General features: G+C 66.0%; 54 protein-coding genes (1 of these 54 running past the window's edge). 39 read left to right on the top strand and 15 right to left on the bottom strand.

Annotated elements, in window-relative coordinates:
• Window positions 1-300: the final stretch of a bifunctional phosphoribosylaminoimidazolecarboxamide formyltransferase/IMP cyclohydrolase gene (gene purH / locus HNR60_RS00535; protein ID WP_184253124.1), read on the top strand. 1293 nt of this gene lie to the left of the window's left edge; only the last 300 of its 1593 coding nucleotides appear in the window; the start codon falls outside the window, past its left edge; its stop codon occupies window positions 298-300.
• Between the two features lie 206 nt (window positions 301-506).
• On the opposite strand, the gene HNR60_RS00530 is transcribed toward purH, so the two are convergent.
• Entirely contained in the window at window positions 507-1895 is a 1389-nt protein-coding gene (locus HNR60_RS00530) for an MFS transporter (RefSeq protein WP_184253122.1), read from the bottom strand.
• An 84-nt stretch (window positions 1896-1979) separates the two neighbouring features.
• On the opposite strand from HNR60_RS00530, the gene ggt reads away from it, so the two are divergent.
• Both ggt and HNR60_RS00520 read left to right on the top strand, forming a co-directional pair.
• Window positions 1980-3743, top strand: coding sequence for a gamma-glutamyltransferase (ggt, locus tag HNR60_RS00525; RefSeq protein ID WP_246432759.1), 1764 nt, complete (start codon window positions 1980-1982; stop codon window positions 3741-3743).
• A 368-nt stretch (window positions 3744-4111) separates the two neighbouring features.
• The gene (locus HNR60_RS00520; RefSeq protein WP_184253120.1) at window positions 4112-5008 is read left to right on the top strand and encodes an SDR family oxidoreductase; all 897 of its coding nucleotides are present in this window, start codon (window positions 4112-4114) and stop codon (window positions 5006-5008) included.
• A 179-nt stretch (window positions 5009-5187) separates the two neighbouring features.
• Here HNR60_RS00520 and HNR60_RS00515 read toward each other — a convergent pair whose 3' ends face one another.
• The gene (locus HNR60_RS00515; protein ID WP_184253118.1) at window positions 5188-5856 is read right to left on the bottom strand and encodes a glutathione S-transferase; all 669 of its coding nucleotides are present in this window, start codon (window positions 5854-5856) and stop codon (window positions 5188-5190) included.
• A gap of 205 nt (window positions 5857-6061) precedes the next feature.
• Here HNR60_RS00515 and HNR60_RS00510 point away from each other — a divergent pair, with 205 nt between their 5' ends.
• The 11 genes from HNR60_RS00510 (at window position 6062) to ccoS (ending at window position 16999) form a co-directional block, all read left to right on the top strand.
• On the top strand, window positions 6062-6661 hold the full coding sequence (locus HNR60_RS00510; RefSeq protein WP_184253116.1) for a 2-hydroxychromene-2-carboxylate isomerase: 600 nt from the start codon (window positions 6062-6064) through the stop codon (window positions 6659-6661).
• Window positions 6662-6863: 202 nt separating this feature from the next.
• The gene (locus HNR60_RS00505; RefSeq protein ID WP_184253114.1) at window positions 6864-7601 is read left to right on the top strand and encodes an SDR family oxidoreductase; all 738 of its coding nucleotides are present in this window, start codon (window positions 6864-6866) and stop codon (window positions 7599-7601) included.
• 73 nt (window positions 7602-7674) lie between these two features.
• On the top strand, window positions 7675-8595 hold the full coding sequence (panE, locus tag HNR60_RS00500) for a 2-dehydropantoate 2-reductase (protein WP_184253112.1): 921 nt from the start codon (window positions 7675-7677) through the stop codon (window positions 8593-8595).
• Between the two features lie 259 nt (window positions 8596-8854).
• The gene (ccoN, locus tag HNR60_RS00495; RefSeq protein ID WP_184253110.1) at window positions 8855-10504 is read left to right on the top strand and encodes a cytochrome-c oxidase, cbb3-type subunit I; all 1650 of its coding nucleotides are present in this window, start codon (window positions 8855-8857) and stop codon (window positions 10502-10504) included.
• 11 nt (window positions 10505-10515) lie between these two features.
• On the top strand, window positions 10516-11253 hold the full coding sequence (ccoO, locus tag HNR60_RS00490) for a cytochrome-c oxidase, cbb3-type subunit II (protein WP_184253108.1): 738 nt from the start codon (window positions 10516-10518) through the stop codon (window positions 11251-11253).
• Between the two features lie 9 nt (window positions 11254-11262).
• The gene (locus HNR60_RS00485; RefSeq protein WP_184253106.1) at window positions 11263-11427 is read left to right on the top strand and encodes a cbb3-type cytochrome c oxidase subunit 3; all 165 of its coding nucleotides are present in this window, start codon (window positions 11263-11265) and stop codon (window positions 11425-11427) included.
• 6 nt (window positions 11428-11433) lie between these two features.
• Window positions 11434-12315, top strand: coding sequence for a cytochrome-c oxidase, cbb3-type subunit III (gene ccoP / locus HNR60_RS00480; protein ID WP_184253104.1), 882 nt, complete (start codon window positions 11434-11436; stop codon window positions 12313-12315).
• Window positions 12316-12432: 117 nt separating this feature from the next.
• Window positions 12433-13890 carry a cytochrome c oxidase accessory protein CcoG gene (gene ccoG / locus HNR60_RS00475; RefSeq protein ID WP_184253101.1) on the top strand — a complete coding sequence of 486 codons (1458 nt, stop codon included), beginning with the start codon at window positions 12433-12435 and terminating at the stop codon, window positions 13888-13890.
• Between the two features lie 20 nt (window positions 13891-13910).
• Complete coding sequence (locus tag HNR60_RS00470; protein ID WP_184253099.1) at window positions 13911-14411, top strand: FixH family protein; 501 nt, start codon at window positions 13911-13913, stop codon at window positions 14409-14411.
• A 209-nt stretch (window positions 14412-14620) separates the two neighbouring features.
• Complete coding sequence (locus HNR60_RS00465; protein WP_184253096.1) at window positions 14621-16816, top strand: heavy metal translocating P-type ATPase; 2196 nt, start codon at window positions 14621-14623, stop codon at window positions 16814-16816.
• Window positions 16817-16819: 3 nt separating this feature from the next.
• Window positions 16820-16999, top strand: a complete 180-nt coding sequence (gene ccoS / locus HNR60_RS00460; protein ID WP_184253094.1) for a cbb3-type cytochrome oxidase assembly protein CcoS — start codon at window positions 16820-16822, stop codon at window positions 16997-16999.
• A gap of 218 nt (window positions 17000-17217) precedes the next feature.
• Here the strand turns inward: ccoS and HNR60_RS00455 are convergent, their stop codons facing one another.
• Window positions 17218-17499: a hypothetical protein gene (locus HNR60_RS00455; RefSeq protein WP_184253092.1), complete on the bottom strand. Its 282-nt coding sequence runs from the start codon at window positions 17497-17499 to the stop codon at window positions 17218-17220.
• On the opposite strand from HNR60_RS00455, the gene HNR60_RS00450 reads away from it, so the two are divergent.
• From HNR60_RS00450 to HNR60_RS00440, 3 genes are all read left to right on the top strand, one after another.
• Window positions 17483-17707 carry a hypothetical protein gene (locus HNR60_RS00450; RefSeq protein ID WP_184253090.1) on the top strand — a complete coding sequence of 75 codons (225 nt, stop codon included), beginning with the start codon at window positions 17483-17485 and terminating at the stop codon, window positions 17705-17707. The genes HNR60_RS00455 and HNR60_RS00450 overlap by 17 nt on opposite strands.
• Before the next feature lie 201 nt (window positions 17708-17908).
• The gene (locus tag HNR60_RS00445) at window positions 17909-18418 is read left to right on the top strand and encodes an Lrp/AsnC family transcriptional regulator (protein WP_184253088.1); all 510 of its coding nucleotides are present in this window, start codon (window positions 17909-17911) and stop codon (window positions 18416-18418) included.
• A 298-nt stretch (window positions 18419-18716) separates the two neighbouring features.
• Window positions 18717-19337 carry a Uma2 family endonuclease gene (locus tag HNR60_RS00440; protein WP_184253086.1) on the top strand — a complete coding sequence of 207 codons (621 nt, stop codon included), beginning with the start codon at window positions 18717-18719 and terminating at the stop codon, window positions 19335-19337.
• Between the two features lie 41 nt (window positions 19338-19378).
• Here the strand turns inward: HNR60_RS00440 and gyrB are convergent, their stop codons facing one another.
• The 6 genes from gyrB to rpsT form a co-directional block, all read right to left on the bottom strand.
• Window positions 19379-21820 carry a DNA topoisomerase (ATP-hydrolyzing) subunit B gene (gene gyrB / locus HNR60_RS00435; protein ID WP_184253084.1) on the bottom strand — a complete coding sequence of 814 codons (2442 nt, stop codon included), beginning with the start codon at window positions 21818-21820 and terminating at the stop codon, window positions 19379-19381.
• A 252-nt stretch (window positions 21821-22072) separates the two neighbouring features.
• Complete coding sequence (locus tag HNR60_RS00430) at window positions 22073-23266, bottom strand: calcium-binding protein (protein WP_184253082.1); 1194 nt, start codon at window positions 23264-23266, stop codon at window positions 22073-22075.
• A 199-nt stretch (window positions 23267-23465) separates the two neighbouring features.
• Window positions 23466-24605 carry a DNA replication/repair protein RecF gene (recF, locus tag HNR60_RS00425; protein WP_184253080.1) on the bottom strand — a complete coding sequence of 380 codons (1140 nt, stop codon included), beginning with the start codon at window positions 24603-24605 and terminating at the stop codon, window positions 23466-23468.
• Window positions 24606-24779: 174 nt separating this feature from the next.
• On the bottom strand, window positions 24780-25898 hold the full coding sequence (gene dnaN, locus HNR60_RS00420; protein ID WP_184253077.1) for a DNA polymerase III subunit beta: 1119 nt from the start codon (window positions 25896-25898) through the stop codon (window positions 24780-24782).
• Window positions 25899-26227: 329 nt separating this feature from the next.
• Window positions 26228-27649, bottom strand: coding sequence for a chromosomal replication initiator protein DnaA (gene dnaA, locus HNR60_RS00415; RefSeq protein WP_184253075.1), 1422 nt, complete (start codon window positions 27647-27649; stop codon window positions 26228-26230).
• 1200 nt (window positions 27650-28849) lie between these two features.
• Complete coding sequence (gene rpsT, locus HNR60_RS00410; RefSeq protein WP_184253073.1) at window positions 28850-29116, bottom strand: 30S ribosomal protein S20; 267 nt, start codon at window positions 29114-29116, stop codon at window positions 28850-28852.
• A 320-nt stretch (window positions 29117-29436) separates the two neighbouring features.
• On the opposite strand from rpsT, the gene HNR60_RS00405 reads away from it, so the two are divergent.
• The 3 genes from HNR60_RS00405 to HNR60_RS00395 all read left to right on the top strand — a co-directional run bounded on the left by HNR60_RS00405 (window position 29437) and on the right by HNR60_RS00395 (window position 31470).
• Window positions 29437-29754, top strand: a complete 318-nt coding sequence (locus tag HNR60_RS00405; RefSeq protein WP_184253071.1) for a hypothetical protein — start codon at window positions 29437-29439, stop codon at window positions 29752-29754.
• A gap of 180 nt (window positions 29755-29934) precedes the next feature.
• The gene (msrA, locus tag HNR60_RS00400; RefSeq protein WP_184253069.1) at window positions 29935-30591 is read left to right on the top strand and encodes a peptide-methionine (S)-S-oxide reductase MsrA; all 657 of its coding nucleotides are present in this window, start codon (window positions 29935-29937) and stop codon (window positions 30589-30591) included.
• Between the two features lie 141 nt (window positions 30592-30732).
• Window positions 30733-31470, top strand: a complete 738-nt coding sequence (locus tag HNR60_RS00395; RefSeq protein WP_184253067.1) for a polysaccharide biosynthesis/export family protein — start codon at window positions 30733-30735, stop codon at window positions 31468-31470.
• A gap of 66 nt (window positions 31471-31536) precedes the next feature.
• Here the strand turns inward: HNR60_RS00395 and HNR60_RS00390 are convergent, their stop codons facing one another.
• Entirely contained in the window at window positions 31537-31842 is a 306-nt protein-coding gene (locus HNR60_RS00390; protein WP_184253641.1) for a hypothetical protein, read from the bottom strand.
• A gap of 304 nt (window positions 31843-32146) precedes the next feature.
• Here HNR60_RS00390 and HNR60_RS00385 point away from each other — a divergent pair, with 304 nt between their 5' ends.
• Entirely contained in the window at window positions 32147-33244 is a 1098-nt protein-coding gene (locus HNR60_RS00385; protein WP_184253065.1) for an HD-GYP domain-containing protein, read from the top strand.
• Between the two features lie 11 nt (window positions 33245-33255).
• Here the strand turns inward: HNR60_RS00385 and HNR60_RS00380 are convergent, their stop codons facing one another.
• On the bottom strand, window positions 33256-33627 hold the full coding sequence (locus HNR60_RS00380; protein WP_184253639.1) for a MerR family transcriptional regulator: 372 nt from the start codon (window positions 33625-33627) through the stop codon (window positions 33256-33258).
• A 73-nt stretch (window positions 33628-33700) separates the two neighbouring features.
• Between HNR60_RS00380 and HNR60_RS00375 the strand changes: the two genes are divergently transcribed.
• The 4 genes from HNR60_RS00375 to HNR60_RS00360 all read left to right on the top strand — a co-directional run bounded on the left by HNR60_RS00375 (window position 33701) and on the right by HNR60_RS00360 (window position 36778).
• Window positions 33701-34078 (top strand): EthD domain-containing protein, encoded by a 378-nt coding sequence (locus tag HNR60_RS00375; protein WP_184253063.1) that lies wholly within the window; start codon window positions 33701-33703, stop codon window positions 34076-34078.
• 137 nt (window positions 34079-34215) lie between these two features.
• Window positions 34216-35091 carry an S-methyl-5'-thioadenosine phosphorylase gene (locus tag HNR60_RS00370; protein WP_184253062.1) on the top strand — a complete coding sequence of 292 codons (876 nt, stop codon included), beginning with the start codon at window positions 34216-34218 and terminating at the stop codon, window positions 35089-35091.
• Window positions 35088-36209 (top strand): S-methyl-5-thioribose-1-phosphate isomerase, encoded by a 1122-nt coding sequence (gene mtnA, locus HNR60_RS00365; protein WP_184253060.1) that lies wholly within the window; start codon window positions 35088-35090, stop codon window positions 36207-36209. Before HNR60_RS00370 ends, mtnA begins: the two co-directional genes overlap by 4 nt.
• Before the next feature lie 107 nt (window positions 36210-36316).
• Window positions 36317-36778, top strand: coding sequence for a hypothetical protein (locus HNR60_RS00360; RefSeq protein WP_184253058.1), 462 nt, complete (start codon window positions 36317-36319; stop codon window positions 36776-36778).
• 263 nt (window positions 36779-37041) lie between these two features.
• On the opposite strand, the gene HNR60_RS00355 is transcribed toward HNR60_RS00360, so the two are convergent.
• Window positions 37042-37608 carry a cytochrome b/b6 domain-containing protein gene (locus tag HNR60_RS00355; RefSeq protein WP_184253056.1) on the bottom strand — a complete coding sequence of 189 codons (567 nt, stop codon included), beginning with the start codon at window positions 37606-37608 and terminating at the stop codon, window positions 37042-37044.
• Between the two features lie 8 nt (window positions 37609-37616).
• A complete protein-coding gene (locus HNR60_RS00350) occupies window positions 37617-37889 on the bottom strand; it encodes a PepSY domain-containing protein (protein ID WP_184253054.1) in 273 nt (90 codons plus the stop codon).
• Between the two features lie 152 nt (window positions 37890-38041).
• On the opposite strand from HNR60_RS00350, the gene HNR60_RS00345 reads away from it, so the two are divergent.
• The 4 genes from HNR60_RS00345 (at window position 38042) to htpG (ending at window position 42369) form a co-directional block, all read left to right on the top strand.
• Entirely contained in the window at window positions 38042-38413 is a 372-nt protein-coding gene (locus tag HNR60_RS00345; RefSeq protein ID WP_430694844.1) for a PepSY domain-containing protein, read from the top strand.
• Entirely contained in the window at window positions 38413-39078 is a 666-nt protein-coding gene (locus HNR60_RS00340; protein ID WP_184253052.1) for a response regulator transcription factor, read from the top strand. The genes HNR60_RS00345 and HNR60_RS00340 overlap by 1 nt, the downstream gene beginning before the upstream one ends.
• The gene (locus tag HNR60_RS00335; RefSeq protein WP_184253050.1) at window positions 39075-40421 is read left to right on the top strand and encodes a sensor histidine kinase; all 1347 of its coding nucleotides are present in this window, start codon (window positions 39075-39077) and stop codon (window positions 40419-40421) included. Before HNR60_RS00340 ends, HNR60_RS00335 begins: the two co-directional genes overlap by 4 nt.
• Before the next feature lie 85 nt (window positions 40422-40506).
• The gene (gene htpG, locus HNR60_RS00330) at window positions 40507-42369 is read left to right on the top strand and encodes a molecular chaperone HtpG (RefSeq protein WP_184253048.1); all 1863 of its coding nucleotides are present in this window, start codon (window positions 40507-40509) and stop codon (window positions 42367-42369) included.
• A gap of 206 nt (window positions 42370-42575) precedes the next feature.
• Here htpG and HNR60_RS00325 read toward each other — a convergent pair whose 3' ends face one another.
• Complete coding sequence (locus tag HNR60_RS00325; RefSeq protein WP_184253635.1) at window positions 42576-43634, bottom strand: polysaccharide deacetylase family protein; 1059 nt, start codon at window positions 43632-43634, stop codon at window positions 42576-42578.
• Between the two features lie 219 nt (window positions 43635-43853).
• On the opposite strand from HNR60_RS00325, the gene HNR60_RS00320 reads away from it, so the two are divergent.
• The 10 genes from HNR60_RS00320 (at window position 43854) to phoB (ending at window position 53704) form a co-directional block, all read left to right on the top strand.
• Window positions 43854-45248 (top strand): OmpA family protein, encoded by a 1395-nt coding sequence (locus tag HNR60_RS00320; protein ID WP_184253046.1) that lies wholly within the window; start codon window positions 43854-43856, stop codon window positions 45246-45248.
• Between the two features lie 6 nt (window positions 45249-45254).
• On the top strand, window positions 45255-45551 hold the full coding sequence (locus tag HNR60_RS00315) for a hypothetical protein (protein ID WP_184253044.1): 297 nt from the start codon (window positions 45255-45257) through the stop codon (window positions 45549-45551).
• Window positions 45552-45775: 224 nt separating this feature from the next.
• Window positions 45776-46810, top strand: coding sequence for a lysylphosphatidylglycerol synthase domain-containing protein (locus HNR60_RS00310; protein ID WP_184253042.1), 1035 nt, complete (start codon window positions 45776-45778; stop codon window positions 46808-46810).
• Between the two features lie 2 nt (window positions 46811-46812).
• A complete protein-coding gene (locus HNR60_RS00305) occupies window positions 46813-48144 on the top strand; it encodes an ATP-binding protein (protein WP_184253040.1) in 1332 nt (443 codons plus the stop codon).
• 154 nt (window positions 48145-48298) lie between these two features.
• A complete protein-coding gene (pstS, locus tag HNR60_RS00300; protein ID WP_184253038.1) occupies window positions 48299-49309 on the top strand; it encodes a phosphate ABC transporter substrate-binding protein PstS in 1011 nt (336 codons plus the stop codon).
• A 211-nt stretch (window positions 49310-49520) separates the two neighbouring features.
• On the top strand, window positions 49521-50522 hold the full coding sequence (gene pstC, locus HNR60_RS00295; protein WP_184253036.1) for a phosphate ABC transporter permease subunit PstC: 1002 nt from the start codon (window positions 49521-49523) through the stop codon (window positions 50520-50522).
• A 60-nt stretch (window positions 50523-50582) separates the two neighbouring features.
• Complete coding sequence (pstA, locus tag HNR60_RS00290; RefSeq protein ID WP_184253633.1) at window positions 50583-51428, top strand: phosphate ABC transporter permease PstA; 846 nt, start codon at window positions 50583-50585, stop codon at window positions 51426-51428.
• Window positions 51425-52252 (top strand): phosphate ABC transporter ATP-binding protein PstB, encoded by an 828-nt coding sequence (gene pstB, locus HNR60_RS00285; protein ID WP_184253034.1) that lies wholly within the window; start codon window positions 51425-51427, stop codon window positions 52250-52252. Before pstA ends, pstB begins: the two co-directional genes overlap by 4 nt.
• A gap of 16 nt (window positions 52253-52268) precedes the next feature.
• Window positions 52269-52988, top strand: a complete 720-nt coding sequence (phoU, locus tag HNR60_RS00280) for a phosphate signaling complex protein PhoU (RefSeq protein WP_184253031.1) — start codon at window positions 52269-52271, stop codon at window positions 52986-52988.
• 11 nt (window positions 52989-52999) lie between these two features.
• Window positions 53000-53704: a phosphate regulon transcriptional regulator PhoB gene (gene phoB, locus HNR60_RS00275; RefSeq protein ID WP_184253029.1), complete on the top strand. Its 705-nt coding sequence runs from the start codon at window positions 53000-53002 to the stop codon at window positions 53702-53704.
• A 397-nt stretch (window positions 53705-54101) separates the two neighbouring features.
• Here phoB and HNR60_RS00270 read toward each other — a convergent pair whose 3' ends face one another.
• On the bottom strand, window positions 54102-54611 hold the full coding sequence (locus HNR60_RS00270) for a GcrA family cell cycle regulator (RefSeq protein WP_184253027.1): 510 nt from the start codon (window positions 54609-54611) through the stop codon (window positions 54102-54104).
• Window positions 54612-54896 lie beyond the last annotated feature (285 nt).

The following is a 54896-nucleotide window of genomic DNA, read 5'->3' as shown; positions in this document are numbered from 1 at the left end:
CTGGCGACCGTCGGCATCGGCGCCGGGCAGATGAGCCGGGTCGACTCCGCACGCATCGCGGCGCGCAAGGCGCAAGACGCAGCCGTCGAGCTGAAGCTCGCCGCGCCGATGACCAAGGGCTCGGTGGTGGCCTCCGATGCGTTCTTCCCGTTCGCCGACGGCATGCTGGCCTGCATCGAAGCCGGCGCCACCGCGGTGATCCAGCCGGGCGGCTCGGTGCGCGACGATGAGGTGATCAAGGCGGCCGATGAGGCCGGCATCGCGATGGTGTTCACCGGCGTGCGGCATTTTAGGCATTGATAACGTACCTCTCCCCGCCTGCGGGGAGAGGTCGGATGATGCGATAGCGCACCGCGCTTACGACACTAACACCCGTCATCACCCGCGAAAGCGGGTGACCCAGTATTGCAGAGCGTCAGAGGTCAACAATAAGCGCTCTGCAATACTGGGTCGCCCGGTCAAGCCGGGCGATGACGGCGGAGTGTGGAGCGGCCCGGTGCGCCGAACTAACTCCGCACCTTCGCCAGCAACGCCAGCCCGGCGACGAAGAACAGCACCAGCACCGCCATTCCCGCCTTCTGGCTCATGGTGATTGCGGTCACCGCGCCGATCAGCATCGGGCCGATGAACGAGGTGACTTTTCCGGTCAGCGCGAACAGCCCGAAGAACTGCGCGATGCGGTGTTTCGGCGCCATGTGGATCAACAGCGAGCGCGACGCCGCCTGCAGCGGCCCGCCGGCGATGCCGATCAGACAGCCGAGCAACAGATAAGCCTTTTCCGCGGGCGCCGCGAACAGCGCGCCGCCGGGCTGCGGCGGCGTCACCGCAATGAACAGGATGGAATCCCGCTCGATCAACAGGATGCCGAGCACCGCGATCAGCAACAACATCATGCTGCCGGCGATCACCCGCTTCGGCCCCAGCGCGTCGTCGAGCTTGCCGCCGAGATAAGCGCCGAAGGTGGCGGCGATCGCCAAAAGAATCCCGAAGCTGCCGATCTGCAGGGTGTGCCAGCCGAAGGTGCCGGCGGCGTAGATGCCGCCGAATGCGAACAGCGACACCAGGCCGTCGGTGTAGATCATGTTGGCGAGCAGGAACATCGCCATCGAGCGATGCTTCGGCAGTTCGCGCAAGGTTTCCTTAAGCTCGCGCAGGCCCTCGCGCACCGCGGCGCCGAGCTTGCGCTTGGCCGGAAAATCCGGCGTCAAAAGAAACATCGGCAGCACGAAGATCACGAACCAGATCCCGGTCAGCGGCCCGGTGATGCGGTCGCCCTGATGCGTCAAAGGGTCGAGCCCGAACCATGGCGTGAGGCCGAACAGCGTGCGCCCGGTTTCGGGACTGCCGGCGAGAAATCCCAGCACCAGAACGAGCGACAGGATGCCGCCGACATAGCCGGTGGCCCAGCCGGTGCCGGACAATCGCCCGATCTGCTCCGGCGGCACCAGATGCGGCATCATCGCGTTGTTGAACACGGTGGCGAATTCGACGCCGATGGTCGCTACGCCGTAGGCGATCAGCAGCGGCAGGATCACGCTTTGGTCACCGGGCCGGCCGAACCACATCGCGCAGGAGCCGATCACGAGAAGCGCGCCGAAGCCGAAGATCCACGGCTTGCGCCGGCCGGAGGCATCCGCAATCGCGCCGAGCACCGGCGAGGCCAGCGCGATCACGAGTCCTGCAGCGCCGGTGGCAAAACCCCACAGCGATTGGCCCTGCGCCGGATCGGCGGCGACGAACGTGGTGAAATACGGCGCGAAGATGAAGGTGGTGATCAGCGTGAAATAAGGCTGCGCCGCCCAATCGAACAGGATCCAGCCGACCACCGCGGAGCGCCGCGGATAGCGTGGTGCGGCGGCGGCGTGTGGCGCGCCGGCGGCGAGGCTGTCCGCCATGCCCAAGTTCCTCCCGAATGATGGTCGAGGTTTTGCTTATCGCCTCGGAAGCAATATAGCATCCTCGGCAATGAGAAGGTGTTCATGGTGAGATTAAGTCCGCCGAGGTCGCGGTCCGTTCTGCGGCTGGTGTGTTGCAGCGTTGTGACGGCGCTGCTCGGGCTCGTTGGCGCTGGCGCGCAAGCCCAGGATATCCGCGGCGGCGCGATGCCGGCGGCGGTTGCGCCCGCGGTGGCCGGCGCGCGCGGCATGGTGGTGGCGCAGGAGCGGCTCGCCGCCACGATCGGCCGCGATGTTCTGGCGAAGGGCGGCAACGCCGTCGACGCCGCGGTCGCCACCGGCTTTGCGCTGGCCGTGACGTATCCGCGCGCGGGAAATCTCGGCGGCGGCGGCTTCATGGTGATCCATCGCGTCAAAGAGAACGACGACATCGCGCTGGATTATCGCGAGACCGCGCCGGCCGCGGCCACGCGCAACATGTTTCTTGGGCCAGACGGCAAGCCGGACAACGCGAAGTCGCGCGATTCCGCGCTCGGCATCGGCGTGCCGGGAACCGTCGCAGGGCTTGCGCTGGCGCTGCAGAAATACGGCTCGGGCAAATTCACCCTCGCGGACATCCTGCAGCCGGCGATCGCGTTGGCGCGCGACGGCTTCGTGATTGCCGACGACACCGCCGATACGCTGCCGGATTGGCACAAGCGGCTGGCGCGCTGGCCAGCGACGCAGAAAATCTTCTCGCGGGCCGACGGCACGTCGCTGCAGGGCGGCGACAAGTTGGTGCAGCACGATCTCGCCGCGACGCTCGGCGCGATCGCCGACCAGGGGCCGAACGGATTCTATCAAGGCGAGGTGGCCGAGAAGCTCGCGCGCGGCATTAGCGACGCCGGCGGCATCATCACGCCCGCCGATCTGAAAGCCTATCAGCCGGTGCTGCGGGCGCCGCTGCGCGGGACTTATCGCGGTTACGATATCGTGGCGATGCCGCTGCCGTCGTCCGGCGGCACCGTGCTGATCGAGAGCCTGAACATTCTCGAAGGCTTTCAACTGCGCGAACTTCCACAGGGCTCCGCGGCCTCGCTTCACCTGCTGATCGAGGCGATGAAGCGCGGCTATGCCGACCGCGCGCGCTATCTCGGCGACCCGGCCTTCGTCGACGCGCCGCTCGCGGCGTTGCTATCAAAGGACTATGCGACGAAGCAGCGCGCCGGCATCGATCCCGACCGCGCCACGCCCTGGACCGACGCCTTGCCGGCGCTGCCGCCGCGCGAGGGCGAAAACACCACGCATTATTCGGTGGTCGATGCCGACGGCAACGCGGTCAGCAACACCTACACGCTGAATTTCAGCTATGGGCTCGGCCTCGTCGCCGACGGCACCGGCGTGCTGTTGAACAACGAACTCGACGATTTCACCGCGGCGCCGGGCGCCTCGAACGCCTTCGGGCTGGTCGGCTTCGAGGCCAATCTGCCGGGGCCGGGCAAGCGCCCGCTGTCGTCGATGTCGCCGACGCTGGTCCTGAAGAACGGCCGCGTGGTGTTGGTGACAGGGTCGCCGGGCGGCAGCCGGATCATCTCCACGACGCTGCAGGTGATCGTCGACGTGCTGGACTACAACATGGACATCGCTGCCGCGGTGGCGGCGCCGCGGCTGCATCATCAATGGCTGCCCGACGAGGTGCGGATCGAGCACGGCTTTCCCGAAGCGGTGATCGCCGCGCTGCGCGCCAAGGGCCACGTCGTCGTGGCGCCGCTGGGCCAGACCTCGGCGAATTCGATTTTCGTAGCCAAGGACGGCGTCCGCGGCGCGCCGGACCCACGCACCCGCGGGGCGGCGGCCGTGGCGGAGTAGCGCGCTATGCGTTGATCGGCACCGTCAAACACATACCCCCACCCCCGACCCCTCCCCGCAAGGGGGAGGGGAGCAGGCAGCATGCGCGGAGGCGCCAACGACTACTCAGCAGCGGCTTCGGGGCGCTTTGGCAGGAGGCCTGTTTCCTTGAAGCGGAATAATTTCGCACTTAGCCTCGGCGCACTCTTGGGAGAGGGGCATAACTTCCCCGCAACGCGGCGCGCCCCCCTCCCCCTTGCGGGGACGGGTCGGGGGTGGGGGTGCCTAGCGGCAGAGCGGCGATCGTCGCCGTTGCGCTTCAATTCTCACCGATCCCGACTTACAAGCATTGCAGCGCGGAAACCGCGCATGCACCGAGGGGACGAAACATGGCATCACTGAATGGCAAGACGCTGTTCATTTCCGGCGGTAGCCGCGGCATCGGCTTGGCGATCGCGTTGCGCGCGGCGCGCGACGGCGCCAATGTGGCGATCGCCGCCAAGACTGCCGAGCCGCATCCGAAGCTTGCCGGCACGATCTACACCGCCGCCGACGAAGTCCGCGCGGCAGGCGGCAACGCCTTGCCGATCCTGTGCGACATCCGCGACGAGGCCCAGGTGATCGCCGCGATCGACAAAACCGTCGCCGAATTCGGCGGGCTCGATATCTGCGTCAACAATGCCAGCGCGATCAGTCTCACCAACTCACAAAATACCGACATGAAGCGGTTCGACCTGATGATGGGGATCAATACCCGCGGCACCTTCATGGTGTCGAAATATTGCATCCCGCATTTGAAGAAGGCCGACAACCCGCACATCCTGATGCTGTCGCCGCCGCTCGACATGAAGCAAAAGTGGTTCGAACACTCCACCGCCTACACCATGGCGAAGTTCGGCATGAGCATGTGCGTGCTGGGGCTCTCCGGCGAACAGAAGCGCGCCGGCATCGCCGTCAACGCGCTGTGGCCGCGCACCACCATCGCCACCGCCGCGGTCGGCAATCTCTTAGGCGGCGACGCCATGATGCGCGCCAGCCGCACCCCGGAGATCATGGGCGACGCGGCCTATGAGATCTTCTGCAAGCCGTCGCGCGAGTTCACCGGGCAATTCTGCATCGACGACAAGGTGCTGCATGCCGCGGGCGTCACCGATTTCGAGCGCTACCGGGTTGATCCGAGCGTGCCGCTGATGTCGGATTTCTTCGTGCCGGACGACGACGTGCCGCCGCCCGGCGTCAGCGTGATGGCGCTGCCCTCGGTCGATGCCGCGAAGGCGAAGGGGTAGCGGACCCAATTTGGTGACGTGCCCCGGACGCGGCGCAGCACGCCGCATTGGCGGCATGCTGCGCCGCAGATCCGGGGCCGTTACGACGGCAGCGTCTGGAACGGTCCCGGCTCGCCTCGCAGCGCAAGCGCGCTGCTCGGCGTCCGGGACACGCTCAACATCAATCGCTCGATCTGCTGCTACGCTTGGCCGATCGTATACGGCCCGCCCTTTTGCAGCGCACGGGCGTAGGCCGGGCGGGCGTGGATGCGCTCGAGCAGAGCCTGCGTCTTCGGATATCTGCCGTCGAGCCCGCCGCGCGCCGAGGCCGCCTCCAACGGAAAGCTCATCTGAACGTCGGCGGCGGTGAACTCGGAGCCGGCGAACCACTCACTGTTGCCGAGTTCGCTTTCCCAGAACGCCATGTGTTGCTGCAATTGCGGCTCGATGAACGTCGTCAGCACCGGCGTGGTGATCATCCGCACCAACGGCCGCAGCAGCGCCGGCGCGCGGGTCGGGATCATGGTGAACAGCAGCTTCAGTAGCAGCGGCGGCATCGCCGAGCCTTCGGCATAGTGCAGCCAATAGGTGTAGCGCAGCCGCTCCGGGGTGTCGGGCGGCGGGATCAGCCGGCCGTTGCCGTAGGCTGTGATGATGTAGTCGATGATGGCGCCGGATTCCGCGATGGTGGCGCCGTTGTCGGTGATCACCGGGGATTTGCCGAGCGGATGGATGGCGCGCAGTTCCGGCGGCGCCAGCATGTCCGGCTGGCGCTGATAGCGCACGATCTCGTAAGGCACGCCGAGTTCTTCCAGGAGCCACAGCACCCGCTGCGAGCGTGAATTGTTGAGGTGGTGAACGGTGAGCATGAGATCCCTCCTTGACGACGGCTCCGTGGTGGCAGTCCGCCCGGCAAAAGTCGAGCGCCGCCGCCGATCTATAGCACCGGATGTCGTGTCGCGGTGGTGGTGGGCGGCCGCGGCGGCCATTGATCGGGCCGGACCGATCGGATAGGCTGGGTTAAATGATCATGATCATATAAAGCGGCCGACCCGCCGCGCCCGGGAGAAAACCATGCGCCAGCCGCCGCAATTCCTGTTCGATGTCGGCAGTCCGAACGCCTATCTGGCGCACCAGGCGATCCCTGAGATCGAAGCCCGGATCGGCGTCAAATTCGACTACGTGCCGGTGCTGCTCGGCGGCATCTTCAAGGCCACCAACAACCGTTCGCCGGCGGAAACGCTGGCCGGGGTCAAGAACAAGCCGGAGTTTTACAGGCTTGAAACCGAGCGCTTCGTGCGGCGCTACCATATCACGCCCTATGTGTGGAATCCCCATTTTCCGGTCAACACGCTCAACCTGATGCGCGCCGCGGTGGCGGCGCAGCAGGACGGCGTGTTCGCGCGCTATATCGACGCCGCGTTCCATCACATGTGGGCGGAGCCGAAGAAGATGGATGACCCGGAGGTGGCGTTGCAGGCGCTGACGGCATCCGGGCTCGACGCCGACAAACTGTTCGCACAGGCGCAGCAGCCGGAGGTCAAGGCGAAATTGATCGACAACACCCAACGCGCAGTGGCGCGCGGCGTATTCGGCGCGCCGACGTTTTTCGTCGGCGACGAGATGTTTTTTGGGAAGGAACAATTGCGCGAGGTCGAGGAGATGTATGGGTAGTGACCGGCGATTCCGGACGTGCGCCTGCCGTCATTGCGAGCCGAGGACGGCGCGGTGCGCCGGCCGAAGAGCGAAGCAATCCAGGGGCCTCATGCGGGGCCCTGGATTGCTTCGTCGCAAGAGCTCCTCGCAATGACGAGTTGAGGCATCGTTTCCGACTGATTTCGCCGCAAATCCTTCATCGTTGAGTGAGGAGAACCCCATGTCACCACGCAATGCCACCGTCGCGGTGATCGGCGCCGGCGATTACATCGGCGCCGAGATCGCCAAGAAATTCGCCGCCGAGGGCTTCACGGTGTTCGCCGGGCGACGCGACGGCGCCAAGCTCGCGCCCCTGGTCGGACAGATCGAGGCCGCAGGCGGCAGCATCGTGGCGCGGTCGCTGGATGCGCGCGAGGCGGATCAGGTCGCGGCCTTCCTCGACGAAGCCGACGCTTATGCGCCGCTCGAGGTTTGCATCTTCAACGTCGGCGCCAACGTCAATTTTCCGATCCTCGACACCACCGACCGGGTGTTTCGCAAGGTCTGGGAGATGGCCTGTTGGGCGGGGTTTCTGGCCGGCCGCGAATCCGCGCGGCTGATGCTGCCGCGCGGCGCGGGCAACATCTTTTTCACCGGCGCGACCGCGTCGTTGCGTGGCGGCTCCGGCTTTGCGGCGTTCGCCTCGGCCAAATTCGGGCTGCGCGCGGTGGCGCAGGCGATGGCGCGCGAATTGGGGCCGAAGAACATCCACGTCGCGCATCTGGTGATCGATTCCGGGGTCGACACCGCCTGGGTGCGCGAGCGCCGCGTTGAGCTGTGGGGCAAGGCGGCGCTGGACAATCCCGATCTGTTGATGCCGCCTTCGTCGGTCGCGGAATCGTATTGGCAGCTCTATCAGCAGCCGAAGAGCGCCTGGTCCTTCGAGATGGAGATCCGCCCGTTCGGCGAGAAATGGTAGCGCAGCCGCGGGTGCTTGGTCCAACGCCCGCGCGGCTGTACAAACGCCGCCAAGACAACAAAGGATTCGGACGATGCGCATACTCGTGGTCGGCGCCGGGGCGATCGGCGGCTATTTCGGCGGGCGGCTATTGCAGGCCGGGCGCGACGTGACGTTCCTGGTGCGGCCGAAGCGCGCCGCCGAACTGAAGGCGCAAGGGCTGGTGCTCAACAGCCCGCACGGCGATGTCACGCTGCCCGATCCGCCGACCGTGCTGGCGGCGGATCTGCAGCCGTCGTTCGATCTGGTGCTCTTGAGCTGCAAGGCGTTCGATCTCGACGACGCCATCGCCGCGTTCGCGCCGGCGGTCGGGCCCGCCACCGCGATCCTGCCGCTGCTCAACGGCATGGCGCATCTCGACGTGCTGGACCGCAAATTCGGCGGCGACCGGGTGCTCGGCGGGCAATGCGTGGTGGCGGCGACGCTGAATGCCAAGCGCGAAGTGGTGCAGCTCGCGCCGATGCATTCCATCACCTTCGGCGAGCGTGACGGCGCGCTGTCGGCCCGGGTCGAGGCGATCACCGCGGCGTTGTCCAGCGCGATGTTCGAGGTCCATGCCTCGCCGGCGATTCTTCAGGAGATGTGGGAGAAGTGGGTGTTCCTGGCGACGCTGGCCGGGGCGACCTGCGCGATGCGGGCGCCGGTCGGCGTCGTGCTGGCAGCGCCAGGCGGCGCCGATTTCATCCTCGGCGTGCTCGACGAATGCACCGCGGTGGCCGAGGCGGCCGGCTATCCGCCGCGCGCGCCGTTCCTGGAGCGGACCCGCGGCATGGTGACGGCGGCCGGCTCGCCGCTGACCGCGTCGATGTTCCGCGACATCCAGGCCGGGGCGCCGATCGAATCGGAGCATGTGATCGGCGATTTGATCGCCCGCGGCGAGGCCGCCAAGACGCCATCACCGCGATTGCGTGTCATCTTCACACATTTACAGGCCTATCAGTTGCAGCGCGGCTGAGTCACACGTGATAAAGTTGCAACGCGGCATAAGACTTTGGTTTGGACATTTGACCTAGATCACAACAAATTGCCGCAGTTCGCCAGGCGGACTCTGTATCCTTTTCAAATTGCGAAAGAATTTCACTCGCTGGGGCAATTCCCGGATGAGTTGTGCCTTGTTGCCCAAGATTTGCGCAATTTGATTTCGATCAAACCCGGTGACATGAAACTCGGGTTGGTGACTCACCAGACCCCGCCCTGAAGAAGAACTGAAAACGATGAACCAGGCCCTGACTTCGAAACGGATAACCATCGGCGAAGGGGGCATGATCGCCCTGTTCACCGTGATGGCAGCGCTTTGTGTCCTCGGCGTGATCAAAGCCCAGGACTCCGCCTTTGCCTTCCACGCCGCCATCGGCGCCGCGATCAGCGCCTGGGCGGTGTTCGCGATCATCACCCGGTTTTCCAGCCGGCCGGCCGCGCGTCCGCCGCAGGAAATCAACGGGGTGCCGAACTACAATTTCGGCCCGGTGAAATTCTGCTCCTTCATGGCGATGTTCTGGGGCATCGCCGGCTTCAGCGTCGGGCTCTACATTGCCCTCGAGCTGGCGTTCCCCGGGCTGAATGTCGCCCAATGGGTCAATTTCGGCCGGCTCCGCCCGCTGCACACCTCCGCGGTGGTGTTCGCCTTCGGCGGCAACGTGCTGCTGGCGACCTCGTTCTACGTGGTGCAGAAGACCTCGCGGGTGCGGCTCGCCGGCGATCTGGCGCCATGGTTCGTGGTGATCGGCTACAACGTCTTCATCCTGATCGCCGGCACCGGCTATCTGCTGGGCGTCACCCAGTCCAAGGAATATGCCGAGCCGGAATGGTACGCCGACGCGCTGCTCACCGTGGTCTGGGTCACCTATCTCTTGGTGTTCCTGATGACGCTGGTGAAGCGCAAGGAACCGCACATCTTCGTGGCGAACTGGTTCTATCTCGCCTTCATCATCACCATCGCGGTGCTGCATCTCGGCAACAATCCCGCGGTGCCGGTGTCGTGGTTCGGCTCGAAGTCCTACATCGCCTGGGGCGGCGTGCAGGACGCCATGTTCCAGTGGTGGTACGGCCATAACGCGGTCGGCTTCTTCCTCACCGCCGGCTTCCTCGCCATCATGTACTACTTCATCCCGAAGCGCGCCGAGCGGCCGATCTATTCCTATCGGCTCTCGATCATCCACTTCTGGGCGCTGATCTTCCTCTACATCTGGGCCGGCCCTCATCACCTGCACTACACCGCGCTGCCGGATTGGACCCAGACGCTCGGCATGACCTTCTCGATCATGCTGTGGATGCCGTCCTGGGGCGGCATGATCAACGGCCTGATGACGCTGTCGGGGGCCTGGGACAAGCTGCGCACCGATCCGGTGCTGCGCATGCTGGTGGTCTCGGTGGCGTTCTACGGCATGTCGACCTTCGAAGGCCCGATGATGGCGATCAAGGTCGTCAACTCGCTCAGCCACTACACCGACTGGACCGTCGGCCACGTCCACTCCGGCGCACTCGGCTGGGTCGGCTTCGTCTCGTTCGGCGCGCTGTACTGCCTGGTGCCGTGGGTCTGGAACCGCAAGCAGCTGTACTCGCTGAAGCTGGTGAACTGGCACTTCTGGATCGCGACGCTCGGCATCGTGCTCTACATCTCGGCGATGTGGGTGTCGGGAATTCTGCAGGGCCTGATGTGGCGCGCCTACACCTCGCTCGGCTTCCTGGAATATTCCTTCATCGAAAGCGTGGAAGCGATGCATCCGTTCTACATCATCCGCGCGGCCGGCGGCGGCCTGTTCCTCTGCGGCGCGCTGATCATGGCCTATAACCTCTGGATGACGGTCCGTACCGGCGAGTCATCGGAAACGCAGCCGAGCGTTGCGCTTCAGGCAGCCGAATAAGGAGCGTCGCGATGACAACATTCTGGGATCGTCACAAGATCTTCGAGAAAAACTCCATCGTGCTGATCGTCGGGATTCTGGCGGTCGTGGCGATCGGCGGCCTCGTCGAAATCACGCCGTTGTTCTACCTCAAGAGCACCATCGAAAAGGTCGACGGCATCAGGCCCTACACCCCGCTGGAGCTCGCCGGGCGCAACATCTACGTCCGCGAGGGCTGCTATCTGTGCCACTCGCAGATGATCCGGCCGCTGCGCGACGAGGTCGAACGTTTCGGCCACTTCTCGCTCGCCGCCGAGAGCATGTACGACCACCCGTTCCAGTGGGGATCGAAGCGCACCGGACCGGATCTCGCCCGGGTCGGCGGCAAGTATTCCGACGATTGGCACGTCGCCCATCTGAAGAACCCGCGTTCGATCGTGCCGCAATCGGTGATGCCGGGCTACGCGTTCCTGGCCAGCACCGAGGTCGACACCACGCAAATCGCCGATCATCTGCGTACCAACCGCATCGTCGGAGTGCCGTATTCCGACGACGAGATCACCAACGCGAGCGCCGACATGAAGGCGCAGGTCAATCCGGACACTCCGGAAGCCGCCGAGCTCTTGAAGCGCTATCCCAAGGCTGTGGTGCGCAATTTCGACGGCAAGGACGGCGCCCCGACCGAGCTCGACGCGCTGGTCGCCTACCTGCAGATGCTGGGAACGCTGGTCGACTTCAAGCTGTACAATGAAAAAGCCAACCTTCGCTGAGGCACGAATATGAAAGCGATCGTCACCGTCGACAATTGGGTATCGGATTTCGTGCTCACGCTATGGACGCCGTTGTTCGTCGCCATCTTCATCGCCATCGTGGCTTACGCGCTTTGGCCCAAGAACAAGTCGAAATTCGACGCGGCTGCCAGCATGCCGCTGCGAGAGGAATGACGGATCATGGCTGAGCACGACAAGCACGGAACCTTCGACGAAGTCACCGGCAAGCACACCACCGGCCACGAGTGGGACGGCATCGAGGAACTCAACACGCCGCTGCCGCGCTGGTGGGTGCTGACCTTCTACGCCTGCATCATCTGGTCGTTCGCCTATTGGGCGGTGTATCCGGCGTGGCCGCTGGTGCAGAGCTACACCACCGGCTGGTTCAACTATTCGTCGCGCGCCGACGTCGCGGTGGAACTCGCCAAGCTGGAGGCGATCCGCGGCGACAAGATGGCGGCGCTGGCCACCGCGCCGCTCGCCGATATCGAGAAGGACCCCGGCATGCTGGCGATGGCGCGGGCCCGCGGCAAGGCGGTGTTCGGCGACAATTGCGCCGCCTGCCACGGCACCGGCGCCGCCGGCTCCAAGGGTTTCCCCAACCTCAACGACGACGACTGGCTGTGGGGCGGCACGCTGGAGCAGATCGAGCAGACCATCAAATACGGCGCCCGCAGCGGCCACGCCGAAGCGCATGAAGGCCAGATGCTGGCGTTCGGCCAGTCCGGCACGCTCAATAAAGACGAGATCGTCACCGTCGCCAACTACGTGCGCTCGCTGTCCGGGCTGTCGACCCGGCCCGGCGTCGATGTCGCCGCCGGCGGCAAGATCTTCGCGGAGAACTGCACCGTCTGTCACGGCGACGAGGCCAAGGGCAATCCGGATCTCGGCGCGCCGAACCTGACCGACCGGATCTGGTTGTACGGGTCCGACGAAGCCACCATCATCGAGACCGTCACCAACGGTCGCGCCGGCGTGATGCCGGCGTGGATCGACCGGCTCGATCCCGGCACGATCAAGGCGATGGCGGTCTACGTACATTCCCTGGGTGGCGGCAAGTAAAGACGCGGGGTTCCGACCCCCGCGCCATAATGCGAGCCAACACTTGAGGTTAATCAATTTCGCCCATGAGAGTGAGCCTAAGGCTCACTCTCCATCGAAGCGAGATGTACCCTCATTATGAACAAGCCCGTGCTGCCGAAAGACCTGCAAACGGACCCGGACGGGCCGCTTTATGTGGCCCAGAAGAAGATCTACCCGCAGAGTGTTTCGGGGACGTTTCGACGTATCAAGTGGTACCTGATGGCGATCTGCCTCGGGATCTACTACTTCCTGCCGTTCGTGCGCTGGAACCGCGGGATCGGCGCGCCCGACCAGGCGGTGCTGATCGATCTGCCGAACAGCCGGTTCTATTTCTTCTTCATCGAGCTGTGGCCGCAGGAAATCTATTACTTCACCGGGCTGCTGATCGTCGCGGCGATCACGCTGTTTCTGATGAACTCGCTGGGCGGCCGGGTGTGGTGCGGCTATCTGTGCCCGCAGACGGTGTGGACCGACGTGTTCTACGCGGTGGAGCGGCTGATCGAGGGCGATCGCCGCGAGCGGATGAAGAAGGCCGCCGAAGGCCTGACGCTGCAGCGCGGCGCCGAACTGGTGCTGAAGCACTCGATCTGGATTCTGATCGCGTGGTGGACCGGCGGCGCCTGGGTGCTGTATTTCGCCGACGCGCCGACGCTGGTGAAGGAGCTCGTCACCTTCCAGGCGCCGATGATCGCCTATATCTGGATCGGCATCCTGACCTCGACCACCTATCTGCTCGCCGGCTTCATGCGCGAACAGGTCTGCGTCTACATGTGCCCGTGGCCGCGGATCCAGGCGGCTTTGACCGACGAATGGGCGCTCAACGTCACCTATAAATACGACCGCGGCGAACAGCGCACCTCGCTGAAGAAGGCCGAGCAGGCCCGCGCGCAAGGCGAGAAGGTCGGCGACTGCATCGACTGCAACCAGTGCGTCGCGGTGTGCCCGACCGGGATCGACATCCGCGACGGCTCGCAGCTCGATTGCATCCAGTGCGGGCTGTGCATCGACGCCTGCGACACCGTGATGAAGAAGATCGGCCGCGAGACCCGGCTGATCGGCTACGACAACGACATCAACATCCACCGCCGCATGGAGGGCAAGCCGGAAGTGTTCCGGATGGTCCGGCCGCGCACCGTGGTGTATTCGGCGCTGATCGTCGGCGTCGGCGCGATCATGCTGTACGCGCTGATGACCCGCTCGCTGCTCGACGTCAACGTGCTGCACGATCGCAACCCGCTGGCGGTGCGGCTCAGCGACGGCTCGGTGCGCAACGCCTACACCATGCGGCTGCTGAACAAGCGCGCGTTCGATCGGGTGGTCGCGATCGACGTCGAGGGACCGGCCGGCGCCCAGGTGCAGGTCGTCGGCGTCGACCAGATCACCCCGGAGCGCCCGACCATCGTGCTCGGCCGTGACCAGACCACCGAACTGCGGGTGCTGGTGACCTCGAGCCCGGATGCCCAACTCGCGCCGTCGACCCCGGTCAAGTTCCACATCACCGATATCGGGCTCGGCGAAGTGGCCTCCACCAGCGATAATTTCGTCACGCCCTGAGTTGAACCGCGGAGCCCGTCATGAGCAAACATGTGTCGTCGCCACGGCCGTTGAGTGGGGGCGTCGTGCTCGCCGCGCTGCTGGGTTTCTTCGCGGTGGTGCTCGGCGTCAACGCGACGATGATGATGCTGGCGATCACGACGCTGCCCGGCACCGAGGTCGACAGCGCCTATAGCGCCAGCATCAGCTATTCCAACGAGATCGCCGCGGCGCGCGACCAGGCGCAGCGCGACTGGCGCGTCGACGCCCGCGTCGAGCGCCAGCCCGACGGCCAGGCGACGCTGCGGGTCGAGGCGCGCGACCGCAACGGCGCGCCGCTCGCCGGCCTGACGTTTTCCGGCCGGCTGGAACGCCCCGCCGACAAGCGCGCCGACAAGGACGTGGTGCTCGCCGAGATCGGCGACGGGGTCTATCGTGGCAACGCGGTCGGCGTCTCGCCCGGACAATGGGATCTGGTGATCGAAGGCGATTCCACCGGCAACCGGGTGTTTCTGTCGAAAAATCGCCTGGTGTTGAACTAGAGAGTTTTCGAGTGTGATCGATGCGCTGAAGATTTCCAGGCCGTCATTCCGGGGCGCGAGCAGCTTCAGCTGCGAGCGAGCCCGGAATCCATAACCACCGCAGGGGGTATGGATTCCGGACTTGCTCGTTCTTCGAACCCGCAATCCGGAATGACGACTGCATTTGGGTCAGCTGCTCCGACCCGAATGAAATGCTCGAGGAGACCACCATGACCGCCACGCTGCTGACGCGGGACTTTTCGCATTACGTCAAGGACGTCGATGCGCAGATCGCCCATCTCGATCTCGCGGTGGAAGGCGTCAGCTGCGCCGGCTGCATGGCCAAGATCGAGCGCGGGCTGTCGGCGATGCCGGACGTCACCCGCGCCCGCGTCAACCTCACCGACCGCCGCCTCGCCATCGAATGGAAGAAGGGCACGCTGGATCCGGCGCAGTTCATCGATCGGCTGGCCGAACTCGGCTACAAGGCCTATCCGTTCGAGCCGGTGCGCGCCGAACTCGACGAGGCCGACCGTTCGAAATTCCTGCTGACCTGTCTCGGCGTCGCGGCGTTCGCATCGATGAACGTGATGATGCTGTCGGTGGCGGTGTGGGCCGGCTCGGACATGACGCAGGACACCCGCGATTTCTTCCACTGGCTGTCGGCGCTGGTGGTGCTGCCCTGCGCCGCCTATGCGGGCCAGCCGTTCTTTACGTCGGCGTTCCGGGCGCTGCGCGCGCGCAGCGTCAACATGGACGTGCCGATCTGCATCGGCGTCACGCTGGCGCTGGCGATGTCGCTGGTCGAGACCGTCAACCACGCCGAGCACGCTTACTTCGACGCCGCGATCATGCTGCTGACCTTCCTTTTGGCCGGGCGCTTCCTCGACCAGAAGATGCGGCAGCGCACCCGCGCCGTCGCCGGCAATCTCGCGGCGCTGAAGGCCGAGACCGCGACCAAGTTCTTCGGCGCCGATGAAATCCGCGAGGTGCCGATCGCCGCGGTCGAGCCCGGCGATATCGTGTTGCTGCGGCCGGGGCAGCGCTGCTCGGTCGACGGCGAGGTGATCGAAGGCCGCTCCGAACTCGACCAGAGCCTGATCACCGGCGAAACCCTGCACGCCCAGGCCGAGCGCGGCACGCAAGTCTATGCAGGCACGCTGAACATCTCCGGCACGCTACGCGTTCGCGTTGCCGCCGCCGCCGAAGGCACGCTGCTGTCGGAAATCTCCCGGCTGTTGGAGAACGCGCTGCAGGCCCGCTCGCACTACGTCCGGCTCGCCGACCGCGCTTCAAGACTCTACGCGCCGCTGGTGCACGCTGCGGCTTTGTTGACCATGCTGGGCTGGGTGGCGTGGGGCGCCTCCTGGCACGACGCCATCGTCACCGCGATCGCGGTGCTGATCATCACCTGCCCCTGCGCGCTCGGGCTGGCGATCCCGGCGGTGCAGACGGTCGCCGCCGGCGCCATGTTCCGCTCCGGCGTTTTGCTCAATTCCGGCGACTCCATCGAACGCGTCGCCGGCGTCGACACCATCGTGTTCGACAAGACCGGCACGCTGACCTTGCCGGAGCTCGACGTCGTCAACGCGGGAAGCGTGCCCGCCGAGGTGTTCAACCTCGCCGGCCGGCTGGCGCTCGCCAGTCATCATCCGGTGGCCGCCGCGGTGGCGCGCGCCGCCGGCGCCAAGTCGCCGCTCGCCGAAGTCGTCGAAGAGCCCGGCCAGGGCGTGCGCGGCTTCGTCGGCGGACACGAGGTCAAGCTCGGCAGCCCGGCCTATTGTCACGCCGAATCGCTCGCCAACGAAATCCTCAGCCAGGATCCGGAAGTCTCGGTGGTGGCGTTCAGCCGCGGCAGCTCCGAACACTACGTCTTCGCGGTGCGGCAGCGGCTGCGGCCGGACGCAGCCTCGGTGATCGCCGCGCTGCAGAAGCAGGGCATCGCCGTCGAGATGCTGTCGGGCGATCGCGAGCCCGCGGTGCGCCACGCCGCCGACGCGCTCGGCATCAGCGTCTGGCGCGCCGGCGTCAAACCCGCCGACAAGATCGCGCGGATCGAGGAGCTGAAGCGGCAGGGCCGCAAGGTGATGATGGTCGGCGACGGCATGAACGATGCGCCGTCGCTCGCCGCCGCCACGGTGTCGATGTCGCCGATCAGCGCCGCTCATCTCAGCCAGGCCACCGCCGACCTGGTGTTCCTCGGCAACGAGCTTTCGCCGGTGCTGGCCGCGGTCGACTATTCGCGCAAGGCGATGCGCCTGATGCGACAGAATCTCGGCCTCGCGATCGGCTACAACGTGCTCGCGGTGCCGATCGCCATCGCCGGCCTGACCACGCCGCTGATCGCCGCGATCGCGATGTCGGGATCGTCGGTTTTGGTGATGCTGAATGCGATCCGCGCGCGCCACGCCGGCCAGGGAGATTAGCTCATGGAAGTGATGGTGTTTCTGGTGCCGCTGGCGCTGTGCCTCGGCCTGGTCGGGCTGGTCGGGTTCCTGTGGTCGCTGCGCAGCGGCCAATACGAGGATCTCGACGGCGCGGCGTGGCGGGCGATTTTCGACGACGATCCGCCGCAGGCGCCTGCGCCGGTGGCGCCGCGCAAGGAGTAGTTCGCGTATTCGACGCCGGTCGGCCGCGAATCCGCGGTCGCCAGCGGAGTGAGTGTTTCGGGTGCAGAGTTCGATCCGGATGCGCAGCAGGTGATTTCGTCAGGGGGCGTTCGCGACGCGTGATCATTTCGCGCAGCGCGTCGCCCGCGGAAGGATCAGCTTATTTTTTGGGCCGTGTTGACTTCACAGCCGAGATCGGACGAAATCCGTGCATCCGATCAGTTGATGAGCCGCCCAAGCGGATGTGCGGTCGGACAGAAGACGATTGAGCCCTGCACGCGTAGCAAGGGCGCCGGTCGGATGGGGATTGCGATGTCGTTCCGACGAAGGATTTCAGCGTTGCTGTCGCGTGTGATCACCGCCATCGGTGAGGCGCGCTGGCCGAGCTGTTGTTGTTGAAGCCGAAGCTTCGACCGCTCACCCGATTTCCCATTGCTACGAACCAGAAAGGCGCCGGCCGCTGAGCCCGGCGACGGGTTTGTCATGTCCAGTGCATTCATCATCGAAGTCCGTTCTCGCGCCGCCGGCATCGTCGTCCGTGACGGCCGTTACTTCCGCTTCCATGCCGCCACGCACGACTTCAACGATCTCGACGGCCGCGGTTTCCGCTCGCCCGGCGCCGCCCATAAGGCCGCGCTGCGCCACGCCTCGGCGCTCGACAACCGGCGCCGCCGGCCGGCGCGGGGCGAGCAGCGCATCGCCAGCTGAACGCCGTGCATGATCTGTCGACCGCCGCGGCGGTCGGGCGCGCCCGCGTCCGGCTGCCGCGTCTGGCGCGTTGAGCCCGGCTCCCCGCCGGCGCCGCCCGCAGTCCCGGCATTCGCGACTCCTGGACAAAAAAGGGCTTGCGCGAAATAATCTCCCAACTATGATGCTCGCCGACCTTGCATTTAGAAGAAAGTTCTACCGATGACCGAACTTGCACTCCCTCCGGTTGAATCTCATCGCCGGATCGATGCCATTGACCGCAAGATTCTCACCGTATTGCAACAGGACGCCTCGCTCTCGGTGGCCGAGATCGGCGACCGCGTCGGGCTGTCGTCGACGCCGTGCTGGAAGCGGATCCAGCGGCTGGAGAGCGACGGCATCATCATGCGGCGGGTGGCGTTGGTCGATCAGAACAAGATCGGGCTCGGGCTGTCGGTGTTCGTCTCGATCGAAAGCGGCGATCACTCCGATGCCTGGCTGAAGAAATTCGCCGAGGCGGTCAGCGCGATGCCCGAAGTGATCGAGTTCTACCGGATGGCCGGCGACGTCGACTACATGCTGCGCGTCGTGGTCGCCGACATGCGCAGCTATGATGTGTTCTACAAGAAGCTGATCAGCGCGGTGGCGTTGAAAAACGTCACCTCGCGCTTTGCGATGGAGAAGATCAAGTCGGTCACCGCGCTGCCGGTGCCGGCGCTGGAAGCGGCGTAGCGGCGACGCTTCGGGGCGGCCGGTCGGCTGTCGTGTTCGGCGGCGGCTCTGACCCGCCTATGTGCAGTTGATCCATAGAACCGAGCGACGCCGTCACTCCGGGGGCGCCGGTTCGCAGAACGAGCGAACCCGGAATCTCGCAACACGTGCGGATTCTCCTGTGCTCTGCGGGCGAGAGTCCGGGTTCTCGCAGTTCACGCCGCTCGTGCCCGGAATGACAGCGCCTCAGGCGCGCGGACCGAACCGCCACAAGGGCTCCGAGTTGTCGTCAATCGGGATGGATGGTATCTAACGAGCCATGCGGCCGTCTCACATTCCCAAGATTGCGCCGGAAGCGTTCTTCGCCTGGATCGCCGGGCGGGAAGGGCGATACGAACTCGTCGATGGCGAGGTCGTCATGATGGCCGGCGCCGGACGCAGGCACGATCATATCGTCGTCAATCTCATCACCGCGCTCAATCTGCAAACCCGTGGCGGCCGGTGTCAGACCTTCACCGGCGACACCTACGTCGCGACGTCGCCGGCGACCCGGCGAATGCCCGATCTCGGCGTCGATTGCGGCACAACGGACGACGCCTCGCTGGTCGCCGACCGGCCGTCGCTGGTGGTCGAGGTTTTGTCCCCCACGACCGGGGGCATCGACGTGACGATCAAGCTTGCGGAGTATCAGTCGCTTCCGACGCTCGACTACATTCTGTTGGTCGACACCGCCAGTCCGAAAGTGCATTTCCATTATCGAGCCGAGGATCGGATCTGGACGGCTATTGTCGTTGAAGGGCTGGACGCCGCGATCCGTCTCGACAAACTCGAGGTCCGGCTGGAGTTGCGAGACATCTACGCGGGGTTGGAGTTCCGCCCGAAGCCGAAGCTCGTCGAGCCTGCCTCCGAAGCCTGCGAACCAGGCGGGTCTGATCCGTAGTTGATCGAGCGCCCGGGTTCAGCCGCCGCCCCATGCGCTGCCTACACGTCGACGTTGGCGCTCAGCGAGTTGTCCTGGATGAATTCGCGGCGCGGCTCGACCACGTCGCCCATCAGCTTGGTGAAGATGTCGTCGGCCTCGTCGACCTCGCGGACCTTCACCTGCAGCAGCGAGCGCGCATTGGTGTCGAGCGTGGTGTGCCAGAGCTGCTCCGGGTTCATCTCGCCGAGACCTTTGTAGCGCTGCAGCGCCACGCCCTTGCGGCCGGCGTCGGTCACCGCCTCGAACAGGCTGACCGGGCCGTGGATCGGGGTCTCGCTGTCCTTGCGGCGCAGGATCCCGGGCCGCGGATAGGCCTCCTGCAGGTTGGCGGCGTATTCGTCGAGCTTGCGGGCGTCGGCGGAGGACAACAGCGCGGCGTCGATCATCGCCACGTCCTTGACGCCGCGCACGGTGCGCTCGAAGGAAAAGCCTTCGCCCTCGATGTAGCGGCCGACCCAGCCTCGCTCGACCTCGTCGGCGAGCGCATCGAGCCGGCGCGCGATGTAGGCCGCCGCCTCGTTGGCGGTGTCGAGGTCGCCGGTGACGCGCGGATTGAGCACGCCGGCGATCGCCGCCTGCTCGACCACGCTGCGATTGTAGCGGCTGTGCAGATTGTGCAGCGTGCCGCGGATCTGCCGGGCGTCTTCCACCAGCGCCAACAGGTCGCGGCTGCTGCGGTCTTCGCCCGATGCCAGCTTGAACACACAATCGTCGAGCCCGGTCTCGATCAGATAGTCTTCCAGCGCGCGTTCGTCCTTGAGGTACTGCTCGGACTTGCCGCGCGTCACCTTGTAGAGCGGCGGCTGCGCGATATAGAGGAAACCGCCCTCGATCAGCGACGGCATCTGCCGGAAGAAGAACGTCAACAGCAGCGTTCGGATATGCGCGCCGTCGACGTCGGCGTCGGTCATCAGAATGATCTTGTGGTAGCGCAGCTTAGAGATGTCGAAATCGTCGCGGCCGATGCCGGTGCCTAATGCTGTGATCAGCGTGCCGATCTGCTCGGAGCCCAGCATCTTGTCGAACCGCGCGCGCTCGACGTTGAGGATCTTGCCGCGCAGCGGCAGCACCGCCTGGAATTCGCGGTTGCGGCCCTGCTTGGCGGAACCACCTGCGGAGTCGCCCTCGACGATGAACAGTTCGGACTTGGCCGGGTCGCGCTCCTGGCAGTCGGCGAGTTTCCCGGGCAAAGAGGCGATGTCGAGCGCGCCCTTGCGCCGGGTCAATTCGCGGGCTTTTCGCGCGGCTTCGCGGGCGGCGCCGGCTTCGATCACCTTGCCGACGATCACCTTGGCCTCGGCCGGGTGTTCCTCGAACCAGGCGGCCAGCGCCTCGTTCAGCACGTTCTCGACCACCGGGCGGACCTCGGAGGAGACCAGCTTGTCCTTGGTTTGCGAGGAAAATTTCGGGTCCGGCACCTTCACCGACAGCACCGCGGTCAAGCCCTCGCGGCAATCGTCGCCGGTCAGCGCGATCTTTTCCTTCTTGGCAATGACGTCGGCATAGCCGTTGACCTGGCGGGTCAGCGCGCCGCGGAAGCCGGCGAGATGCGTGCCGCCGTCGCGCTGCGGGATGTTGTTGGTGAAGCACAGCACGTTCTCATGATAGCTGTCGTTCCACCACAGCGCCGCCTCGACGCCGATGCCGTTCAATTCGGCGGCGATCATGATCGGGGCGGGCACCATCGCCTTCTTGTTGCGGTCGAGATATTTGACGAATTCCTCGACGCCGCCGCGATACATCATCTCCTCGCGCTTCTCGACCGCGTGGCGCAGGTCGGACAGCACGATGGTGACGCCGGAATTGAGGAACGCGAGCTCGCGCAGACGATGCTCCAGCGTGGCGAAATCATATTCGATGTGGGTGAAGGTCTCGGGCGAGGCCAGGAAGGTCACCTCGGTGCCGCGCTTGCCGTTGGCGTCGCCGACCACCACCAGCGGCGCCACCGCGTCGCCATGGGCGAATTCGACGAAGTGCTCCTTGCCGTCGCGCCAGACCCGCAGCTGCAGCTTGCTGGACAGCGCGTTGACCACCGAGACGCCGACGCCGTGCAGGCCGCCCGACACCTTGTAGGAGTTCTGATCGAATTTTCCGCCGGCGTGCAGCTGGGTCATGATGACCTCGGCCGCCGAAATGCCCTCGCCCTTGTGGATGCCGACCGGGATGCCGCGGCCGTCGTCGCGCACCGTCACCGAGCCGTCGGCGTTCAGCACCACCTCGACCGCGGTGGCATGGCCGGCCAGCGCCTCGTCGATGGCGTTGTCGACCACCTCATAGACCATGTGGTGGAGGCCGCTTCCGTCATCGGTGTCGCCGATATACATGCCGGGCCGCTTGCGCACCGCGTCGAGGCCCTTCAGCACCCGGATCGATTCCGCGCCATAGTCGCTGGAGGCGGACGGTTCGGGTTCGGCGATCGGCTGCCGGGCGGGTTCTGTCATGAGGGGCCTTTGGGGCGCGTCGAATCAACGCGAAATAGTTCATCTCAGATGCGCCTTTGTGCCACGAAAGGCGGCATCCGCCTAGCGCAAAGTCGCGGCCGACAAGTTATTGAATAAATGGGATTTTTTGCGGGTTTTTCAAGGCCCGAACGGGCCGTTTTGGAACCCTGGAAACAGCGCGGTGCGCGGGCCTCACAGCGGTCTCAGCCGGCCCGCAAGGCGCGCCGCCGCGGCGCCGTTCGCGGGGCGATTTTATACCCTGACGTTCAGCGTCGAATGGTCGGCAAAGCTCAGCTTCGCCAAGCCATTGCCGGCGAGATCGAGCACGATCGAATCCTCGGAACCCTTGAAACTGATCACCGCGGTGCCGTCCTTGCGCGTCACGGTGACGTCGGATTGCGAATAGCCGCTGATTGCCAGTGTCAGGTCGCTGCTGGAGCGAATCGTGTCGTAGCCGTCGCCCTGGCCGAACGCCACGGTGGCGGCCCATCCGTCGATCTTGATCAAATCGTCGCCACGGCCGCCGGTGATGGTGGAATAGCCGCCGGCGGTGATGACGTCGTTGCCGGCGCCGGCGTCGATGGTGGAGTGGTCGTAGGTGCTGATGACGTCGTTGCCGGATCCGGTGGCGACGGTGGAATGGTTGTAGGTGCTGACCGTGTTGTTGCCGCCGCCGGCGTTCACGGTGGACCAGCCATAGGTGCTGATAACGTCGTCGCCGGCGCCGGTCGCAACGGTGGAATGGTTGTAGGTGCTGACCGTGTTGTTGCCGCCGCCGGCGTTCACGGTGGACCAGCCATAGGTGTTGATGACGTCGTCGCCGGCGCCGGTCGCGACGGTGGAATGGTTGTAGGTGCTGACCGTGTTGTTGCCGTCGCCGGCATCCACGGTTGACCAGCCATAGGTGTCGACGACGTCGTTGCCGGCGCCGGTCGCGACGGTGGAATGATCGTAGGTGCTGACTCTGTTGTCGCCGCCACCGGCGTCGATGGTGGCGTAGCCGTAGCTGTCGATCGCGTCGTTGCCTGCCCCGGTACTGATCGTGGCATAGTCGTAGGTTGAGGTCTTGTTGTTGCCGTCGCCGGCGTTGATGGTCGCGTAGCGCGCGGCTTCGATGACGTCGTCGCCGGACCCGGTGCTGATCGTGGCGTAGTCGCCGGGGCCGCTCGGGGCGCCGACCGACGACGTGCCGTGCCGCAGCGCGTTGATCTGCGCCAACAGCTGCGCCACGACGGCTTGCTCGGCGCTGGCGCGTGCCAATAAGCGGCGGGAATAGCTCGAGATTTCGATCCTGGTCGCCGGGTTGCCCGCGGCTTTCGACGAGGCTGTGTCGTTGGCCTGGCCGTCCGACGCGCCGCTGCCGGCTATCTGCCGCGCCGGCTGGTCCGCCGCGTGGTTTTGGATGGAGCCGTTGCCGGCGCTGCTGTTCGAGGCGGCGATGTACATCGGAAGCGTCCATCATCACGGGGGCCAAAACGGCTGCCGCATGGTTCGCTCAACATGGTGAAGACATTGTAAATGCCGCGGCATCGCCGTCGCGACATTTTGTCATGCATCGCTGCTATCAATGGTATCAGGTAGCGCTTGGCGTCAGCGTCGGTCCGCCGCGGTCGAAGTAGCAGGATCGGGCGATCGGAACGATGTGCTAACCGCCGCGCGGCGCGATGCGGCCGTTATCGACCTCGAACACTTCGCCGCCTTCGCCGAGATCGACGAACGCCGCGGGGTCGGCGCCGGTCATCCAGACCTGGGCGCCGAGTCGCGCCAATTCGCCGAACAGCGCGCGGCGGCGCGACGGATCGAGATGCGCCACCACCTCGTCGAGTAGCAGGAGCGGCGTGATGCCGGTCATCTCGGCGACCAGATAAGCATGCGCCAGCACCAGGCCGATCAGCAGCGCCTTCTGTTCGCCGGTGGAGGCGTCGCGCGCCGGCATGTTCTTCGGCGTGTAGATCACCCGCAGGTCGGTGAGATGCGGACCGTCCAAGGTGCGGCCGGCGGCGGCGTCGCGCGCGCGGTTGTCGCGCAGCGCGGTGCGATAGCGGTCCTCCACCGCGGTGGCCGGTTCGGAACGAAGCGCGTTCTCCATCCAGCCGTCGAGCGCGATCGTTGCCGACGGAAACGCCGAGTCGGTACTGCGTTGCGCCAGGGCTGCGGCAAGCCGCGTCACCGTCTCGCCGCGCATCGCCGCCACCGCGACCGCGAGTTCGGCGGTTTCGCGCTCGATCGCGTCGAGCCAATGCGTGTCGGCGCTGCGCTGCTCCAGCACCCGGTTGCGCGAGCGCAGGCTGCGGTCGAGCGCGGCGACCCGCGAGGAATGCTCGCTGTCGATCGCCAGCACCAGCCGGTCGAAGAACCGCCGCCGCTCCGAGGCGGCGCCTAAGAACAGCCCGTCCATCGCCGGCGTCAGCCACACCATGCGCAGATGATCGCCGAACGCCGCCGCCGAGCCGACATTCTCGCGGTCGATCCGGCAGCGCCGTGTGGTCGCGGCGGCCTCGGTGCGCGGATCGATGCCGGTGCCGAGCGTGGCGAGGCCGAGCGCGCCTTCGACCTCGGCCGACACCGCCCAGGAGCCGTCGCCCTGATTGTCGGCGATGTCGTCGAGCGTGGCGCGGCGCAAGCCCCGGCCGGGCGACAATAGCGAGATCGCCTCCAGGCAATTGGTCTTGCCGGCGCCGTTCGGCCCGACCAGCACCACGACGTCGCCGCGCACGGTCACGCTCGCCGCGCGATAATTGCGGAAATGCGTCAGCGTCAGGCGATGGATGCGGGAGACGGTCATTGGCAGGTCTTGGACTTTGTCAAAGTCGTCGCAATGAGCCGCGGCAATTTCTGCTGTCACCCTCCGCGACAGCGGAGGGCCCAGTATTGCAGAGCGACAGTGCCGGAGCGAAACGCTCTGCAATACCGAGTCGCCCGGTCAAGCCGGGCGATGACCGCCCATTGTATGGCAGGCTTACACCCGCATCGGCATCAGCACGTAGAGCGCGCCCTTGGCGTCGCGGTCCTGCACCAGCGTCGGCGAGCCGGGATCGGCGAGCTTCAGCACCGCGACTTCGCCTTCGATCTGGGCGGCGATGTCCAACAGGTAGCGCGAGTTGAAGCCGATATCGAGCGCGTCGGAGGCATACTCGACCTCGAGCTCTTCGGTGGCGCTGCCGGAATCCGGATTGGTCACCGACAGCACCAGCTTGCCGGCACTCAATGCCAGCTTCACCGCGCGGCCGCGCTCCGAGGAAATCGTCGAGACCCGGTCCACCGCGGCCTCGAAATCCCTCTTGTCGACGACCAGTTCCTTGTCGTTGTTCTGCGGGATCACCCGGCCGTAATCCGGGAAGGTGCCGTCGATCAGCTTCGAAGTCAGCACCACGTCGCCGAGCGTGAAGCGGATCTTGCCGACCGATAATTCGATGCCGACCGAGGCCTCGGTGTCCTCGATCAGGCGCTGCACTTCGCCCACCGTCTTGCGCGGCACGATCACCCCGGGCATTCCGGCCGCGCCCGACGGCAGCGGCAGATCGACCTGCGCCAAGCGATGGCCGTCGGTGGCGACCGCGCGCAGCGTCGAAGCCGCGGCGCTGCCGGCGCTGTGCAGATAGATGCCGTTGAGGTAGTAGCGGGTTTCCTCGGTCGAGATCGCGAACTGGGTGCGATCGATCAGCCGTTTGACGTCGGCGGCGGTGAGCGTGAAGGAATGCGTCATCTCGCCGGCGGCGAGGTCGGGGAAGTCGTTTTCCGGCAGCGTCTGCAGCGTGAAGCGGGAGCGGCCGGCGCGGATCGCCAGCACGGCGCGTTCGCCGTCGCTTTCCAGCACGATCTGCGAGCCGTCCGGCAATTTGCGGACGATGTCGTAGAACATGTGCGCCGGCACCGTGGTGGAGCCGCCGGTGGCGGTCTCCGCCGGCAGCGTCTCGGTCACCTCGAGGTCGAGGTCGGTCGCCTTCAGCGACAGCCGGCCCTTTTCGGCGCGCAGCAGCACGTTGCCGAGAATCGGAATCGTGTTGCGCCGCTCGACCACGCGATGGACGTGGCCCAGCGATTTCAAGAGTTGCGCGCGTTCGACGGTGACCTTCATTGCAAAACCCGCCCGATCCAAATCCACAGCATGTTGGGAACATGTGATGGAAAGCCCGACCGCCCAGGAGGGGGCCGCAGCGATTGACGCCCGAAGCCGCCAAGCAAAGGGATTTCGCTCGCGCCCGCGGGGGACCGCAAGGTGACGTGGTTGCGCGACAAGTGCAAGAGTGTGGAGGCGGGGGTCCCCACGTTTTGCCGCTCGGGGCGGGCGCAGGCCGCGCCCGCCGCGGCTCGAAACCGACAGGGCGGTCGAGCCGACCCCGGTTCGACCGCCCTGTCGCAACGATGGTCGGCAAAGCCGCCGGCGCGGCGAGCCTCGCGCGACGGCTATTCCTGCAACTGGCGCTTCAGCAGTTCGACTTCGTCGGACAGCGCCGTATCCTTGGCCACCAGGCCTTCGATCTTGCGGACCGCGTGCAGCACCGTGGTGTGGTCGCGGCCGCCGAACCGTCGTCCGATTTCCGGCAGCGAGCGCAGCGTCAGCGTCTTCGCCAGATACATCGCCACCTGGCGCGGCCGCACCACATTGGCGGTGCGGCGCGACGATAACAGGTCAGAGCGGCTGACATTGTACTGCCGCGCCACCACGCGCTGGATGTCTTCGATCTTGATCCGCTTCGGCTCCTGGGGCCGCACCAGGTCGCGGATTTCGCGCTCGGCCATTTCCAGCGTCACCGGCTGGGCGTTCAGCTTGGAATGCGCCAACAGGCGATTGATCGCGCCTTCGAGGTCGCGGCCGTTATGGGTGATGGTGCGGGCGAGATATTCCAACACCGGCAGCGGCACGTCGAAGCTCGCATGATGCGCGCGCGCCGCGGTGACGCGTGACTTGAGGATGCCGAGCCGCAGGTCCTCGCCGAGCGAGGCCATCTCGACCACCAAACCGCCGGCGAGCCGCGAGCGCACGCGCTCGTCGAGGCTCTCCAGATCCGACGGCGGCCGGTCGGCGGCGATCACCACCTGGCGTCCGGCGTCGATCAGCGCGTTCAGGGTGTGGCAGAACTCGGCCTGGGTGGTCTTGCCCTGCAGGAACTGCAGATCGTCGATCACCAGCACGTCGATGCCGCGCAGCGCTTCCTTGAAGGCGAGCGCGGTCTGCGATTTCAGCGCGGCGACGAAGCCGTACATGAACTTCTCGGCGGTGAGATACAGCACCTTGCGTTCGGTGCCGGAATTGCCGGCCCAGGTCACCGCCTGCAGCAGATGGGTTTTGCCGAGGCCGACGCCGGAATGAATGTACAGCGGGTTGAACATCACCGGATCGCCGCGGCGGCCTTCGGCGACCTGCCTTGCTGCGGCATGCGCCAGCGTGTTGGAGCGGCCGATCACGAAGCTGCCGAAGGTCAGCCGCGGGTCGAGCGGCGAGCCGCCGAGCGCCTCGTGGGTGGCCGACACCGGCGCGATCGCGGTGGCGCGCAGCTCGGGCGCCGCACGGCCGTCGTCGCGGCGCGGCTCGGCGGCGACCGGCGCGTCCTTGGCGGGCGAGGCACAACGCATCGCGGTGCGCACGGTAAGGTCGACGCGATGCACCTGCGGCATCTCGGCCTGCCAGCAGCTCAGCACGCGATCGGAATAATGCGTCTGGATCCAGCTCTTGAGAAACCGCGTCGGGACCGAGAGGTGCACGCTTTCGGACTGCACGCTCTCCAGATCCATCCGGGCGAACCAGCTGGAATACACGTCTTCACCGACACTCGAGCGCAAGCGGCCCTTAACCCGTGACCAGCGATCCTGTTCGATGTTTGTCATTTGATAGGCGACTTTTCAGATAGAGGAATGTTCCGGGATGATGGCGCGGGCCAACCGCAAGGCGGCTGTCGCCGCGCGCCAAGAGCGCCTTCGGCAAAGATCAACCGCGCGGCGAAGCGCCGCTGGCGGGTTTGATCGTCGAAGGATGACTCGCTGGGGTCAGAACAGAGCGAGCGGTCTACCCGGGCAGGTGGGGGGGCGTGCGCAATGCGCGTCGTCGAAGAAAATCGCAGCCGTCAAGGAATGCGGGTGGGTCAATGAGCCTTGATCAAATGAAGCCGTCAGTTCGTTGCGCATAAAGCCTCCCCCTCTCGCCGCGCACCGCGCGGCAAGCTGTCGTCTCACCAACTCAATATTCAAGCCCGCGACGGACCACCTTCGTTCGGGAGCGAAGCGCTCCCGTCCTTACGCTTTCGGCGGGGCCGGCTGCGGTGGGCCACTGCGTCTTTCCCTGTTGCGAACTGTTCGAAAGCGAACACCTCGTTCGAGAATTTCGGCATAGGTCAACCATCCTCACATTGCTATGAGTTGCGATCCGTCCTTCGCTTGGAAAGCGTCGCTAACGCGCATACCGCCGCCGATCTGCGTGTCCGCCCCAGGTTCTCAAACCGCGCTGATCTGAAGAGCCGTGGGCGTCGCGAACGAGTTAAGAAATACACGACGTCCGGTTTCCCGCAACGGAATTGATTGTTGCTACGCGCCGCCAAAAACAGCTTGGCCGCTGCGAAAATCTTCGTTGAATTTTAAGCTTTGAGACAAGGTTTTGAATCTGCGCGCTGAATCGAACTGCGCTCAGATTTCCGCCGGCGCCGGCGTGCCCAAAATAAATTCATAAATCGTTTACCTTCGAGCCGAGCGCGATCGCTTTTTCAAAGCGCTGCTCCGCGCTATGCCGATAAGTGATTATCGCCGCGCGTTTTTTCCTGTGCGCCGAAACAGGGTAACTCCCGTCGCGCGCGATCGGCCGTGACGCGACGCGCTTGCATTTTTCAAAATGCGCGGAGTCAGGCAAAATGTGTTTTAAGCTGATACAGCAGGGGTTTTTTTACTCGTGCGGATACGAGTCGGCGAGTAAAACTACCAGTGCAAAATGATGCACGACCCGGATTGAAACACCGCGCATCGACTTCTGGGCAATCGCAACAGAGCAAAAAAAAGCCCGGCAATGCCGGGCTTGTTGGTCGCTTATTTGTCGTCAATTCACTTCGCGAGTTTCGCGATCTGATGAGACAGCCGCGACACCTTACGACTTGCAGTGTTCTTATGAACGATGTTGCGTTGAGCGGCCTGCATCAATTCGGGCTCGGCGCGGATCATCGCCTTCAGCGCCGCTTCGCGGTCGCCGCTCGCGATCGCTTCCTCGACGGTGCGAACCGCGCCGCGCATCTGCGTGCGCCGCGACTTGTTGACGATGGTGCGGCGGGCGATCTTGCGGGTCGCCTTCTTGGCGGAGGTTGTATTGGCCATGGTGTTTCAAATCCTTCAGCGGCCAGCGCGTGACCGGGCGTCACGACCGACGCTGATGTGTATCCGGGTTTTCCTGAAATGCTATTCCGGAAGCAGGCATGCTGAAACGTCGGCACCGCTCAAAGAACAGCGGCGGCAGGATCGCCCCCACCGCCAGTGCCGGTCTTATAGAGGCCCTGCCCTGCAGCGTCAACGGCCTCGCCGCGGGATGGTTCGGAACCGCGCCGGTCGGGCGCGATAAGTTGCTGACGAGGTTGAATTTTGCCGACTCGCCCGGTATTCCCGGTGGACCGGCCCAGGCCAGAGCTGACAGGTGACGTATGATCCGCGGGTTTTTTCGGCTGGTTGGTCTGCTGCTGCTGACCGGCGGCTTCATCTTCCTGGTCTATGACGGCGCCCGCTCGGTCGCCGACGACAGCCTGCGCTTTACCCGGCTCGGGGAATTCTGGAACGACATCCACCAGTCCAGCCAGCAGGCCTTCCACACCATGGTGGAAACCGCGGCGCCCTGGCTGTGGAACGGGGTGGTGAAGCTATTGCTGAACCAGCCGACCTTCGCGGTGCTGGGCGTGCTGGGGCTGCTGCTGATGCTGCTGTTCCGGCCGCGCAAGCCGCTGATCGGCTACGCCCGCGACTGAGCCGCGGGCGATTTGCCGCCGGTGTGGCCCCTGCCGCGGCGGGTTTGCTGACATTATATCGCATCTTGAGCTGAGCGCCGCGGCAAGAGTGGATCAGGTTTGCCGCGGGCTTTCGCCTTCCAGCAATGCGCGGCAGTCCGGGCGGCCACCACTCCGCTCCCTCCGCGCCGGAGATGTCAGATGTTTTTCATGCGCAAGACCACCGCCCTGCCGAGTGCCGCCGAGGCGTTGCCCGGCCGCGCCACGGCGCTGCCGACCGCATCGACGCATTTCGTCAACGGCCACAAGCTGCAGCCGCCTTATCCGGCGGGCCTGCAGCAGGCGCTGTTCGGGCTCGGCTGTTTCTGGGGCGCGGAGCGGAAATTCTGGGAAGCCGGCGACGGCGTTTACGTCACCGCGGTCGGCTATGCGGGCGGCCACACCCCGAATCCGACCTATGAGGAGGTGTGCTCCGGCCGCACCGGCCACACCGAAGCGGTGCTGGTGGTGTTCGATCCCGCCAAGCTGAGCTACGACGCGTTGTTGAAGCTGTTCTGGGAGAGCCACAACCCGACCCAGGGCATGCGCCAGGGCAACGATGTCGGCACGCAATATCGCTCGGCGATCTACACCTTCGACGACGCGCAGGCCAAGGCCGCCGAGGCTTCGAAGGCTGCTTATGGCCGGGCGCTTGGCGCCAAGGGGCTCGGCGGCATCACCACCGAGATCGCGCCGGCCGGCGCCTTCTACTTCGCCGAGGACTATCATCAGCAATATCTGGCGAAGAATCCCGCCGGCTATTGCGGGCTCGGCGGCACCGGGGTGTCGTGCCCGATCGGCGCCGGCGTCAGCGCCTGAGCCGTTGCGCATCACTGCTTGCGCCGTGGCGGCTGCGGCCGCCACGGCGCAAACTCCGCTTCAAACGGTTTATTAACCCTAACCGTGCATGAATGAGCTGTCTCAGATGAGGGATAGGTCGTGCGCGCGTTTCGATTGTCGATGGTCGCTCTGGTTGCCGCGCTGGGTCTGACCGGCTGCGTGCACAATTCCGGTCCGGTCGCGGCGACGCAGCCGCGCGGCGATCTCGACGCCATGGCCTATGGCCCGGCGCCGGCCCCCGCCGGACGCGGGCTGTTCACCGGACCTGCGAGTTCCGGTGGCGGTGCGCTGGCCGCGCTGGGCAAGGGGCTCGGCTCCTCGCCATCGGCGGCGTCCTCGCCGCGGCAGGCTTACGCCGCGATGCCGACCGCCTACGCGGCGGCGGCCCCCGCTTACGATCCGGATTATCGGCTCGACGCCGGCGATCGCTTGCGCGTCGTGGTCTACGGCCAGGAAGGTCTCACCAACACTTACGCGATCGATGCCGGCGGCTCGATCACCATGCCGCTGATCGGCGCGGTGCCCGCGCGCGGCCGCACGCCTGCGGGCTTGGCCTCCGAGATCACCGGCCGGCTGCGCAACGGCTTCATCCGCGACCCCTCGGTGGCGGTGGAGATCGAATCCTATCGGCCGTTCTTCATCCTCGGCGAAGTCGCCGCCCCCGGTGCGTATCCTTATGTGCCGAACATGAGCGTGGAGAGCGCGGTCGCTGTCGCCGGCGGGTTCTCGCCGCGCGCGCGTCGCGACCAGGTGATTCTCACCCATGGCGATGCCCGCGGCATGGTGCGCGCCGCGGTGCCGCTCGGCACCCCGCTCGGCCCCGGTGATACCGTGCTGGTCGGCGAGCGCTGGTTCTAGCGCCGCATCGTCACCGTCGCCCTCGGCTCTCAATTAGTTCGAGCGCGCGCGGAGCTGTTATCACGGCTATTGCCACATCCAGTTGCGGCCCCAGTCGCCCTTCCATCCGGTCAGCCGGCCGGCGCGGAATTGCAGATAGAGCCGGTCGCGGCGCTCGAAGAATCCGCTGCCGCCGGCACTGCGCAGCGCCAGCAGAATCTCCTCGCCGGGCCGGCCGCTGATGTAGCTCAACGGCGCGCCGAGCGCCTGCGCGGTCTCCGTCGCGTTCATGCCGTAGGCCAGCGGAACATTGTTCGACAGCGTCGTGGTGAACGGCGCCGCGGCGATGATCGGGCGGAGTTCTTGCGCCGCCGCCGCCGCCGGCGCCGCCATGCCGATGAGCGTCGCGGCAACAGAAATCGCGATCAGTCCACCGCCGGCCCGCACGGTTCGCGGCCTGCAAGGACGGCGCTCGTCGGCGTCGCATTCGCGCGTCAGCATCGGCATCACCAAACGTCCTGAACGGTTCGTTGCCCCCTGAGTATAAAGCTACCGCGCCAGCGCAGTAAATCGAGGTTTTTGCGATTCGCTCGAATTGCGCGGCGGCTCGGCACGCATCATTAACGATGCCGTTTAAGCTTGCGGAACCAATTTTTCGGTAACACTGCCGACCCGACGTGGATCCGCTCGAGGACACATGACCGCTCTCGCCAAACAACTTCCAGCAAAACGCCGGCTGCTGCTGGCGTCGGATCGCACCGACCGCAGCCACGAACTGGCGCGCATTCTGGCCAATGTCGCCGAGGTCGAGACCATTCCGACGGCGAACCTGCCCGATGCGCCGGCCAAGGATCTGTCCGGCGTCGTCGTCGATATCAATCTGCGCTCGGCGGAGACCGTGCAGCAGGTTCGCAGCAAGCTGATGGGCGCGGCGTATCGGCCGATGCCGCGGCTGTTCGTGCTCGCCGACCTGTTGCATCACGGCGCGATGCAGGCCTGGGCGCTCGGCGCCACCGACACCATCGCGCGGCCGTTCGATCCCGACGACATCCTGCAGCGGATTCGCGCGGCCTTTCCGGCCGACGACGACGGCGCCGAAGCCGAATCCAAGGGCAAGGCGCTCGACGAGGGCGTCGCCGCGGCGCATGCGGTGATGGTCAAGATCTTCGAAAAGCTGCCCGCCGGCAATCCGCTGACGCTCGGCGACGTGATCAAGGCGGAGACCCACATCCTGCGCGCCATCAAGCGCACCTCGCTGCGCGAATGGCTGGCCGCGGTCGGCCGCCATCACAACGCCAGCTACCGGCACTGCCTTTTCGCCACCGGCTTTGCGGTGGCGTTCGCACAATATCTCGGCATCCGCGAGGACGACCAGCGGCGGCTGACCCGCGCCGCCTTGTTGTACGACGTCGGCAAGGCGTTCGTGCCGGCGGCGATTCTCGACAATCCGGAGCGTCTCAGCCTCGGCCAGCACGGCATCTATTGCCAGCATCCGCGGCTCGGCTACGACGCGCTGGCAGCCCAGGGCGGCTTCCCGCGCGAAATGCTCGACGTGGTGCTGCATCATCACGAGATGCTCGACGGCTCCGGCTATCCGGACGCGCTGTCCGGTGATCAGATCAGCGACCTGGTGCGCGTCACCACCCTGGTCGACACCTTCACCACCCTGGTCGCCAAGCAGCCGAAGGAGACCGTGCACACCCACGCCGCGGCCTTCGCGGCGCTGGAGGCGATGGGCGACGCGCTGGACCAGCGGCTGGTGCAGGCATTCCGGCCGGTGGCGCTGGGCGGATAGTGTACGATCACTTAGCCTTGGCCGCGCTGCTCGCCATCGTCCGACTTCGCCAGATAGCCGCGAAGCACGCGACGGCTGACCGATAGCGTCGCAATCTGCTGGTCGAGGGCGGCGAGCCGGCGGCGGATGCCCTCTTTAAATTCGGGGCAAGGACGGAAGCCTGCCACGCCCGGCCCGGCGCAAGGCAACAGGCCGCGAATCGTCGCAAGCGTCAGGCCCGCGGCGTTGAGCGTCGCAATCCGCCGAACCGTTTCGAGATCCGCCTTGCGATACAGCCGATAGCCGGCGGGCGTGCGCTCGGGCCGCAGCAAGCCCTCGGCCTCATAGTAACGCAGCATTCGTACGCTGATGCCACAACGCCTTGAGAATTCCCCGATTTGCATAGATCGAACCTTGACCCTGACAGCAGTGTCAGAGGGTAGCCTCGTTTCGTCCCGTAGGAAAACCGAGGTTGCAATGCTGAAACTGACCATGACCGTCAAACGCCTGCCGCACCTGACGCGCGAGCAATTCGACAGCTATTGGCGAGACCGTCACGGTCCGCTGGTCCGCTCGCTGCGGGAAATTCTGCGGATCAGGCGTTACGTCCAGACCTCGCCGCTCCCCGACCCGGCGGCGCAGGAGCAAATCCGCGCCAGCCGCGCCCTGCTGGAGGTGGATTTCGACGGTTCTGCGGAGCTGTGGTGGGACAGTCTTGCCGATCACTCCGCCGCCAGGACCACCGCCGAGGGGGCGGCCGCGTTGCGGGCATTGCTCGAGGATGAACGTCGTTTTGTCGATTTTTCCCGCTCGAACGCCTGGTACGGCACGGAGCGCGAGATCATTCCGGGCTAGATCGAACGTCGGTGGCCGGTCATGAGCCGGCTGCCGGGCAGCCCTGCCTGCAACGTTCGGCCTATCCGCCCTGAGGAGGGGTTGTCGGGGCCGCCGCCGCATGGTGAATGCGGCAGAGCAATTGCGGGGGAGAAGGCATGACCACGGCCGTTCTTGGCATCATCGGCGGATCCGGAATTTACGACCTGCCCGGGCTGGAAGACGTTCGCGACGAGGCGATCCAAAGCCCGTGGGGCGAGCCGTCGTCCTCGGTGCGCCGCGGCAGCATCAGCGGGCTGCCGATCGTGTTCCTGCCGCGCCACGACAAGGGCCACCGGCTGTCGCCCTCCGACATCAACTACCGCGCCAATATCGACGTGTTGAAGCGCGCCGGGGTCACCGACCTGATCTCGCTGTCGGCCTGCGGCTCGTTCAAGGAAGAACTGCCGCCCGGCAGCTTCGTGCTGGTCGACCAGTTCGTCGACCGCACCTACAAGCGCGAGAGCTCGTTCTTCGGCAGGGGCTGCGTCGCCCACGTCTCGATGGCGCATCCGGTGAGCCCGCGGCTGCGCATCCATCTCGCCGCCGCCGCCGAGGCCGAGGGCATCGCGATGGCGCGCAGCGGCACTTATCTGTGCATGGAAGGCCCGCAATTCTCCAGCTACGCCGAGAGCATCACCTACAAGCAGGCCGGCTATTCGGTGATCGGCATGACCAACATGCCGGAGGCCAAGCTCGCCCGCGAGGCCGAAATCTGCTACGCCAGCGTGGCGATGGTGACCGATTTCGACTGCTGGCATCCCGATCATGACGCGGTGACGGTGCAGGACATCGTCCGGGTGCTGACCACCAATGCCGAGAAGGCGAAGAATCTGGTGGCGCGGCTGGCACGGGATTTCCCGCGCGAGCACGAGGCCTGCCCGATCGGCTCCGACCGCGCGCTCGACACCGCGATCATCACCCAGCCGGACGCCCGCGATCCGGAGCTGTTGAAGAAACTCGACGCGGTAGCGGGAAGGATTTTGCGCGCATGAAAGTCGACGGCAAGCCGACCCGCACCATCTGGCTGGAATCCGACGGCCATACGGTCGCGGCGATCGATCAGCGCCGGCTGCCGCATGAATTCGTCGTCGTGCCATTGACGACCAGCGACGCCGCGGCCGACGCGATCCGCAGCATGCTGGTGCGCGGCGCGCCCTTGATCGGCGCCACCGCCGCCTATGGGGTGGCGCTTGCGATGCGCGAGGACGCTTCCGACGCCGGGCTGGACCACGCCTATGCCAAGCTGATCGCGACGCGGCCGACCGCGATCAATCTGAAATGGGCGCTCGATGACATGTGCGGCGCGCTGCGGCCGTTGCCGGCGGAGGCCCGCGTCGCCGCCGCCTATGCGCGCGCCGCGGCGATCGCCGAGGACGACGTCGCCATCAACCAGAGCATCGGCCGCCACGGCCTGACGCTGATCGAGGCGGCGCGTGCCGCCAAGAAGCCCGGCGAGCGCGTCAACGTGCTGACCCATTGCAACGCCGGCTGGCTCGCCACCGTCGACTGGGGCACCGCCACCGCGCCGATCTACCAGGCGTTCGACGCCGGCGTGAACATCCACGTCTGGGTCGACGAGACCAGGCCGCGCAACCAGGGCGCCTCGCTCACGGCCTGGGAACTCGGCCATCACGGCGTGCCGCATACCGTGATCCCGGACAACACCGGCGGCCATCTGATGCAGCACGGCATGGTGGATCTCTGCATCGTCGGCACCGACCGCGTCACCGCCTCGGGCGACGTCTGCAACAAGATCGGCACTTATCTGAAGGCGCTGGCGGCGCGCGATAACAACGTGCCGTTCTATGTGGCGCTGCCGTCGCCGACCATCGACTTCACCATCGACGACGGCGTCAAAGAGATTCCGATCGAACAGCGCGACGCCGCCGAGGTCACCGACATGACCGGGCGTACGAAGGACGGCCGCATCGAAACCGTGCGGGTGGTGCCGCAGGGCTCGGCCGTGGCCAATTACGGCTTCGACGTCACGCCGTCGCGGCTGGTCACCGGGCTGATCACCGAGCGCGGCGTGCTGCTGCCGGAACGCGCCGCGCTCGCCGCGGCGTTTCCGGAGCGGGTCGAACGGCGCGCGGAAGCGCTGCGCGCCTGAGCTTTCGCCCCAGATCGCTCAGACAACCGCCGGTAAATCGCCTACACCTTCTGCGCTCTGCCGCGTCGACTTGCCATCAAGGCTTGCGGCGTGCGGCGGAGGAGGGAGTGACCGAGATGAAACCATCGATGCTGTTCGGAGCGGTCGTCGCAGCGCTGCTGGCACTGCCGGCGCTGGCCTTGGCGAGCGACAAGGTCGCGGACGTCAAGGGCAAATGGGTCGGCAAGAGCCATTCGATCGTGGTCGGCAGCGGCGGCCATTGGCCGAGCGGCAAGGGCACCTTCGACAATCCGGGACTGGCCGAAAAGGACGTGATGATCGAGATCAAGGGCCAGGACCAGCGCCGCTTCTGGGGCGTCACCACGCTGTCGGGCAACGGCGAAACCACCACCGAGCCGTTCATCGGCGCGCTCGGCGGCCATGACGGCCACGACGTGCTGATCGCCGATACCGACGGTTACATGCACGGCGAATTCGACGATAACACGTTCTCGTTCTGCTACGCGCACACCGGCGGCAAGACCGAGTCGACCGTGGTGAGCTGCTCGGAACTCAAGCGCGCGAAGTAAGCGTGGTGGCCTGGGCGCCGTCGTTGCTTTCCAGCAAGCACTGAGTCGTCATCCTGAGGCGCCCGAGCAACGCGAGGGCCTCGAAGGATGCGGCTCCAGAGCGAGCAGGTCCACAGCGCTTGCAGCCCATCCTTCGAGACGCCCGGCGTCGCGCTACGCGCTTCGCCGGGCTCCTCAGGATGACGCCGTGGAGGTAGCGGAGTTCGTTAACGAGGTTGGCTTCGCTCTCAACTCCGCAACGACGCCTGCCACTTTCCGCAGCATCACTCCGCCTCACGCTTCTCGCCGGTGAGCATCGCCTTGGCGAGGTTTTCGCGGTGCGCGAAGCTGACCAGGATGACGCCGGCGACGTGCAGCGCGATCAGCGCCACCGTGGCGTTGGCGAGCGCCTCGTGCAGTTTCTCGACCCATTTGGCTCCCCAATAGGCGGTGGTGGTCATCATATAGCCGGTGGCGCAGGTGCCGCCGACCATGCCGATCAGAGTGAGGATCATCGCCGCCCCCGCCGGCGTATGGCCGAGCCGGCGCTGCGATCGCCCGGTCACCAGGTCGCGCAGGTCGGCGACCACCTCGCGCGGCGGCCGCACGAAATTGCCGAAGCGGGCGTGGCGCGGGCCGACGACGCCCCACACGATGCGCGCCGCCAGCAGCGCCGCGATGCTGTAGCCGGCGGCGATGTGAACCTTTTCGATCTCGTCGCCGGTGACATAGGCGAGCGCGAACAGCCCCGCCAGCGACCAGTGGAACAGCCGCACGAACGGGTCCCAGACCTTGACCATCGCCGGCGGCGCAGTGCCGCCGGTCACGGTCGCCTCGTTGGCGATGCTCATCGCGGCGCTTACAGCTTGCCGACGATGCTGCCGTTGGTCGGATCGACGAACACCTCGACCTTGGCGCCGGCCTTGTCGATCGCGTAGAACTCGCCGCAGGCCTTCTTCACCTTGCCCTTGTTGACCTTGTAGCCCTGGGCCTCGACCTTGGCCTGCAATGCGTCGAGCGACAGCCACTGGCTTTCCGGCGCGGTGGTGCAGGGCTTGCCCCAGCTGTCGGCGCGGGCGGCGGTGGTGGCGACGAGCAGGGCGGCGGCGGTCAGCAAAACGAGCTTGCGCATGTTGGTCTCTCTGGTGATGCCCGGCGCACCATGCGGCGGGCGATGTGCGGACCATGCGCGCCGGGCGCTGACGGCCGGCTGTTGATCCATGTCAGCGTTCTGACAGCTTCGGTTGGCCATAGTGATCAGCTCACGATCGATGGATAGCGGCGATGCGATTGCGGTACACGACAGTCCTGACGGCGGCGGTCGCGGCGCTGCTGCTCGGCGCCGCCGCGGTCAGCGCCGATCCGTGGGATCGCCACGGCGAGGGCCGCGACCACGGCGACCGTCACGATCATCATGATCGGGATCGCGACCACGACGCGGCGCGCGGCGCGGTGGAGCGCGGCGAGATCAAGCCGCTCGCCGAGCTGCTGCAGATCGTCAAGGACAAGCTGCCCGGCGAAATCACCGGGGTCGAGATCGAGCGCAAGCACGGCCTGTGGCTGTACGAATTCCGCGTCATCGACAAGGCCGGGCGATTGTTCGAAGTCTATGTCGACGCGCAGAACGGCGAAGTCCGCCGGACCAAGGAAAAGTGATGCGCGTGCTCGTGGTCGAGGACGACCGCCGGATCGCCGCCGATCTCGAGCGCGGATTGCAGGCGGCCGGCTACGTGGTGGAGACCGTCGGCGACGGCGAGGAAGCCTGGTTCCGCGGCGACACCGAGGATTATGCGGCGATCGTCCTCGACCTCGGGCTGCCCGGCATGGACGGCCTCACCGTGCTGAAGCGCTGGCGCGGCAACGATCGGCGCACCCCGGTCTTGATCCTCACCGCGCGCGGCAGTTGGGCCGAGCGGGTCGACGGCATCGACGCCGGAGCCGACGATTACTTGCCGAAGCCGTTCCGGATGGAGGAATTGCTGGCGCGGCTGCGTTCGATCGTGCGCCGATCGGCCGGGCAGGCCTCCTCGCTGATCAGCGTCGGCGACGTCACGCTCGACGAGCGGCAGATGAAGGTCGACGTCGGCGGCGTGCCGGTCAACCTGTCGCCGCTGGAATATCGGCTGATCGCATTCCTGTTCCTGCACCGCGGCCGCGTGGTGTCGCAGGCCGAGCTCAGCGAGAACATCTACGGCAACGAGGACGCCCACGATTCCAACGCCATCGAGGTGCTGATCGGCCGGGTGCGCAAGAAGCTCGGCAGCGAGCTGATCGAGACCCGCCGCGGCTTCGGCTATCTGGTGGCGGGCTCCGGCGCATGACCGGCCATTCGCTGCGGCTGCGGCTGATCGCGGGCGGCGCCGCGGCGATCCTGATCGCGCTCAGCGTCGCCGGCTTCGGGCTGACCGTGCTGTTCGAGCGCCACGTCACACGCAGCGTGATCGCCGATCTCGACGTGCATCTCAAGCAATTGCTGGCCGGCCTCGACGTCGACGCCGAGGGCAAGCCGATCGTCGCACGGCCGCCGGCCGATCCGCGGTTCTCCGATCCGTTGTCGGGGCTGTATTGGCAGATCGGCGACGACAAAAGCGAATTGATCCGCTCGCGCTCGCTGTGGGATGCCATGCTGGCGCTGCCGGCCGACGAGGTGGCGCCGGGCGAAGTGCATCATCACACCATCAATGGACCGGGTGGCGCGCAGCTGTTGATCTCCGAGCGCCAGGTGACGCTGACGCTGCACGATCAGCCGACCGCGGTGCGCGCCGCGGTGGCGGTCGATCTGGCGCGGGTGTCGGCCGCAAGCGCCGCCTTCGCCCGCGATCTGGTGGTGGCGCTCGGCATTCTCGGCCTCGTGCTGGCGATCGCCACCTCGGTGCAGGTGGCGCTGGGGCTGCGGCCGCTGGATGCGCTGCGGCACGGCATCGCCGACATCCGCTCCGGACACAGCCGGAGGCTGCCCGCCGCGGTGCCGACCGAGGTGCTGCCGCTGGTCGAGGAGGTCAACGGCCTGTTGGCGGCGCAGGAGCGCGAGATCGAACGCTCGCGCGGCCGCGCCGCCGATCTCGCCCACGGCCTGAAGACGCCGCTGGCGGCGCTCGCCGCCGACGCCGGCCGGCTGCGCGAGCGCGGCGAGGCGGGGCTGGCGCGCGACATCGAAGCCGTCGGCGACGCCATGAGCCGCCACGTCGATCGCGAATTGGCGCGGGCAAGGGTCCGCGGCGAACCCGGCCGCAGCCTCGGGGTGACCACCGAGCTCGCGCCGCTCGCGCGCTCGCTGGTGGCGATCCTGTCGCGCACCCCGGCGGGCGGGGCTATCGCCTTCGAGATCGAGGTCGCCGATGGCGTCACGCTGCCGATCGACCGTAGCGACTTGGCCGAGGTGCTCGGCAATCTGCTCGACAACGCCACCCGCCACGCCAAATCGACTGTCCGCATTGTCGCCGGGGGGGACGCCAGGGGCGTTACGATCGAGGACGACGGCGCCGGCATCGCGCCCGTGGCGCGGGCGGCGGCGCTGGAACGCGGCACCCGGCTCGATCAGCGCGGCGAGGGATCGGGGCTGGGGCTCGCAATTGTGCAGGACGTGCTGGAGGCCTATGGCTGGACGCTGTCGCTCGAGGTCTCCGAGCTCGGCGGGCTGAAGGCGAGCTGCCGGCCGGCCTGAGCGGCGCTCCACGGCATCTTGCCATCGCCGACCCGGGCGCTATATCGGGCTTTCCCCTGTTAGCACACCGAATCGAGCGCGACCCATGACGACGACCGATACCGCCGCCCAGTCCCAGCCGTTCCAGGCCGAAGTCGCCGAGCTTTTGAACCTGATGGTGCACTCGGTCTATTCGGAAACCGACATCTTTCTGCGCGAATTGATTTCCAACGCCTCCGACGCGCTCGACAAGCTGCGCTACGAGTCGATCGCCAAGCCCGAGCTGATGGCCGATGGCGGCGAGCCGAAAATCCGGATCGTGCCGAAGAAGGAGCCGGATACGCTGAGCGTGATCGATAACGGCCTCGGCATGGACCGCCAGGAATTGATCGACAATCTCGGCACCATCGCCAAGTCCGGCACCAAATCGTTTCTGACCAAGCTGACCGAGGCCAAGGACGGCGCCGGCTTGATCGGTCAGTTCGGCGTCGGCTTCTACGCCGCCTTCATGGTCGCCGACCGCATCGTGGTCACCAGCCGGCGCGCCGGCTCGGCCGAGGCCTGGACCTGGTCGTCGTCGGGCGGCGCCGGCTTCGAGATCGCGCCGGCCAGCGAGGAAGACGCCGCGCGCGTGGTGCGCGGCACCGAGATCGTGCTGCACATGAAGAAGGATGCCGCGAAGTATCTCGAACCTTATGAGATCGAGCGCGTGGTCGGCGCTTACTCCGACAACATCCAGTTCCCGATCGAGCTGGTGCCGGAGGACGGCGAGCCGCGGCAGATCAATTCGGCCAGCGCGCTGTGGCAGCGCTCCAAATCCGAACTGACGCCGGAAGATTATGCGCAGGCCTACAAGCAGATCGCCGGCGCCTTCGACGAGCCGGCGATGACGCTGCATTACCGTGCCGAGGGCCGCTACTCCTACGCGGTGCTGCTGTTTGCGCCATCCACCAAGCCGTTCGACCTGTTCGAGCCGGCGCGCAAGGGCCACGTCAAGCTCTACGTCCGCCGCGTCTTCATCACCAACGACGCCGACCTGCTGCCGTCCTATCTGCGCTTCATCCGCGGCGTGATCGATAGCGAAGACTTGCCGCTCAATCTGTCGCGCGAGATGCTGCAGAACAATCCGCAGCTGGCGCAGATCCGCAAGGCGGTGACCGGCAAGGTGATCGGCGAATTGGAAAGCCTCGGCGACAAGGATCCGGAAGCGTTCGGCAGGATCTGGGACGCCTTCGGCCTGGTGATCAAGGAAGGCATCTGGGAGGACTATGAGCGCCGCGAGAAGCTGTTGGCGCTGTCCCGCTTCACCACCACCAAGGGCGAGAACCGCACGCTGAAGCAGTATGTCGAGGATCTGAAAGAGAACCAGACCGAGATCTACTATCTGGTCGGCGACTCCATCGAGCGGCTGAAGTCCAATCCGAAGCTGGAATCGGCGGCGGCGCGCGGCATCGAGGTTTTGCTGTTGACCGATCCGGTGGATGCGTTCTGGACCTCGGCGCCGCTGGATTTCCAGGGCAAGCCGCTGAAGTCGCTGAGCCAGGGCGACGTCGATTTCGGCATGATCCCGACCACCGAGGAGACCAAGGACGAGCCGGAGAAGCCGGAGACCGACGAGGCGTTGACCATCGCGGCGATCAAGGATGCGCTCGGCGACAAGGTGTCGGACGTGCGCGCCTCGCAGCGGCTGACCGCGAGCGCGTCGTGCCTGGTGGCCGGCGGGCTTGGCCCCGACCGCGCGCTGGAGCGGATGCTGGCGCAGCAGAACCGCGGCGCCGCCAGCAAGCCGATCCTCGAGGTCAATCTGCGCCACCCGATCGTCGCCGCGGTCGCCAAGGCCAACGCCGCCGATGCGGCGGATCTGTCGCTGCTGCTGCTGGAGCAGGCGCAGATCCTCGACGGCGAATTGCCGGAAGATCCCGCGGCGTTTTCGGCGCGGCTCAATCGGCTGGTGCTGCGCGCGCTGTAGAGACTTTTCGAGTTGGATGGATGCGCTTCACGATTCCTGAGCCGTCATTCCGGGGCGCGAGCAGCGTGAGCTGCGAGTGAGCCCGGAATCTATAACCCCTGCAGGGAGTATGGATTCCGGACTTGCTCGTTCTTCGAACTCGCAATCCGGAATGACAGTCGCGTTTGGGTCCGACGCATCAATCTCAACCGAAATTGCTTTAAGCGTTACGCCGCGTCGATGCGGCGGAATCCGTTCCACATCGCGGTGGCTGCGCCGGAGGTCAACACCGGCAGCAGCCGCTCGTCCTGGTAGTTGCCGTTCAGGGACAGCCGCGGCAGCGCGGTGAGATGGCCGGCGTTTTCGGCGAACACCATGCCGGGACGGGTGGTGACCGCGGTCTTGAAGCCCGCTTTCTGCGCCAGCGCGAATTCGCGGGCGCCGGCGGCGGCCTTGTCGCCGTACGGATAGGCCAGATGCTCGGTCGGCCGCTGCAACGCGGCCTCGATGCATTTGCGGCTGTAGGTGATTTCGTGTTTCGCGATCACCTCGCTCTGCTTGGCGAGGTTGCTATGGGTGATGCCGTGGGCGCCGATGGTGACCAGCGGATCCTCGGCGAACGCCCGCAGTTCGTCCCACGGCATGCAGAGTTCGCGGCTGATCGCGAGGTCGTCGATGCCGTAGCGCGCGCACAGCGCGCTGACCTCGCGGGCGACCTCGTCGTCGCCGGACATGGCGCGCACCCAGCGGTGCAGCCGCTCGAACGCCGCCTGCTTGGCGGCGTCGCCGGCGGTGTCGATGCGTTCCTCGACGCCGTCGATGCTGAGCTCGATCCGCTCGGTCTTGGCGATCAGGCGCTCCAGCGCCACCCACCACAGCCGTCCGATGCCTTGCGCGAAGTCGCTGGTGACGTAGACCGTGAACGGCGCCTCGAATTCGCGGAACAGCGGCAGCGCGAAATCGCGGTTGTCGCGGTAGCCGTCGTCCAGCGTCAGGCAGGCGAAGCGGCGGGAGAAATCCTGTTCGGCGAGCCGCCGGTGCGCCTCGTCGAGGCTGACGATGTCGGTCCGGCTGGCGCGCAGATAGCCGAGCGTGGCGCGCAGGAAATCCGGCGTCACCTCGAGATGGTGGTTGGGCTGGAAGCCGTCGTCGCGCGGCGGGCGGACATGATGCAGCACGAAAATGGTGCCGACGCCGGCGAAGATCGGCCGCAGCGCGTGATGGGCGCCGGTGAAATACAGTGCGCCGAGCCCGGCGCGGATGACATTGTTCTTAAACCGCTTCATCAACTCGCCGAGCCTGGTGGGCGCCATGAGCCCGACACTAGCCCGGATCGGCTAAAGAAACTCTAATAGTCGGTATCGCCTTTGCGGGGTCGCGCGGAACCGGGGGTCGCCATTGGCGAAGTTTGGCGCGGGGACACTTGTTGCGATTTGCCGCATTTGCCGTTTGACAGCCCCGCAACGGTTTGTTTTCTCTCTTGTTCCCGACCTGCAGGATATCGAATGCGCGGACTTGTCAGATGGAGCAGTAAATGGTGGCCGGGTGCGCTGCCGCTGCTGGTGTTGTGGGGCCTCGCGGCCTGGACCACCACCGTTCCGTTGGAAGCCGACGTTGCGGCCCGCGCCAGCGCCGCGCTGAAGGACACCGTTCTCGACAAGACCCAGATCGTGGTCGCCGGGCGCGACGTCAGCTTCACCGCCGAGGCGTTCTCGGAGGAGGGCCGGCGCAGCGCGGTCGCCGCCGTGGAGGCGGTCCCCGGGGTGCGCCTGGTCAATGACGGCACCCGGCTGGTCGCCGAGGCACAGCCCTATGTGTGGTCGGTCGAGCGCGACGTGGTGCGGGTGACGCTGGGCGGCGCGACGCCGCTGCCGGCCAGCAAGGCCAGGCTGCTGGACGCGGCGCGGAATAGCCTGAACGGCGTCGAAATCGCCGACCGCATGGCTTTGGCGCGCGGCGCGCCGCAGCGGTTCGACGCCGCGGCGCTGCTGTTGGTCGATCAGGTCGGCCGGCTCAAGGAAGGCAAGATCACGCTCACCGACAACAAGGTCGCGCTGACCGGGATGGCGCGCGAACTCGGCGGCCGCGAGGCGATCGCCGCGGCGCTGAAGAACCTGCCGGACGGCTTCAGCGTCGCCAGCAACGAGATCAAGGCGCCGCCTTACGTGTTTCAGGCCTACAAGGACCCGGTGGCGGTGACGCTGACGCTGACCGGCTATGTGCCGGACAACGCCGTGCACGCCGCGCTGGCGGCGGCCGCGGCGCGCAAATTCTTCAGCGAAAAGGTGATCGACAATCTGAAGGCCAGCATCGGCGCTCCGGCCGGATTCTCCAACGTGGTGGTGGCGGCGCTCGGCGCGCTGTCGCGGCTGTCGACCGGCACCCTGGTGGTGTCCGACCGCGCGGTGATGCTGTCCGGCGACGCGCTGTATGACGAGGCGGTCAACCAGATCCGCGCCGGGCTCGCCAAGGATCTGCCGCAGGGCTGGCAGATCAAGACCGAGGTCTCGGTGAAGCCGGCGGCGGCGCCGGTCGATCCGACGGTGTGCCAGCAATTGTTCGCCGATCTGCTCGCCAAGAATAAGATCCGCTTCGAATCCGGCCGCGCCACCATCGATCCGGATTCCGCCGGTCTGCTCGACCGGCTGATCGAGATCGCGCTGCGCTGCCCGAGCGCGACCGTCGAGATCGCCGGTCACACCGACGGCGACGGCGACACCGGCTTCAATCAGACGCTGTCGGAAAAGCGCGCCCAGGCGGTAGCGGAGTATATGGCGCGCGCGGGCCTGCCAGCGGAGCGTTTCCGTCCGGTCGGCTATGGCAGTACCGCGCCGGTCGCCCCAAATGACAATGACGAAGGCAAGGCGCAGAATCGCCGTATCGAATTCATGGTGAGGTAAGCGGCGATGGTCACGCTGGCGTCATTTTACTGGGGCTGGTTGCTGGGAGCAGCCTTGCTCGGCTTCGGGATGGGGTGGATCGCGGTGGTGCACCGCGGTCACGGCCTGTCCAAGGCGGCGGCGGGGTGGCTCGGGTTGCTGCTCGTGGTGCTGCTCGGCTTGGCGCTGGCGCGGGTGGTGCCGGGCCGTCCGGGCTATTGGCTCGACCTCGGCCTGGTGCTGCTCGCGATCTATCTCGCCGGCTGTTCGGTCGGCTCCTGGCTGCGCTACTGGGTGGTTTCGCGCCACGAAAGCGCGGCGTGATGCGCGCGACCGGCTGTGGCGCTTTGTTCCGATCGCGCGCGAAGCCGGCAACTGATGCAACCGTTTGGACGATGACGTCTTTATGAATTGAAGGAGCGCCGTTGACGCACCGGCCGATTTCCACTTCGCTCGGAAACGCGCTACCACCCTGTTCGGGGAGACAAACCGGCAACGGCGTGTCGGGCCTGATCGCCATTGCCGACGGAAGCGCATTCGAGGTCTAGATGCTGGAAGCAATACGCAGGGCGGTCTCGTTTCTGCGCCAGAAGCAAATCCTGCATAAGCTCGGTTTTTTGATCAGCGTCGTGGTCATTGCGGTGGCGTGCTACGTGCTTTTTCACATGCTGCGCGGCATCGACGTCGACGACGTGATCGAGGCGGTGAAGCAGACCGAACCCTCTTCGGTGGCGCTGTCGGCGCTGTTCGTCGCCGCCGGCTACTTCACCTTGACCTTCTACGATATGTTCGCGGTGCGCGCCATCGGCCGGCCCGAGGTGCCCTACCGCACCAACGCGCTGGCCGCTTTCACCAGCTATTCGATCGGCCACAATGTCGGCGCCAGCGTCTTCACCGGCGGCGCGGTGCGCTATCGGATCTATTCGGCCTGGGGGCTCGACGGCGTCGACGTCGCCAAGATCTGCTTTCTCGCCGGGCTGACGTTCTGGCTCGGCAACGCCGCGGTGCTCGGGCTCGGCATCGCCTACCATCCCGAGGCGGCCTCGGCGATCGACCAACTGCCGCCCTGGGTCAACCGCGTCGGTGCCTTCATCATCATCATCGGACTGCTGAGCTATGTGATCTGGGTGTCGATCCGGCCGCGCTGCGTCGGCCGCGGGCATTGGAAGGTCACGCTGCCGGGCGGCACGCTGACCCTGGTGCAGATCGCGATCGGCATCATCGACCTCGGGTTCTGCGCGCTGGCGATGTACGTGCTGTTACCGGACGAGCCTAATGTCGGATTCGTCGTGGTGGCGGTGATCTTCGTCTCGGCGACGCTGCTCGGCTTCGCCAGCCATTCGCCGGGCGGGCTCGGGGTGTTCGACGCCGCCATGCTGGTCGGGCTGTGGCAGATGGACAAGGAAGACCTGTTGGCGGGCATGCTGCTGTTCCGCATGCTGTATTACGTCGCGCCCTTCATCATTTCGGTGATCGTGCTGGCGATCCGCGAACTGGTGCTGGGCGCCCGCTCCAAGCGGCTGCGCAAGATCGCCGTGGCGCTCGACGCCAAATCGGTCCGCGAAGACCCGACCCCGGGATAGCCATGCGCGCGCGCCTGCCCGAGGATCAGACCCGGCCGATCAGCCCGCCCGTGCCGGGGCCTGCCGAGACGTCGCTGCTGGCGCTGTGGTCGGACCGGCTGCGGCATTCCGCGATCGTGCTGCTGATGGCCGGCCTGGTGCTGGCGGCGATGGTGCTGTTCGCCGAATTGGCCCCGGCGCGGGCGATCGCCGGATTCATCTGCATCGTGGCGGCGGCGCTGGTGCCGTGGCGGCTGCACGACGTGGTGGCCACGCGTGAAGAACAGCTCGGCGTCAATCCGGTGCAGACCGCGGTGGTGCGCGCCGTGGTGGCCGGGATGCCGGACCCCGCGGTGCTGCTCGACCGTGCCGGGCGGGTGATCCATCTCAACGCCGCGGCGGCGCAGCTGGCGCCGGCGCTGCGGGTCAATGAATTCGCGCAGTTCGCGCTGCGCTCGCCGGAATTCGTCACCGCGTTGCGCGAGGCCATCGCCACCGCGCAGCCGCGCCGCGCGATGTATCTCGATCACGTCCCGGTCGATCGCTGGCTGGAATTGATTATCACCCCGGTGCCGGTGCCGACCGCGTTCGACGGCACCGAGCAGTGCATGCTGATGACCTTCCACGACCTCACGCCGCTGCGCCGGGTCGAGGAAATGCGCGCCGACTTCGTCGCCAATGCCAGCCATGAATTGCGCACGCCGCTGGCGGCTTTGTCCGGCTTCATCGATACGCTGCAGGGCCCGGCGCGCGACGACGCCAAGGCGCGTGAGCGGTTTCTCGGCATCATGCAGACCCAGGCCAGGCGGATGGCGCGGCTGATCGACGATCTGCTGTCGCTGTCGCGGGTGGAATTGTCGGCGCATGTGCGGCCCGACGCGCTGGTCGATATCGTGCCGCTGATCCGCCAGGTGATCGAGGGGCTGGAGCCGCTGGCCAAGGAACGCCAGGTGGCGATCGAGACCGAGCTGACCGTCGAGACGGCGGTGATTGCCGGCGATCGCGAGGAGCTGCTGCGGCTGTTCGAGAACCTGATCGAGAACGCGCTGAAATACGGCGCCTCCGGTGGTCGGGTGTGCGTCTCGTTGGCACAGGCCGCCTCGGGCGACGGCGTGCTGGAATATCGTTTCATGGTGCGGGATTTCGGCCCCGGCATCGCGCCCGAACATCTGCCGCGCCTGACCGAGCGGTTCTACCGCGTCGACGTCGGCGATAGTCGCTCACAGGGCGGTACTGGGTTAGGATTATCGCTGGTGAAACATATTGTTAACCGGCATCGCGGCCGTTTGTTGATCGAAAGCGTGCTCAATAAAGGGGCGACTTTCACCGCCTGTTTCCCTCCGGGAAAGCCCTAGGTTCCGAGCTGAAACACCTGTGTTTTCAGTAGGTTGTGCGGGTCACACGACTGTCATGAAACCCTCATAAAAGGTCAATCGCCGACCCGTAGATGGGCGGGGGTAAGCGCAATCGGGCGCGATGAGCGCTTCGCTTACCAGATGGAGACCTCCGATGAATTTCTTCAAGGCAATCGTCGCCGCCGGCTTGGTTGCCGCGTCGACGTCGGCGTTCGCCGCCGATATTACCGGAGCCGGGGCCACGTTCCCGTTCCCGGTTTATTCGAAGTGGGCCGACCTCTACAAGAAAGAGACCGGCAACGGACTGAACTACCAGTCGATCGGCTCCGGCGCCGGCATCAAGCAGATCCAGGCCAAGACCGTTACCTTCGGCGCCACCGACGCGCCGCTGAAGCCGGAGCAGCTCGAGAAGGACGGCCTGGTGCAGTGGCCGCAGGTGATGGGCGCGATCGTGCCGGTGGTGAACCTCGAAGGCATCAAGCCGGGTGAACTGGTGTTCGACGGCGAGACCCTGGCCAGCGTCTATCTCGGCAAGATCACCAAGTGGAACGATCCGGCGATCGCCAAGCTCAATCCGAAGCTGAAGCTGCCGACCGACGCCATCACCGTGGTTCGCCGCTCCGACGGCTCTGGCACCACCTTCAACTTCACCGACTATCTGTCGAAGGCCAGCGCCGACTGGAAGTCCAAGGTCGGCTCCGGCACCGCGGTGGAATGGCCCGCCGGCGTCGGCGCCAAGGGCAATGAAGGCGTCGCCGGCAACATCAGCCAGACCAAGAATTCGATCGGCTATGTCGAATACGCCTACGCCAAGCAGAACAAGCTGACCTACGCCGCGATGATCAACAAGGCCGGCAAGACCGTGCAGCCGACCGTCGCCGCGTTCCAGGCCGCCGCCGCCAATGCGGATTGGGCCAAGGCCCCGGGCTACTACCTGATCCTGACCGACCAGCCCGGCGAAGCCTCCTGGCCGATCACCGCGGCGACCTTCATCCTGATGCACAAGGAGCCGGCCGACAAGGCGGCCTCCGCCGAAGCCATCAAGTTCTTCAAATGGGCGTTCGAGAAGGGCGACAAGGCGGCGGAAGAGCTCGACTACATCCCGATGCCCGCCCCGGTCGTCAAGCAGATCGAAAAGACCTGGTCGGCCGACATCAAGAGCTAATAGCCGGTCAGGCTCCGCGCCCCACGGGGCGCGGGCAGCCGAAACGGCGAGTGTTTCCCGGACTCCGTTGCACTGTTCAGAACGGAGTCCGGGTCCGCGCCCCGAGGGGCCGATCCCGGATTGACATCAGCGAGCACGGGTTCCGAGCCGATCTGGCTCTGGAGCGGACCTCGCGCTTTTCGTAGCATTCTTCGTAGGACAGGGGACTGGCGTGGCAGATATGGCCGTTCAAAGCACCGGAATGGAAGCGGCCGCGGGTCCCTATGACCGCGCCAAGGCGCTGAGCGCGTTCAAGCTCGGCGACGTGGCGTTCTACTGGACCACGCGGCTGTGCGCGATCTCGGTGCTGCTGATCCTCGGCGGCATCATCATCTCGCTGATCGCCGGCGCCTGGCCCGCGATCCGCGAATTCGGCTTTTCCTTCCTGTTCACCCAGCGCTGGGCGCCGGCCAACGACCCGCCGATCCTCGGCGCGCTGGGGCCGATCTACGGCACGCTGGTGACCTCGGTGATCGCCATGGTGATCGCGATCCCGGTCGGCATCGGCATCGCGATCTTCCTCACCGAGCTGTGCCCGCAATGGGCGCGCCGCCCGATCGGGCTTGCGGTCGAACTGCTCGCCGGCATTCCGTCGATCATCTACGGCATGTGGGGCTTCTTCGTGCTCGGCCCGTTCATGGCCAATCACCTGCAGCCGTTCCTGATCCGGGCGTTCGACGGCGTGCCGGTGCTGGGCTCGATCTTCGCCGGCCCGCCGTCCTATCTCAGCCTGTTCAATGCCGCGCTGATCCTCGCCATCATGGTGCTGCCGTTCATCACCGCGATTTCGGTCGACGTGTTCAAGACCGTGCCGCCGGTGCTGAAGGAAGCCGCCTACGGCATCGGCTGCACCACCTGGGAAGTCGTCCGCAAGGTGGTGATCCCCTACACGCGGGTCGGCGTGATCGGCGGCATCATGCTGGCGCTCGGCCGCGCGCTCGGCGAAACCATGGCGGTGACCTTCATCATCGGCAACGCCTTCCGCATCACCGGCTCGGTGTTCTCGCCGGGCACCACGATCTCGGCGGCGATCGCCTCCGAATTCGCCGAAAGCGACGGGCTGCATCAGTCCGGCCTGATCCTGCTCGGCCTGTTGTTGTTCGTGCTGACCTTCCTGGTGCTGTCGGCGGCGCGGCTGATGTTGATGCGGCTCGAACGCAAGGCGGGGAACTAAGTCATGATCGCGAAACGCGCCCCGGTTCTCGGCCCGGCTCATACCGCCCAGGGCGAGACCATGAACCCGATCTACAAATCCCGCCGCCGCTCCGATTTCACCATCAAGGCGCTGTGCCTGGCGGCCACGCTGTTCGGCGTCACCTGGCTGGCGATGATCCTGTTCACGCTGTTCTACAACGGCCTCGCCGGCATCAACTATCAGGTGTTCACCCAGAACACCCCGCCGCCGGGCTCCACCGACGGCGGCTTGCTCAACGCCATCGTCGGCTCGATCATCATGACGGTGATCGGCGTCGGCATCGGCGCGCCGCTCGGGCTGTTCGCCGGCACCTATCTCGCCGAATACGGCAAGCACGACAAACTCACCTCGGTGATCCGCTTCATCAACGACATCCTGTTGTCGGCGCCCTCGATCATCATCGGCCTGTTCATCTACGGCGCCGTGGTGGTGCCGATGGGCGGCTTCTCGGCCTTCGCAGGCAGCCTGGCGCTGGCGGTGATCGTGATCCCGGTGGTGGTGCGTACCACCGAGGACATGCTGCTGCTGGTGCCGAGCTCGCTGCGCGAGGCGGCCTCCGCGCTCGGCCTGCCGCGTTCGCTGGTCATCAAGCGGATCGCCTACCGCGCCGCCCGCGCCGGGCTGATCACCGGCGTGCTGCTCGCCACCGCGCGGGTCGCCGGCGAAACCGCACCCTTGTTGTTCACCGCGCTCAGCAACCAGTTCTTCAGCCTGGATCTCACCAAGACCATGGCCAACCTGCCGGTGACCATCAACAACTTCGTGCAAAGCCCCTACGAGTACTGGAAGCAGCTCGCCTGGAGCGGGGCTTTGATCATCACCTTGACCGTTCTGGCCCTGAACATTGGCGCGCGCATCCTTGGCGCCGAGAGGACTGCGAAATGACCGAGATTTCCGTTGCCACCAGCGTTCCCAACGCCGGCGCGCCGCCCTCCGCGGTGGCCGGCCAGGACGAGCGCGCCAAGGTCAGCGTTCGCGACCTCAACTTCTACTACGGCGACAACCACGCGCTGAAGGCGATCAACCTCAACCTGGTCGCCAACCGCGTCACCGCCTTCATCGGCCCGTCGGGCTGCGGCAAGTCGACGCTGCTGCGGATCTTCAACCGGATGTACGATCTGTATCCGGGCCAGCGCGCCACCGGCCAGGTGATGCTGGACAGCCAGAACGTGCTCGATCCCAAGCTCGACCTCAACCTGCTGCGGGCGCGGGTCGGCATGGTGTTCCAGAAGCCGACGCCGTTTCCGATGACGATCTACGAGAACATCGCCTTCGGGGTGCGGCTGTACGAGAAGATCTCCAAGTCGGAGATGGACAATCGCGTCGAGCGCGCGCTGCGCGGCGGCGCGTTGTGGAACGAGGTCAAGGACAAGCTCAGCGCCTCGGGTCTCAGCCTGTCCGGTGGCCAGCAGCAGCGGCTGTGCATCGCCCGCACCATCGCGGTGCGGCCGGAAGTGATCCTGTTCGACGAACCCTGCTCGGCGCTGGACCCGATTTCCACCGCCAAGATCGAAGAACTGATCGACGAATTGAAGGAAGACTACACCATCGCCATCGTCACCCATAACATGCAGCAGGCGGCGCGGGTGTCGGACTCCACGGCCTTCATGTACCTCGGCGAGCTGATCGAATTCGGCGAGACCAACAAGATCTTCACCTCGCCGACCGATCGCCGCACCCAGGACTACATCACCGGCCGCTTCGGCTGAGCCAGAAAGAACCATCATGGCCTTCGAACACACCACCAAGGCTTTCGACAGCGATCTGCAGGAACTGACGCGGCTGGTCGCCGAGATGGGCGGCCTCGCCGAGCGCCAGATCGTGGATTCGGTCGACGCCCTGACCCGCCGCGACGTCGCACTCGGCGCCCGCGTGGTCGCCGCCGATTCCGAGATCGACCAGCTGCAGCGGGTGATCGAGGAGCGCGCGGTGCTGACCATCGCCAGGCGGCAGCCGATGGCGGTCGACCTGCGCGAGATCGTCGGCGCGTTGCGCGTCGCCACCGATCTGGAGCGGATCGGCGACCTCGCCAAGAATATCGGCAAGCGCGTCAACGCGCTCGACAACGACTTCCATCCCCTGAAGCTGATCCGCGGCCTGGAACACATGACCGACCTGGTGCAGTCGCAGGTCAAGGCGGTGCTCGACGCCTACGCGGCGCACGATCTGCCGGCCGCGATGGTGGTGTGGAACGGCGACGAGGAGGTCGATGCGATCTGCACCTCGCTGTTCCGCGAACTCCTGACCTACATGATGGAAGATCCGCGCAATATCAGCTTCTGCATCCACCTGATGTTCTGCGCCAAGAACATCGAGCGGATCGGCGACCACGCCACCAACATCGCCGAGACCGTGTTCTACATGATCGAAGGCCAGCAAATCCTCGACAAGCGGCCGAAGGGCGACATGACCAATTTCGCCGACGCCGCCCCCGGCAACACGTGAGAGACCGATAGATGAGCGCGCGCATCCTGGTAGTTGAAGACGAAGAAGCGCTGACGACGCTGCTGCGCTACAACCTCGACGCCGAAGGTTACGACGTCGAGACGGTGGCGCGCGGCGACGACGCCGACACGCGGCTGAAGGAGCGGATCCCCGACCTGATCGTGCTGGACTGGATGTTGCCCGGGCTGTCCGGCATCGAATTGTGCCGGCGATTGCGGGCGCGGCCGGAAACCAAGCAGCTGCCGATCATCATGCTGACCGCGCGCGGCGAGGAGAGCGAGCGGGTCCGCGGGCTCGCCACCGGCGCCGACGATTACATCGTGAAACCGTTTTCGGTTCCGGAATTGCTGGCCCGGGTGAAGGGCCTGCTGCGCCGCGCCAGCCCCGAGCGGCTCGCCACCGTGCTGGCCTATGGCGACATCGAGCTCGACCGCGACAAGCGCCGCGTGGCGCGCTCGGGCCGGCCGATCGATCTGGGACCTACCGAATATCGGCTGCTGGAGTTTTTTCTCGAACATCCCGGCCGGGTGTTCAGCCGCGAACAATTGCTCGACAGCGTCTGGGGCCGCGACATCTACATCGACGAGCGCACCGTCGACGTGCATATCGGCCGCTTGCGCAAATTGCTCAATCCCGGCCGTGAGCAGGATCCGATCCGCACCGTGCGCGGCGCCGGCTACGCGCTCGACGACCGCTTCGCCGCCAAGGCGGAGTGATCGGCTCGGCTAGCCGGGTCATGGCCGGGGTTGCCCCGGCCATCCACGAGCGACAGCCCGCACAAACCGTGCGGGCGCAGGACAAACGCTGTCACCATTTTGCGAGCTAAGCGGTCGATGAGGGCTGCGGGCTAAGCCCCGTCACCCTGAGGTGCGCGCCTGCGCGCATTCGGCGCTGCGGCAAAGTCAGACCTGGCGCGCCTCGAAGGGCGACGGCTGGTCTGCGATGGTCCTGAGACGGTGAAGAGCCGTGGCGAAGCCGCGCACCGTGGCGTCATCCTTCGAGGCCCGCGCGCAACGCATCACGTGAGGAAGCGCTTCGCGGGCGCGGGCACCTCAGGATGACGGCGCATCCTGAGCAGTCGTCATCGAGAAGTCTCGGAGCGCAGCCGCGCGCTTAGCGCGTCGGCTTGGCCTGCTGGCGGCGGCGATCGCCGGCCGGCTGGTAGGCGATGCGCGAGTGATGCGCACAATAGGGCAGGCTCTGCAGCGCCTTGCCGCCGCAGAAGAAAAACTCCGGATTGGACGGATCGCCGATCGGCCAATGGCAGGTCGCCTCGTTGAGTTCCAGCAGGCTGAGCCGCTGGCTCATCGGCACCACGTTGTCGTGCGCCACCGGATCCGGCTCGGCCTCGACCTCGAACACATGCGCCAGCGCGGTGTTGCCGCGCGCCACCGGGCGCGTCACCCGCATCATGTGCTGAGCCGGACGCGCCTTGCGCGGCCGCGGCGCCGCCGACGTCGGGCTCTTGGCGCGTCCCGACAGGCCGAGCCTGTGGACTTTGCCAATCACCGCGTTGCGCGTCACATTGCCGAGCTCTGCGGCGATTTGGCTGGCTGACAGCCCGCCTTCCCAGAGCTTCTTCAATTGTTCGACGCGATCGTCGGTCCAGGTCAATACCGTCATCGCTCTATCCCTTCGTGTCGCGGCCGCCGTTCCAAAGCAGCGCTGCGACTCAAATGTCTGCAAAATCCCCTGCCGGCAGAATCCCTTAGCCCTCGCCGAACGCTGCAAGCGCGCACCGGCGTTACGCAGTACTGAGGACTCGAGAGGATCACAAACCGTGCACGAGATGTCGTACCCGACAGACCAAAGGCTACAATATGCCGTGACTCTCGCGCAAGAGTCCGGGCAGGTGCGTCCACACCTTCTAACTACTAGGATTGCACGTATCGGCCTATTTTTGTGGTG

Origin of the sequence: Rhodopseudomonas rhenobacensis (assembly GCF_014203125.1) — a bacterium.
GTDB lineage: Bacteria > Pseudomonadota > Alphaproteobacteria > Rhizobiales > Xanthobacteraceae > Rhodopseudomonas_A > Rhodopseudomonas_A rhenobacensis.
Note: the sequence above shows the minus strand (reverse complement) of the source record. Positions and strands in the feature narration are given on the sequence as shown.

What these genes read in the sequence shown, in the direction of transcription:
- HNR60_RS00430 (WP_184253082.1), bottom strand. Translation starts at nt 23,266, where the DNA reads ATGTACATCGCCGCCTCGAACAGCAGCGCCGGCAACGGCTCCATCCAA.
- HNR60_RS00405 (WP_184253071.1), top strand. Translation starts at nt 29,437, where the DNA reads ATGATCCGCGGGTTTTTTCGGCTGGTTGGTCTGCTGCTGCTGACCGGC.
- dnaN (WP_184253077.1), bottom strand. Translation starts at nt 25,898, where the DNA reads ATGAAGGTCACCGTCGAACGCGCGCAACTCTTGAAATCGCTGGGCCAC.
- ccoG (WP_184253101.1), top strand. Translation starts at nt 12,433, where the DNA reads ATGAACAAGCCCGTGCTGCCGAAAGACCTGCAAACGGACCCGGACGGG.
- HNR60_RS00335 (WP_184253050.1), top strand. Translation starts at nt 39,075, where the DNA reads ATGACCGGCCATTCGCTGCGGCTGCGGCTGATCGCGGGCGGCGCCGCG.
- ccoS (WP_184253094.1), top strand. Translation starts at nt 16,820, where the DNA reads ATGGAAGTGATGGTGTTTCTGGTGCCGCTGGCGCTGTGCCTCGGCCTG.
- ccoO (WP_184253108.1), top strand. Translation starts at nt 10,516, where the DNA reads ATGACAACATTCTGGGATCGTCACAAGATCTTCGAGAAAAACTCCATC.
- rpsT (WP_184253073.1), bottom strand. Translation starts at nt 29,116, where the DNA reads ATGGCCAATACAACCTCCGCCAAGAAGGCGACCCGCAAGATCGCCCGC.
- HNR60_RS00530 (WP_184253122.1), bottom strand. Translation starts at nt 1,895, where the DNA reads ATGGCGGACAGCCTCGCCGCCGGCGCGCCACACGCCGCCGCCGCACCA.
- HNR60_RS00350 (WP_184253054.1), bottom strand. Translation starts at nt 37,889, where the DNA reads ATGCGCAAGCTCGTTTTGCTGACCGCCGCCGCCCTGCTCGTCGCCACC.
- HNR60_RS00340 (WP_184253052.1), top strand. Translation starts at nt 38,413, where the DNA reads ATGCGCGTGCTCGTGGTCGAGGACGACCGCCGGATCGCCGCCGATCTC.
- HNR60_RS00510 (WP_184253116.1), top strand. Translation starts at nt 6,062, where the DNA reads ATGCGCCAGCCGCCGCAATTCCTGTTCGATGTCGGCAGTCCGAACGCC.
- HNR60_RS00455 (WP_184253092.1), bottom strand. Translation starts at nt 17,499, where the DNA reads ATGAATGCACTGGACATGACAAACCCGTCGCCGGGCTCAGCGGCCGGC.
- HNR60_RS00355 (WP_184253056.1), bottom strand. Translation starts at nt 37,608, where the DNA reads ATGAGCATCGCCAACGAGGCGACCGTGACCGGCGGCACTGCGCCGCCG.
- ccoP (WP_184253104.1), top strand. Translation starts at nt 11,434, where the DNA reads ATGGCTGAGCACGACAAGCACGGAACCTTCGACGAAGTCACCGGCAAG.
- dnaA (WP_184253075.1), bottom strand. Translation starts at nt 27,649, where the DNA reads ATGACAAACATCGAACAGGATCGCTGGTCACGGGTTAAGGGCCGCTTG.
- pstS (WP_184253038.1), top strand. Translation starts at nt 48,299, where the DNA reads ATGAATTTCTTCAAGGCAATCGTCGCCGCCGGCTTGGTTGCCGCGTCG.
- htpG (WP_184253048.1), top strand. Translation starts at nt 40,507, where the DNA reads ATGACGACGACCGATACCGCCGCCCAGTCCCAGCCGTTCCAGGCCGAA.
- HNR60_RS00370 (WP_184253062.1), top strand. Translation starts at nt 34,216, where the DNA reads ATGACCACGGCCGTTCTTGGCATCATCGGCGGATCCGGAATTTACGAC.
- HNR60_RS00485 (WP_184253106.1), top strand. Translation starts at nt 11,263, where the DNA reads ATGAAAGCGATCGTCACCGTCGACAATTGGGTATCGGATTTCGTGCTC.
- pstB (WP_184253034.1), top strand. Translation starts at nt 51,425, where the DNA reads ATGACCGAGATTTCCGTTGCCACCAGCGTTCCCAACGCCGGCGCGCCG.
- HNR60_RS00470 (WP_184253099.1), top strand. Translation starts at nt 13,911, where the DNA reads ATGAGCAAACATGTGTCGTCGCCACGGCCGTTGAGTGGGGGCGTCGTG.
- ggt (WP_246432759.1), top strand. Translation starts at nt 1,980, where the DNA reads ATGGTGAGATTAAGTCCGCCGAGGTCGCGGTCCGTTCTGCGGCTGGTG.
- HNR60_RS00520 (WP_184253120.1), top strand. Translation starts at nt 4,112, where the DNA reads ATGGCATCACTGAATGGCAAGACGCTGTTCATTTCCGGCGGTAGCCGC.
- HNR60_RS00515 (WP_184253118.1), bottom strand. Translation starts at nt 5,856, where the DNA reads ATGCTCACCGTTCACCACCTCAACAATTCACGCTCGCAGCGGGTGCTG.
- HNR60_RS00380 (WP_184253639.1), bottom strand. Translation starts at nt 33,627, where the DNA reads ATGCAAATCGGGGAATTCTCAAGGCGTTGTGGCATCAGCGTACGAATG.
- HNR60_RS00320 (WP_184253046.1), top strand. Translation starts at nt 43,854, where the DNA reads ATGCGCGGACTTGTCAGATGGAGCAGTAAATGGTGGCCGGGTGCGCTG.
- HNR60_RS00315 (WP_184253044.1), top strand. Translation starts at nt 45,255, where the DNA reads ATGGTCACGCTGGCGTCATTTTACTGGGGCTGGTTGCTGGGAGCAGCC.
- panE (WP_184253112.1), top strand. Translation starts at nt 7,675, where the DNA reads ATGCGCATACTCGTGGTCGGCGCCGGGGCGATCGGCGGCTATTTCGGC.
- msrA (WP_184253069.1), top strand. Translation starts at nt 29,935, where the DNA reads ATGTTTTTCATGCGCAAGACCACCGCCCTGCCGAGTGCCGCCGAGGCG.
- HNR60_RS00465 (WP_184253096.1), top strand. Translation starts at nt 14,621, where the DNA reads ATGACCGCCACGCTGCTGACGCGGGACTTTTCGCATTACGTCAAGGAC.
- HNR60_RS00345 (WP_430694844.1), top strand. Translation starts at nt 38,042, where the DNA reads ATGCGATTGCGGTACACGACAGTCCTGACGGCGGCGGTCGCGGCGCTG.
- HNR60_RS00440 (WP_184253086.1), top strand. Translation starts at nt 18,717, where the DNA reads ATGCGGCCGTCTCACATTCCCAAGATTGCGCCGGAAGCGTTCTTCGCC.
- HNR60_RS00325 (WP_184253635.1), bottom strand. Translation starts at nt 43,634, where the DNA reads ATGAAGCGGTTTAAGAACAATGTCATCCGCGCCGGGCTCGGCGCACTG.
- HNR60_RS00505 (WP_184253114.1), top strand. Translation starts at nt 6,864, where the DNA reads ATGTCACCACGCAATGCCACCGTCGCGGTGATCGGCGCCGGCGATTAC.
- HNR60_RS00305 (WP_184253040.1), top strand. Translation starts at nt 46,813, where the DNA reads ATGCGCGCGCGCCTGCCCGAGGATCAGACCCGGCCGATCAGCCCGCCC.
- ccoN (WP_184253110.1), top strand. Translation starts at nt 8,855, where the DNA reads ATGAACCAGGCCCTGACTTCGAAACGGATAACCATCGGCGAAGGGGGC.
- recF (WP_184253080.1), bottom strand. Translation starts at nt 24,605, where the DNA reads ATGACCGTCTCCCGCATCCATCGCCTGACGCTGACGCATTTCCGCAAT.
- HNR60_RS00445 (WP_184253088.1), top strand. Translation starts at nt 17,909, where the DNA reads ATGACCGAACTTGCACTCCCTCCGGTTGAATCTCATCGCCGGATCGAT.
- pstA (WP_184253633.1), top strand. Translation starts at nt 50,583, where the DNA reads ATGAACCCGATCTACAAATCCCGCCGCCGCTCCGATTTCACCATCAAG.
- HNR60_RS00390 (WP_184253641.1), bottom strand. Translation starts at nt 31,842, where the DNA reads ATGGCGGCGCCGGCGGCGGCGGCGGCGCAAGAACTCCGCCCGATCATC.
- HNR60_RS00375 (WP_184253063.1), top strand. Translation starts at nt 33,701, where the DNA reads ATGCTGAAACTGACCATGACCGTCAAACGCCTGCCGCACCTGACGCGC.
- HNR60_RS00395 (WP_184253067.1), top strand. Translation starts at nt 30,733, where the DNA reads ATGGTCGCTCTGGTTGCCGCGCTGGGTCTGACCGGCTGCGTGCACAAT.
- phoB (WP_184253029.1), top strand. Translation starts at nt 53,000, where the DNA reads ATGAGCGCGCGCATCCTGGTAGTTGAAGACGAAGAAGCGCTGACGACG.
- mtnA (WP_184253060.1), top strand. Translation starts at nt 35,088, where the DNA reads ATGAAAGTCGACGGCAAGCCGACCCGCACCATCTGGCTGGAATCCGAC.
- HNR60_RS00385 (WP_184253065.1), top strand. Translation starts at nt 32,147, where the DNA reads ATGACCGCTCTCGCCAAACAACTTCCAGCAAAACGCCGGCTGCTGCTG.
- HNR60_RS00310 (WP_184253042.1), top strand. Translation starts at nt 45,776, where the DNA reads ATGCTGGAAGCAATACGCAGGGCGGTCTCGTTTCTGCGCCAGAAGCAA.
- HNR60_RS00270 (WP_184253027.1), bottom strand. Translation starts at nt 54,611, where the DNA reads ATGACGGTATTGACCTGGACCGACGATCGCGTCGAACAATTGAAGAAG.
- gyrB (WP_184253084.1), bottom strand. Translation starts at nt 21,820, where the DNA reads ATGACAGAACCCGCCCGGCAGCCGATCGCCGAACCCGAACCGTCCGCC.
- phoU (WP_184253031.1), top strand. Translation starts at nt 52,269, where the DNA reads ATGGCCTTCGAACACACCACCAAGGCTTTCGACAGCGATCTGCAGGAA.
- HNR60_RS00450 (WP_184253090.1), top strand. Translation starts at nt 17,483, where the DNA reads ATGTCCAGTGCATTCATCATCGAAGTCCGTTCTCGCGCCGCCGGCATC.